Raw genomic sequence first — 56,751 nt, 5'->3', positions numbered from 1 at the left:
CCGGATGCCGGGCTCGGCGGCCACCAGCCGCAGCAGCTCGGCGTGCGCCCCGCGCAGCCGGGGGGCACCCGTGCCACTCCACAGGCGTCGCCGGGCGAGCCTCTGTATGCGGGGCAGGAGTCCGGCGAGCTCATCGGGGAGATCACCCGCCGCCATATGCCCATTTTAGCTCTGTACGCGAGGTAATGTCCCTGCGCATTTTGTCCGCACGGAAGGATCCGGGAAGCCGGGGCTCCACGCGGCGGCGTGCAGCCGGGCCGGATGTTCAGCGGTCCGGGAACCGCTCCCCGCACCGGCTGCAGAACACCGGCTCCGGGTCCTGCGAGAGCCGGCCGCACTCGGGGCAGACCCGGTCCAGCATGCAGGGCGCCTCGCCGCCCTCGTACGCCACCGGGGGCACCGCGGCCGACGGCTTGATGGACAGGCCGGGGCGGCGGCGGTGGACCGTCACGTACGCCAGTCCCTCCGGTCCCGCGACGAGGGCGCGGCGGGAGGTGCGGGGCAGCCAGACGACGGAGGTCGGGGTCAGGTTCAGTACGTCGCCGGCCCCGGCGGCGATCCGGCCGCCGCCCGCGATGACGACGAGGAGGACGTCCAGGACGTCCTCCTGATGCTCACCGACCTCCGCGCCCGGCAAAAGACGCACCAGATTGGCGTCCAACTCCCGGCCCTGCTCGGCCAGTTGCCACAGCGCGCCGCGGTCGTCGTGGGCGGCGGCGGCCAGCAGTTCGTCGAGTACGGCCAGTACCCGGGGTACGGAATTCACAACGAACAGGCTACGCCCGCCCCTACGCTGACCCCTTTGCCCGCCGAGCCGAAGGAGCCGCCGCGCCATGGACCGCGAGCCCGACGAGAAGTACCCGCCGATCGAACCGTACGAGCACGGCATGCTCGATGTCGGGGAAGGCAACCTCGTGTACTGGGAGGTGTGCGGCAATCCGGACGGCAAACCGGCACTCGTCGTGCACGGCGGTCCCGGCTCGGGGTGCACCGAGCGGCCCCGGCAGTACTTCGACCCGGACCGCTACCGCATCGTCCTCTTCGACCAGCGGGGCTGCGGCCGCTCCACCCCGCACGCGAGCGACCCGGCCACCGACATGCGGTTCAACACGACCGACCGGCTGATCGCCGACATGGAGCGGCTGCGCCGCCACCTCGGGATCGACTACTGGCTGCTGTACGGCGGTTCCTGGGGCTCGACGCTGATCCTCGCGTACGCCGAGCAGCACCCCGAGCGGGTCTCCGAGATCGTGATTCCGGCGGTCACGACGACCCGGCGCAGCGAGATCGACTGGCTGTACCGGGGCGCCGGACAGATCTTCCCCGAGGCATGGGACCTGTTCCGGGCGGGTGTGCCGGAGGCCGGGAGCGACGCGACGGCGGACGTCCTCGCCGCGTACGCCCGGCGGATGGAGAGCCCCGACGCCGGTGTACGGGAGCAGGCGACGGCCGACTGGTGCGCCTGGGAGGACGCGGTGCTCTCCCAGGAGACGTACACCGGACCGCCGCCGTACAGCGGGCGCCCCGGCCGGGCACGGCAGGCGCTGGTACGGATCTGCTCGCACTACTTCTCCCGGGGTGCCTGGCTGGAGGAGGGGCAGCTGATCCGGGACGCGGGGCGGCTGGCGGGGATTCCGGGCGTGCTGGTGCACGGGCGGTTCGACCTGGGCGGGCCGCTGATCACCGCGTGGGAGCTGACGAAGGCGTGGCCGGACGCGGAACTGACCGTGATCGGCGGTGCGGGGCATCTGGGCGGTCCGGCGACGAGCCGGGCGGTGCTGGCGGCGCTGGACCGGTTCGCGGTCCGGAGCCGGCCGGACCGTCCCTGACGTACCGGCGAATCGGGAACCGGTAGCGGCGTACGGGGACACCGGGCGCCGTCCTGGAGAGCCGGTGCCCGGACCTTCCCGAGCTCTCCGAAGTCTGGCCTGGGCCGTCGGGATCCGCACGGCCCCTGGGCTGCGCGGTCTGGCTCGTCACCGCCCTGGGACTCGGCTGGATCCTGGCACCCCGCGCTCCCCGGACCGGCTCGATGCCACCCGCGTAGGCAGGATGTCATCGGCACATGGCAAGCTGTGTCTCCGCTGCACGCGCGCGCTAGCACTCGTACCCCCCACTAGTCCGGTGACGACCGGTGCTGTCGCCTGCCGCAGCCCCTGACGCAAAGACAGTCCGAATGCGATCCTTGGGGTACGACTTGAGATCGAAGAAGAGAATCTGGGTCACGGCTGCCGTGGCCACCTCCGCCCTGGCGGGCGTCCTGGTATTCGAGGGCGTGACGGGCAGCTCCCCGGTCGACTCGGACGCCAAGTCCGGCCCGGCCAAGACCGATGTGCGGGCGACCGCGCTCGAGGTCGCCGGCGACGGCACGTCCGCCTCCCTCGGCAAGCGGGACACCGCGCCGTTCAGCATGCTGGGCATCACCTGGACCGACCCGGCAGTCAAGGTCACCGGGGCCGTCGAGGTACGGACCCGGTCCGCCGCCAACGGGAACTGGACGTCCTGGCTGCCGCTCGAAACCGACATCGACGGCCGTACGGAGACCGGCCGGGCCGGCGTACGAGGAAGCACCGAGCCGCGCTGGGTCGGCCCGTCCAACGGGGTCGAGGTACGGATCAACGCGGGCGGCAAGGTCTCCACGAAGCTGCCCGCGGGGCTGCGGCTGGACACCGTGGACCCGGGCCGCAGCGGCACCCTCGACGCCGACCCGGCCGCGTTCGCCGCCGACCTCCCCGCCCCGGACGACCCCTCGGCCACGCCCTCCGCCGACGCGACGGACTCCGTCACCCCCGAGTCGCCCGCGCCCAGCGACAGCACGGAACCGCCCGCCGAGACCACGCCGTCCGAACCGGCGTCGCCCACCCCGTCCGAACCGGCCACACAGGAGCCCACTCCCCCGGCGAGTCAGAGCCCTTCGCCGTCCGCGAGTGCGTCCCCGGCCGAGACCCTGCCGCCCGTGCCGCCGTCGACCGTGCCGAAACCGCCCATCACCTCGCGGGCGGGCTGGGGCGCCAACGAGTCGATGAGCCCGGAGGCGCCGGAGTACCTGGACGGCATCAAGGCCGTCTTCGTCCACCACACCGCGGGAACCAACAACTACTCGTGCGCCGACTCGGCGGCGATGGTGCGCAGCGTGTACGCGTACCACGTCAAGAGCAACGGCTGGAAGGACATCGGCTACAACTTCCTGGTCGACAAGTGCGGAACGATCTTCGAGGGCCGTAAGGGCGGGGTGGACCGGCCGGTCCTCGGCGCGCACACCTACGGCTTCAACCGGGAGTCGACCGGTATCTCGGTCCTCGGTACGTACACGACCACCTCGGCCCCCAGCGCGGTGACCACCTCGGTGGCCCGGATAGCCGCGTGGAAGCTCGGCCAGTACAAGGGTGACCCGGCGGGCAGCACCATGCTCACCGCAGGCGCCACCGGCAACAACCTCGCCGGCACCAAGTTCACCGCCGGTACGAAGTACTCCTTCAAGCAGATATCCGGGCACCGCGACGGCTTCGCGACCGAGTGCCCCGGCACCAAGCTGTACGGGCAGCTGCCCGCGATCCGCAGCCTCGCCGCGGGCCCCGTCACCGGACTGGCCATCAAGTCGGTGACCGGCGCCGGGCTCTCGGGCACGACGTACTACACCAAGTCCGCGGTCACCGTGGGCTGGTCGGCGAGCACCCCGAGCGCGTTCATCTCCAAGTACGAGCTGCTGGTGGACGGCAAGGTCGTCGCGACCACCGCGGGCACCGCGACCTCCGCCAAGGCCACGCTCGCCGTCGGCTCCCACCAGGTCCAGGTCCGCGCCACCCACCAGTCGGGCAAGACCACCACGTCCACAGCGGCCACCGTCGTCGCCGACCAGACGGCGCCCTCCTTCTCCACCAAGCCCAACCTGGCGCTGCGCACCGGCACGGTGAACACCACGGCCGTACCGCTCACCCTGAAGTGGAAGGCCACCGACGCCGCCTCGCTCAAGGAGGTCAGGCTCACCGCCCCGGTCGCCAAGACCTACGGCCCGACGACCACCAGCGCCTCGCACACCGCGAAGTCGGGCGTCGCGACCAACTGGTCCATGACCGCGTACGACCGGGCGGGCAACACCGGCACCGCATCGGTCTCCGGCACACCGGTCATCGTCCAGGAGAGCTCGGCGACGAAGACCGGCACCTGGACGACGAAGTCCTCGACCAGCTACCTCGGCGGCAAGTCGTACTCCAGCTCGTCCAAGGGCGCGAGCCTGAGCTGGACGTTCACCGGCCGCTCGGTCGCCCTGGTGGCCTCGCGGGCCACCAGCTCCGGCCAGGTGTACGTCTATGTGGACGGGGTCAAGGTGTCCACGGTGGACCTGAAGTCCAGCACCACCAAGTACCGCGACGCGCTGTGGACGAAGAGCTGGACCAGCAGCGCCAAGCACACCGTCAAAATCGTCGTCGTGGCCACCTCCGGCCGGCCGACGATCACCACCGACGGAATCGTCTACCTGAAGTGACGTAGCCGCTCCCGCGAGACATTCGCGTGACGCACTGCCCCCGGCACCGTGCCGGGGGCAGTGCGCGTTCCGGGTCGCTCTTGCTTCGAGCGGACTCGAAGGCGTTGGCTTGGTGCCCATGGAGTACACGCAGCTCGGACGCACCGGACTCAAAGTCAGCCGTCTCGTCCTCGGCACCATGAACTTCGGCCCGCAGACCAATGAGGTCGACAGCCACGCCATCATGGACTCGGCGCTGGACACCGGCCTGAATTTCTTCGACACGGCCAATGTGTACGGCTGGGGCGAGAACAAGGGCCGCACCGAGGAGATCATCGGCACCTGGTTCGCCCAGGGCGGCGACCGCCGCGACAAGGTGGTCCTGGCCACCAAGATGTACGGGAACATGGCCGCCGACGGCGAGGCCTGGCCGAACCACGACAAGCTCTCCGCCGTGAACATCCGGCGCTCGGTCGAAGCGTCGCTGAAGCGGCTCCAGACGGACCACATCGACCTCTACCAGTTCCACCACGTCGACCGGAACACCCCCTTCGAGGAGATCTGGCAGGCGATCGACGTCCTGATCCAGCAGGGCAAGATCCTCTACGCGGGCTCGTCGAACTTCGCCGGTTACAAGATCGCCCAGGCCAATGAACTGGCCGCCCGGCGCGGCTCGCTGGGCCTGGTCAGTGAGCAGTGCATCTACAACCTGATCGAGCGCCGCGCCGAGATGGAGGTCATCCCGGCCGCTCAGGAGTACGGCCTCGGCGTCATCCCGTGGTCCCCGCTGCACGGCGGCCTGCTGGGCGGCGTACTGAAGAAGGAGCGCGAGGGAACAGCCGGGCGCTCGGCCTCCGGGCGCAGTGCGGACGCGCTGAAGAACTCGGCGCAGCGCGAGAAGATCCAGGCGTACGAGGACCTGCTCGACAAGCACGGCCTGGAGCCGGGCGAGGTCGGCCTGGCGTGGCTCCTGGCGCAGCCGGGGGTGACGGGGCCGATCGTCGGACCGCGCAACCAGGAGCAGTTGGACTCGGCGCTGCGGGCGCTGGAGCTGGAACTCTCCGCGGAGCTGCTGGCGTCGCTGGACGAGATCTTCCCGGGTCCGGGTCCGTCGCCGGAGGCGTTCGCCTGGTGACAGTGATCCGACGGATGGTCAGGCGGATGGCCTGACGGGCCGTCCGTCCGATATGTACGGGCCGCCGCCGCCCCGTCCCCGCGTCATCGGGGGCGAGGGCGACGGCGGCCCGTTGTGTGTCCGCGTCAGAGCGACGCTTCGAGTTCCTTGAGCGTCTCCCCGAGCCAGCTCAGCTCCGCCTGGCTGGTCGCACGGGCGATTCGCAGCAGACCCCGCCGGAACGGGTCCTCGAACGCCTCGGCGCCGAGCGGCTGCTCGCCCTCGTAGAAGAAGCTGCTCGGCTCCTCCAGGAACGCGAGCCGACGCCGCAGCACCTGCGCCTGCTCGGCCGGGGCCCCCAGATGGCGGAGGAAGGCGAGGACGGTGAACCAGCGGTTCTCGTCGCTGATGTCCACGTCGTAGGAAGAGCACGCCGACGCGGTGGCGGCGGCGCTGAAGGCGGCCGACGCGTACGACTCCGACGTGGTCGCACACAGCATGGGCGGCGCGGTGGCCATCGTGCTCGCGGCACGCCACCCGCACCTGGTGGCCCGGCTGGTGCTGGTCGACGCCAATCTGGACCCGGTCGCCCCCGACCCGACTCGGCCGCGCAGCAGCGGCCTCGCCCGGTACACGGAGGAGGAGTTCCTGGCCGGCGGCCTGGAGGAAGTACGCGACCGGGTGGGGCCCCACTGGTGGGCGACCATGCGCCTCGCGGGACCCGAGGCGCTGCACCGCAGTGCGGTGCATCTCGCCCGCGGGACGACGCCGACGATGCGCGAGCTACTTCTGAACCTGAAGATTCCGCGTACGTATCTGCGCCCCCTGGACAACGGACCGCTGCCCGGCGAGGAATCGCTGATCGAGAACGGGGTGCGGGTCGTGGCGGTCCCGGAGTGCGGGCACAACATCATGCTGGACAACCCGGAGGCGTTCGCCGAGCAGACGGCCCTGGCCCTCGGGGTCCGACGGGCCTAGGGCCGCTGCGGCGCCTGCGCCGACAGATCGGGCGTCTGCGGCACGGCCGCTGACGCCGGCCGTCACTGACCCACGGCGGCTGCCACGGCGACGACGACGAACATCAGCACGAGCACGGCCGCCATGATGCGGTTTCTGGTCTTCGGATCCACCCTTCGAGCGTAACCGGCGGTCTCAGTGGCCCAGCGACCAGGATCCGATCACCTCGTACCGCGGCCGCTCCCCGGCCACCCCGGTGACCGGCAGGTTGCTGCGCACGAGGGCGACCTCGCCGACCTCCCACGGGGTGCCCTCGAAACCTTCGAGGGCTGTGACGTAGGGGCGCAGGTCGGTCTCGGTGCGGCTGCGGGCGAGGGTGAGGTGCGCGCTGTAGTGGCGGTGCTCTTCCATCGGGACGCCGGAGCGGCGGGCGGCCGCGTCGGCGCGTTCGGCGAGGAGCCGCAGCGTGTCGAGTTCGCCCGCGGCCCCGACCCACAGCACCCGCCCACCGAACCGGCCGCCACTGTGGAGGCGCAGCGGGAAGGGCTCGGTGCGGTGGGCCGCCCGTGCGAGGCGCACCCGCAGCTCGGGCAGCAGCTCCTCGTCCACGGCCCCGAGGAACGCGAGCGTGAAGTGCCACCCCGGCTCCCCGGTCCAGCGCAGTCTCCCGGCCCCGGGAAGCGCGCGCAGCGGGTCGACGGCACGGCGCAGTTCCTGGAGGGCGTGGTCGGGCGGCAGAACGGCGACAAAGAGTCTGAGACTGCTCATGGGCCGAGTGTCGCACCGTAACGGCGTGTCTTCGTCTCCGTGCGTATCGTTGTACTACGCGGCTGCCCGCGCCCTTGCGGCAGCGGGGAGGAGCGGCACGATGACCGTCGTAGAGACCGACAGGATCGAGATGGCCGACAGCAGCGACGAGCGCACTCTGGACATGATGTTCGAGTGGCTTGAGCCCACCCCCGAGGGATTCAAGGTCGAGATCGTCGAGGGGAACATCTACATGTCGCCGCAGCGGGACACCCACTGGGAGGTCATCTTCGACATCGTCGAGCAACTGCGTGCCAGGTACCCGCGACAGCGGCTGAAGTCCGATGTGCGCATCGACTTCCCGGGCCGTCTCAACGGCTTCGCTTCCGATGTCGTCGCCCTGGCCGAGGACGCCACCAAAGACTCCAAGGGCCGCTGGCGCTACCAGGACATCGAGTTCGTGGCCGAGGTGATCTCCAAGGACACCGCCGCCAACGACTACGGGTCGAAGAAGGCCACGTACGCCACGGCCGGCGTACCCGTGTACGTCATCGTCGACCCGTACACCGGCACGTGGCACCTCCACACACTCCCGAAGGACGATGAGTACCGCAGCGTGCTGAGCCTCGACTTCGGCACCCCGATCGACCTCACCGCGACCCTTGTGGGCCTCACCCTGGAGACGGGCGAGTTCCCCCGCGACTGACACGTCCCCCGTACGCGACACGGGCCCCGGCCGGCAGACACCGGTCGGGGCCCGTGGCACGTGCTTTGCGGGCGGCCCTCAGGCCGCCGTGGCCAGTTCCTCGCGCGGGACGAACCGCACGTGCGGGCGCCCCGGGCGGAGGTCGACGCGGAGGCGGAGGCCGCCGACGCGGGCCAGCACGAGGCCGACGCCGACCGCTGCGACCAGCGAGAGCGCACCGCCGACCGCCATGCCCGTACGGACCCCGTAGGCGTCGCTGATCCAGCCGACGATCGGGGCGCCCACCGGCGTACCCCCGGCGAAGACCATCATGTACAGGCTCATGACGCGGCCGCGCATGGCCGGGTCGGCGGCCATCTGGACGCTCGTGTTCGCGCTGATGTTGGTCGTCAGGCCGATCATGCCGATCGGAACCAGCAGGATCGCGAAGAGCCAGACTGACGGCGACAGGGCGGCGATGATCTCCAGCAGTCCGAACGCGGTGCCCGCGGCCACCAGCATCCGCAGCCGCGAGGAGCGGCGGCGGGCGGCGAGCAGGGCGCCCGCGAGGGAGCCGGCCGCCATGAGGATGTTGAAGAACGAGTACATCCCGGCGCCGCCGTGGAAGATCTCGTCCGCGAAGGCCGTGAGCCAGATCGGGAAGTTGAACCCGAACGTGCCGACGAAGCCGACCAGGACGATCGGCCAGATGAGCTCGGGGCGGCCGGAGACGTAGCGCAGGCCCTCGCGCAGCTGGCCCTTGGCGCGGGGTACGACGGTGGCCTTGTGCAGCTCGCTCGTGCGCATCAGCATCAGGCCGACGAGCGGGGCGGCGAAGGACAGGCCGTTGAACATGAAGGCCCAGCCGCTGCCGACCGTGGTGATCAGGACACCGGCGACGGCGGGGCCGATGAGGCGGGCGGACTGGAAGTTCGCAGAGTTGAGGCTGACCGCGTTCCGCAGCTGGGCAGGGCCGACCATCTCGGAGACGAACGACTGGCGGGCCGGGTTGTCCACGACCGTCACCATGCCGAGCAGGAACGCTATGAGGTAGACGTGCCACACCTGGACGACACCGGAGAGCGTGAGCACCGCGAGGGCGATCCCGCACAGGCCGAGCGCCGCCTGGCTGACGAGAAGGAGCTTCCGCTTCGGGAGTCGGTCGGCGATGACGCCGCCGTACAGGCCGAAGAGAAGCATCGGGAGGAACTGGAGGGCCGTGGTGATGCCGACGGCGGTGGCGGATCCGGTGAGACTCAGGACGAGCCAGTCCTGCGTGATGCGGGACATCCAGGTACCGGTGTTGGAGATCACCGCGCCCGTGGCGAACAGGCGGTAGTTGCGGATCTTCAGCGACGAGAAGGTCCCGCCGGGCTTGCTCTCGTGGGTGGAAGTCGGTGCGGGGGCGGAGTCTGCTCCGGATCCCGTACTCAAAAGGGTTCGCCTCCTCGGGCGTACGAGTCGCTGACTGACGAAGGTGCGGGCGGCGCGCCGGTGGTCCGGGCGCGGCCGACCCGCTACAGGTGGGCGAGCTTCTCCAGCACGGGCGCCGCCTTGCGCAGCGTCTCCCACTCGTCCTCGTCCAGGCCCTCGGCGAGGGTGGCCAGCCAGGCGTTCCGCTTGGAGCGGCTCTCTTCGAGCATGGCTTCCGCCCGCTCGGTCTGGCTGACCACCTTCTGGCGACGGTCATCGGGGTGCGGTTCCAGTCTGACCAGCCCCTTCGCTTCCAGCAGCGCGACGATGCGTGTCATCGACGGAGGCTGTACATGCTCCTTGCGGGCCAGCTCACCCGGCGTGGCCGAGCCGCAGCGGGCGAGCGTGCCGAGCACCGACATCTCGGTGGGGCTCAGTGACTCGTCGACGCGCTGGTGCTTCAGGCGTCGGCCGAGCAGCATCACGGCTGAGCGGAGGGAGCTCACGGCGGCCGCACTGTCGCCGTCGTGGATCAGGTCAGGCATGTTTATTAGGGTACCTCATTACCTACCCTAAAGACCATTCGTGTTACACGCGCGAGGGGCAGACTGCTCAATCGATCACCCGAACGAGTGAGTCGAATCCGGAAAGTGACGCGAACCGACCTCCTGGGCCGTAACCCTGCTTGCCATGGGATCGACTGTGCTCAGCCTGCGGATAGACGGTGAGCTGCTCGACCGGCTCCGGCAGCATGCCGCCAAACGCGGAATGAGCGTCCAGGACTATGTGGTCCGGACGCTCATTCGCGATGACTTCGACGAGCGCTTCAAGGCGGCCGTCGACGAGACGGAGAAGTTCTACGGGTCGGAAGAGACCGCGGGGATCAGGGCGGAAGAGGTCACGTGAGCCTCGGGACCGCGCGGATCAGGACGGCAGCGGTCACGACGTGAGGCCGAGGGCCGGCATCGCATAGTAGAAGACGAAGACCGCGGACACCACGTACATGGCCACCGGCACCTCGCGCCAGCGCCCGGCCACGACCCGCAGCACGGAGAAGGCGATGAAGCCGATGCCGATGCCGTTGGTGATCGAGTACGTGAACGGCATCATCAGCATGGCCAGGAAGGCCGGGATGGCGAGCGTGTAGTCGCTCCAGTCGATGTCCCGCACCGAACCCGAGATGATCAGGAAGCCGACCGCCAGCAGCGCCGGGGTGGCCGCCTGCGACGGGACCATGGTCGCCAGCGGCGTCAGGAACAGCGCCACCGTGAACAGCACGCCCGTCACGATGCTCGCGAGGCCCGTGCGGGCACCCTCGCCGACACCCGCCGTGGACTCCACGAAGCAGGTGCCCGCGGAGGCGGAGGTCGCGCCGCCCGCGGCGACCGCGATGCCGTCGACGAACAGCACCTTGTTGATGCCGGGGAAGTTGCCGTCCTTGTCGGTCAGCTTCGCCTCGTCGCCGACACCGAGGATGGTGCCCATCGCGTCGAAGAAGCAGGACAGCAGCACGGTGAAGACGAACAGGATGCCGGTGAGCACACCGACCTTGCTGAAGCCGCCGAACAGACTGACGTGACCGATCAGACCGAAGTCCGGGGTGGCGACCGGGTTGCCCGGCCACTTCGGGACGGTCAGGCCCCATGCCTCGCCCGGCAGATCGGCGACCGCGTCGATGATCAGCGCGACGACCGTCATCGCGACGATCGAGATCAGGATGGCGCCCGGCACCTTGCGGACGAGCAGCGCGAGGGTGAGCAGCGCGCCGATGACGAAGACGAGGACCGGCCAGCCGGTGAGGTGACCATTGCTGCCGAGCTGGAGCGGCACGGTGGTGTGCGCGGCGTCCGGGATGCGGGAGACGAAGCCCGAGTCGACCAGGCCGATCAGCAGGATGAAGAGACCGATACCGATCGCGATGCCCTTGCGGAGCGACTTCGGTACGGCGTGCATCACGCGTTCGCGCAACCCGGTCGCGACCAGCAGCATGACCACGATGCCCGCGAGGACGACCATGCCCATGGCGTCCGGCCAGCTCATCCTGGGGGCGAGCTGGAGGGCCACGACGGTGTTGACGCCGAGGCCGGCGGCCAGCGCGATCGGCACGTTGCCGATGACGCCCATCAGGAGCGTGGAGAACGCGGCGGTCAGCACGGTCGCGGTGACCAGCTGGCCACTGTCGAGCTGGTGCCCGTACATGTCCTTCGCGCTGCCGAGAATGATCGGGTTCAGCACGATGATGTACGCCATTGCAAAGAACGTGGCGAATCCGCCGCGGATCTCGCGCGCGACCGACGACCCCCGCTCGGAGATCTTGAAGAAGCGATCCAGGCCGTTGTGCGGCTGAGGGCCCGAGGACTGCGTGGAATCGACCGAAGCGGTGGCCGAGGGGGACATGTAGGACCTCAGTCGTACGTAGGGGGGTTCAAAAGTGGTCAGCTTTGGACGTTCATACGAATAATTCGAGACAGTCGCAAGCAGATTCAGTATGAATACATAAGGCGAAGATCGCTATCTCCGCGCGTAGACCCCTGGGCCACCTGGGTCGGCAGCCTTTATGTATGCCGCCATTACGGGGTACGGGAGGGGGTCGCGGGGAGCCCCATACACTGAGGTCATGGCGAAGTGGACACCGAAGCACGAGGCACCCGAGCCCCTGGAGGGGCCCGTTGTCGCCACCATCACGGGCGGCACGATCCTCTGGTTCGTCCTCTTCCTGGTCCAGCTCCCGTTCTACGGCTGGCTCGACGACCACGGGTACGCGTGGTGGGTGTGGACCTGCCTGGCCGGCGCGGGGCTCGGCCTGATCGGCATCTGGTACGTACGGGGGCGGGACGCGGCGATCAAGCGGGCCGCGGCGGCCGCCGCCGAGGAGTCGGCCGGGACCTCGGCCTCGGGCACCGGGCCGGACGACCGGGGCACCTCGAACGCGTAACGCCACGCCTCCCACCAGGTGATCTGATCCGGGGCTGCGGGACACGGGGGCTCCGGGGCTCCGGGGCTCCGTACCCCCGTAGGACCATTCCCCTCCTCCCCCGGTCTGATCTTCGGACCCCCGGTGGGTGATTCGGATGTTCCCCCCGTACCGTCGGAACCATGACGCAGCGGGCACCCCATTCCTCCGGCGAGCAGCCCCCCGGGACTTCCGGTTCCGCCGACCGCCCCGGACCGGCCATGATCGACGCCGGGTCCGAGCTCGACCCGGTCCACCCCGTGAAGCTGCCGGCCCCGGCCGTGAACACCCGTGGGCTGACCGCGGCCGAGGTGGCCGAGCGGATCGCCCGGGGCGAGGTCAACGACGTACCCGTCCGCTCGTCGCGTTCCCTGAACGAGATCGTCCGCGCCAACGTCTTCACCCGGTTCAACCTGATCATCGGCGTGCTCTGGCTGATCATGCTGTTCGTCGCGCCGATCCAGGACAGCCTCTTCGGCTTCGTGATCATCGCCAACACCGGCATCGGCATCGTCCAGGAGTGGCGGGCCAAGAAGACCCTGGACGGCCTCGCGGTCATCGGCGAGGCGAAACCCACCGTGCGGCGCGACGGGATCTCGGCCGAGATCTCCACCTCCGAGATCGTCCTCGGCGACCTCGTCGAGCTGGGCCCGGGCGACAAGGTCGTCGTGGACGGCACGGTCGCCGAGGCCGACAGCCTGGAGATCGACGAGTCGCTGCTCACCGGCGAGGCCGATCCGGTGCTGAAGCAGCCCGGCGACCCCGTCATGTCCGGCAGCTTCGTCGTCGCGGGCGGTGGCTCGTTCGCCGCCACCAAGGTCGGCCGCGAGGCCTACGCCGCGCAGCTCGCCGAGGAGGCGTCCCGCTTCACCCTCGTCCAGTCCGAGCTGCGCGCCGGCATCTCCACCATCCTCAAGTACGTCACCTGGATGATGGTGCCGACCGCGATCGGCCTGATCATCAGCCAGCTCGCCGTCAAGAACAACGACTTCCAGGGGTCGGTCGCCCGGACCGTCGGCGGCATCGTCCCGATGATCCCGGAGGGCCTGGTGCTGCTCACCTCGGTCGCCTTCGCGATCGGGGTCGTACGGCTCGGCCGCAAGCAGTGCCTGGTGCAGGAGCTCCCCGCCATCGAGGGGCTGGCCCGCGTCGACGTCGTCTGCCTGGACAAGACCGGCACGCTCACCGAGGGCGGCATGGACGTCGCCGAGGTGCGGGCGCTGGGCGGGGCGGACGACGCGTACGTACGGCGCGTGCTGGGCGCCCTCGGCGCCTGTGACCCGCGGCCCAACGCCAGCCTTCAGGCCATCGTCGACGCCTACCCCGACGGCGAGGAGTGGCGGTGCACGCAGGCGCTGCCGTTCTCCTCGGCCCGCAAGTACAGCGGCGCCGCGTTCGACGAGGGCGGCGGCCGGGCCTCGGTCTGGCTGCTGGGCGCCCCCGATGTCCTGCTGCCCGAGCACGACCCGGCGCTCACCGAGATCGAGCAGCTCAACGAGCAGGGGCTGCGGGTGCTGCTGCTGGCTCGCGCGCAGGCCGAGCTCGAAGGGCCGGACGTCGCCGCCGGGGCCGTGCCGAGCGCGCTGGTCGTCCTGGAGCAGCGGCTGCGGCCCGACGCCGGCCGGACGCTGGCCTACTTCGCCGACCAGCGGGTCGCCGCGAAGGTCATCTCCGGCGACAACGCGGTCTCCGTCGGCGCGGTCGCCGGGAAGCTCGGCATGCCGGGCGCCGGAAACACCCTGGACGCGCGCCGGCTGCCCACCGACCCGGACGACATGGCCACGGCCATGGAGGAGAACGCGGTCTTCGGCCGGGTAACCCCGCAGCAGAAGCGGGACATGGTCGGCGCACTCCAGTCCCGCGGCCACACCGTCGCGATGACCGGCGACGGCGTCAACGACGTACTTGCGCTGAAGGACGCCGACATCGGCGTCGCCATGGGGTCGGGCTCCGAGGCGACCCGGGCCGTCGCCCAGATCGTGCTGCTCGACAACAGCTTCGCGACGCTGCCGTCCGTCGTCGCCGAGGGCCGCCGGGTGATCGGCAACATCACCCGGGTCGCCACCCTGTTCCTGACCAAGACGGTCTACTCGGTGCTGCTGGCGATCCTGGTGGTCTGCTTCCAGGTCGACTACCCGTTCCTGCCGCGCCATCTGACCCTGCTGTCGACGCTGACGATCGGTGTCCCGGCGTTCTTCCTGGCCCTCGCCCCCAACAAGGAACGGGCTCATCCGCACTTCGTGCGCCGCGTCATGCGGTACGCGATCCCGTCGGGCGTCATCGCGGCCGTCGCCACCTTCCTGACGTATCTGATCGCCCTGCACTACTACTCCGGTACGGGCGCGCTGGACGCGGAGACCAGCGTGGCGACACTCACGCTGTTCCTGATCTCGATGTGGGTCCTGGCGATCATCGCCCGTCCGTACACCTGGTGGCGGGTGTGTCTGGTGGCGGCGATGGCGCTGGCGTTCCTGATCGTGCTGGTGGTGCCGTGGCTGCAGGAGTTCTTCGCGCTGAAGCTGGTGGGAGCGGTGATGCCGTGGACCGCGGTGGGGATCGCGGTGGTGGCGGCGGCCGGCCTGGAGTGCGCCTGGCGGCTGGTCGGCCGCCGCTTCCCTGTGTAGTTCCCCGACTGCGTAGTTCCCCGGCTACGGGGCGACTACGGCCTGCTGCAGGTCTACTTCACGTCGACGAAGTCGCCCGCGGTCGTGACGGCCGGGGTGGTGGACGTACCGGCGAAGCTGTAACGCCAGTAGCCGTCGACCGACGCCTTGACGGTCGTCTTCAGGTTGCCCGTGCTGTTCGTCTTGATCGTCTTGATCGTGGTGTACGTGGAGCTGGTCTTCTTGCGGAACTGGAGCTTCACCGCCTGGCCGGTGTAGCCGTGGTACTTGTAGTCCTCCCAGTTCGCCCGCGACAGCTTTCCGGTGACCGTGATCGTGCCGCCCTTCTTCACCGGCTCCGGGGCCGCGTTGACCGTCAGCTTCGACGCCCGCTGCACCCGGGCGGTGCTGTAGGACTGGTTCTCGGCGGCGCTGGTCTCATCGCCGGAGAGCACGGCCACGGCGACCTTCCAGGTACCGGCCAGGGAGTTCTTGTACAGGTCGTAGCGCGGGTCGATCGTGAAGGTCAGCTTGCACGTGGAGGTCGTCGCGTTGACCTTGGTGCACTTGGCCACGTCCTCGTTCGGCACGACCGCCCCGTCCACGGTGTCCGGGGAGGACAGGTCCTTGCCGTGCCACAGGGCGACGAAGGCGTCGGAGATGCCGGAGGGGTGCGAGGCGGTGATCGAGGCGGAGACCGTCTTGGAGGCGGTGGTGCCCAGGACGATGCCCTTGCCGCCGTTGACGACGACCTTGGAGATGACGGGCTCGGACGTGGCCGCCGCACGGGCGGCCTTCGACGCGCCCTGCGGGGCGATGTCGAAGATCTCGGCCGCCGACGTCGGGATGTTCGGCAGGTTCGCGGCGTCATCCGCGTGGGCGGCCGGAACGGCCAGAGCGGACAGAGCCAGGGCGCCGGAAGCGGCTGCGACAGTGACACGAATACGCATGTGTTTCCCCAGTGGAGAAAGGGCCCCGCGAGTACGTGATGCGACTCGTGCGGGGCTCGTTCGGTCGGCGAGTCTGGTGACTCGTCAGACCAGACCTTTCGCGTACGTGAAGGGTTGTACAAGAAGGCGAACTTTCTGCGAAGATCCCGCCTCGCCCGCCCGTGGGTACCGCCGGGCGGGCGCCCCTGACCGCCGTTTTGGGCCCCGTCTCAGTCGAACCAGCGGTCCCGGGCCAGTTCCTCCGTACGGGACGGGTCCTCCAGCAGCGCCGCGACCTCGAAGCGGCGCGGCCACTGCCCCGCCGCCCAGGCCAGGCCCGCCGCGACGCCTTCCAGCGTGGCGGCGTGCACGGCCCCGTCGGGGGTGCGGCGCCAGTCCAGTTCGACGCCGCCCGCGCGCAGTTCACCGTGCTCGACGTACGTGTCCGGAGTCCGGGCGCCGAGCAGGACCCGTACCGGATCCGGTACGCGGTGCTCCTCGCCCTCCGTCGTCACCTCGGCCGCCACGGTCTCGGCGAGCCGCCGCACCTGGAACAGCTCGGCCAGATCGGGCGCGCGCGTCGGGGCGACCGGGAGCAGCGGGAGCCCGGTGGTCAGCGGCAGCAGATCCGGGGCGTCCGCGATCACGGCGTCCGCCGCGTCGACGACCCGGACCTCACCGTCGACCACGGCCCGCAACGCGTCGGGCAGCGTGACCTGTTCGGGGTCGAGATCGGCCAGCGCCGTGTACAGAGCGTGCAGTTGTACGGGGCCGACCTCGCGGTCCTCGTCGGCGAGCCGGCCGAGGAGTTCGGCGGCGCCGCCGGGCTCGTCGAGGAGGGCGGCCACGGAGGTCCGTACGCCGAGGGCGCGCAGCACCTGGGCGTCGTCGAAGCCGGTCGCGTCGGCCGATTCGTACAGTCCGGCCAGCCGCGGGTCGCCGGACGCCGCGCGCAGACCGGCCGGGCGGCGGCCGTCGATCACGGGGTGGTCGCGCAGCCACCAGGCCGTGTACGGGCGGACGGACCGGGTCGTGCCGTCGGGCAGCAGCACCCGCACGGGCTGGGTCAGCGCGTCGCGCAGCGGCGGCCGGGCGAGCAGGGCGAGCGCCTGCGGCCAGGCGTCGTCGTCGACGAGGTCCAGGTCGCGGACGGCGACGAGTTCGGTGGCGACCGGCGGCACGGCCCGCCCGCCGCCCGACCACCACCCCTCATCGTCACCGCTGCGCGGCGGCAGACTCAATTGCAGCTGGTCGAGGACGTCCTCGCACCACACGTCGACGGCGTCGAGCAGACCGGCGTCGTCGGGTTCGGCGAAGTCGCCCTCGCGGGGCTCCAGTTCGTCCGGGTCCAGGACGACGTCGGTGGCCCTCACAAGGGCGAACGTGGCGAGCACACCGCAGGCGGTGAGCGGCTGTTCGCCCCAGCGTTCGGCCAATTCCTGCTCGCAGAGCGCGAGTTCACCTTCCCGCATGATGGCCGCGAACGGGCTGCCGGGCAGCACGAGTTCACCCGCGGGGGCCGGCTCGCCGTCCTCGTCAAGGAGGGCGAGCGCACCGAGCCAGGGCTCGTCGCCGGGGGCCAGGTCGGCGTCCCGTACGAGGGTGAGGACGGTCTCGGCGAGCTCGTCGACGTCCAGCGCGTCCTCGTCCCAGATCTCGCCCGCGTCCAGCGATCCGGCGACGGCGGCCCGCACTTGAGGAGTCGTCAGCACGGCGCGCGGTGTGGCGGGCAGGGCGCCCAGCTTCTCCAGCAGCGGATGGGCGGCGTCCGGGTGCGCGACCTTCAGCCCGAGCCGGGCGAGCCGGCCGAGGACGGGTCCGGTGAGCGCGTCGGGGAGCGGGAGGAGGACCTGGCGAGGGCCGATGGTGGTGCGGGGCGCGGCCGGGACCTCCGATTCCGGTGTCTCCGGCTTCCCGGCCAGCGGGACGGGCAGGCCGGAAAGGCGGTCCGGGTCGATGCCGGACAGGCTGTCGTACAGCCGCCGCCACCAGCCGGGGTCGCGCTCGAGTCCGGCGAGCCGGTCGATCGCCTCGGTCAGCGGGACGCGGGCGATGCCGAGGGTGCGCAGTTCGCTGCGGCGCTCCAGCCCGGCGGGCAGCAGGCAGGGCAGGACCTCGGAGAGCACCCGTACGGTCTCGGCGCCGACGCCCTCCAGCACCTCGGCCTCGATGGGGCGCAGCGCGGTGGTGGCCGCCTCGCGGATGCCGTCCGGCTGCGCGTCCCAGGTGTCCCACCGGTCCGCTTCGGCCGCGGCGTCGCGCGGGGCGGCGGGCGCCAGGAACGCGACGCGCGGCAGCCGCGCCAGGATCGCGCCGCGCAGGGCGCCGTCCAGTTCGCCCTTGCCGAGCGGTCCGGGAACGAGGTCGATGGTGTCGACGGCCACCGGCTGCCAGCCGGCGAGCAGTTCGGCGTACGCGTCGGCCGCGCGCCGCACCAGGAAGTCGGTGAGCGGGCCGGGCGCGGGGTGGCGGCGGGTGGTGTCGAGCGGCAGCGACGCGATGAGCAGCGCGGGGATGCCGAGGGGTTCGTCGGTGGGGGTCGGCGCGTGGACGACGGGGACGGTGCGGGGGCGTACGGGGGCGCCTTCCGCGTCCACGGGGACGGCCCAGGTGACCGACCAGTGCGGGCGCAGCCGTTCCTCGCGGGGCCGGTCGGCGAGCAGGGCGGGCTCGACGGGGCCGTGGTGGGTGACGGTGCGCCAGCGGTGCGTACCGTGCGCGGAGTCCTCGACGTGGATGTACGGGCCGTGCTGCGAGCGGCGCAACGTCCGTACGGTGTCCGGGGTTTCGATCACGATCTCGTCGAGACCGCGCAGGGTCAGCAGGATGGCGTCGTCGACCGCGTCGAGCAGCCGGACCACGAGGTCCTCGGCGCCGCCGTCGCGCAGCGGGAGGACGACGACGGTGTCGTACCCGTCGGGTGCGGTGCCCTCGGCGGGCAGCGGGAGCCGCAGCAGGGGTACGTGGCCGTCGCGGCGGCGGAGCTCGTCGCCGAGGCCGGGGCTGGCGACGGCCGCGCGGGCGGCGAGGTCGCGGGCCTCGGCGAGGGACCAGCGGACGCCGCCGTGCCGGCCGACGACAGCGGGCTCGTCGCTCACCGCGAGCACGGCGGCGAACCCGACGCCGAACCTGCCGACGGCTCCCTCGTGGCCCTCGCGCTTGGCGGAGGCGCGCAGGGTGGAGAGCGATTCCACGCCGGTGGCGTCGAGGGGGGCGCCGGTGTTGGCGGCGGCGAGTACGGCGGGGACGTCCGCGGTCGCCGCGTGCAGGGTGAGGCGGAGCCGCCCGGGGACCTGGGCGCGGGCGGCGGCGTCGGCGGCGTTCTGGGCCAGCTCGACGACGAGGCGGTCGCGGTAGCCGCCGAGCGCGAGGTCCTCCTCGGCGTTGGCGTCCTCGCGGAATCTGGCGGGGCCGGCGCCCCAGGCGTCGAGCACACCGCGTCGCATCCGTGCGGTCCCGAACGGATCGGCCCCCTCGGTCGCATTCATGCTCACGCTCTGACTCCGCTCTTTCCGGTTACGCCTTGCCCGTGCCGCCAGTGTGCGCCTGAAGGTACCGGGTCCTCTCGCCGGGCGGGGGGCCATGTCTGCGGGGTCACCCATGGCGAGGCCGGACAGGCCGGGGTGTACGAAATCAAGCCCGTCCGGCGATTGAGGACGGAACCGGTTCGCGGGGCGGGCCCGCGGTCTGCGTCACCGGCCGCACCGGAGCGCCCGCGAACCCGCGCCCGGTCAGGAGTGGCCGAGATCCTCCGTCGGCGCGTCCGGCTCCGCCGGAACCGAGCCGGAGTCCCGCGCAGGCCGCAACGGATACTCGTCCACCTGCATCGTGTCCAGCGCGTGCGGCGCCGGCTTCGGCGGCTTCGGCATCACCGCCGCCTCCGAATGCCCACCGCACCCGTACGACAGCGACACCACGTGTCCGTCCGCCGGGCCGAACTCGTTCGCGCACACCCCGAACGCCTGCTTCAGCGACCCCGCCAACGGCACCAGGAACGCGCAGGTGACGCACGAGGCCGGCGCCGCCTGGGCCATCGGCGTCTTCGCGCCGAACCCCTCGTCCCACCGGTCGGCCGCCGTGTGCAGCCCGTACCGCGACAGGACCCGCGCCCGCCGCATGCCGAGCTCCTCGGCGACCGCCGCGATCGAGCCCCGGCTGGTCGTCGTGGGGCGCGTCGTCAGCTCCGCGTCCTCCGCGTCGACGAGGTCGGCCATCTCCCGGGAAACCTCAAAGACCGCGGAGTTCGGCGGCGGCTCGTCCTCGCCGGTGTAGCCGGGCTCCAGGCGGAGGTCGTCCGCCTCGGTGGGCAGCAGATCGCCGGGCCCCATGTCGCCGGGGCGCAGGCGCTCGCTCCACGGCACCCACTCGGGGGCGAGGAGCGCATCACTGCCGGGCAGCAGAACGGTCTCGTCGAGGGTGACGTTCTTCGCGCGGGACGCCCGGGCGACGGTCACCGCCCAGCGCCAGCCCCGGTAGCCGGGCTCCCGGCACTCGAAGAAATGTGTGACGACCCGGTCGCCCTCGGAGACCAGGCCCACATGCTCACCGACGACCCCCGGTGCGGCTGCTTCCTCGGCCGCCGCGCGCGCGAGGTCTACCGCCTCGGCGCACAGCCGGTCGAGGGCAGGGGTACGGGCCGTACGGCTTCGCGTCGTCGCAGCACTCACAGGTCTCGCTTCTCTCCTACGCCAGTCTCACGAGTGCGCCAGCACATCCATCGATTTCGGCCATGACGGCTGAGGGCGGAGCGGACCTGGGGGCCGCGTCGACGTCCACACCCGTTGTGCCTGCCTCGGGCGCACCTTCTGCAATCCATTCTGCGGGATCGCCGATAGGCGCGCGGCCGAGGACAACCGCCGGTGGCGCGCTACGCACGCTACCCTCTCCGCCGCCCCCCGCCCACCTGCCCGTCCGGAACAGGGTCGTATCCGGTGCCGTGCCCGGTGCGAAGACCGCCTCGCGGCCCGCACGCAGACGGGTCGGACGGCCGCCCGGACGACCAGCCGGTTCGAGCCCGGCGGGGCCGGGCGGAGCACTGACCCGACAGGGCGGCGTGCCCGGCGACCCGGACCGAAGCCGATTCGTCACCGCGGCGACTGGGGCACTATGTCGAAGTGACTTCCGCCAGGTCGCACAAGGATTCCGGCCCGCTCCGCAGGACGGGCCGGGCGATCGGTCATGCCCTGCACACCCCGTTCACCGGCACCGCGAAAGGCATCCGGAAGGCGACGCACGCCCACGGCGCCGGGGAGTCCGGGCTCGGCAAACTGATCGAACTGCACGCCGTGAACGGCGCGGGCGACGTGATGATCACGATCGCGCTCGCGTCGACGGTGTTCTTCTCCGTGCCGACGGACGAGGCCCGGGGCCGCGTCGCCCTCTACCTCGCCGTCACCATGGCGCCCTTCACCCTCCTCGCGCCCGTGATCGGCCCGCTCCTGGACCACCTGCCGCACGGCCGCCGCGCCGCGATGGCCGGTGCGATGCTGGCCCGCGCGGTGCTCGCGCTCACCATGTCGGGCGCGGTCGCCACCGGTGGCCTGGAGCTGTATCCGGCCGCACTGGGCGTCCTGGTCTCCTCGAAGGCGTACGGGGTGGTCCGCAGCGCCGTCGTGCCGCGCCTGCTGCCGCCGCGCTTCTCCCTGGTGAAGGCGAATTCCCGGGTCACCCTGGCCGGTCTCCTGGCGACCGGTGTCGCCGCCCCGATCGGCGCGGGGCTGCACACGATCGGGTCCCCCTGGCCGCTGTACGGGGCGTGCGTGATCTTCATCGGGGGGACCGTCCTCGCTTTCACGCTGCCGCGCACGGTCGACTCCGCGAAGGGCGAGCGCAAGGCCCGGCTGGTGCCGACGCACGGCGCGGCGGCCCCCCGGCCCGGGACGAAGCGGAACGGGAGGACGAGAGGCCGGGAGAAGAACGGCGAGAAACGGCCCGGGCTGCGGTCCGTGGGACCGTCCGTGCTGAACGGCCTCCAGGCCAACACCGCGCACCGCGCGCTCTCCGGCTTCCTCATCTTCTTCCTGGCGTTCCTGCTGCGCGAGCAGCCGCTCGCCGGGCAGAGCGCCGCCGTGTCGCTCGGCATCGTCGGCGTGGCGGCCGGTGCGGGAAACGCGCTCGGCACGGCGTTCGGCGCCTGGCTGAGGGACCGCGGCCCGGAGGTGATCGTCGCCTCCGTGCTGACCCTGGCGCTGGGGGTCGCCCTGCTCGCCGCGCTCTTCTTCAGCACCGTCATGGTCGCCGCGCTCAGCGCGACGGCGGGCTTCACCCAGGCCCTGTCGAAGCTCTCGCTGGACGCGATGATCCAGCGCGACGTGCCCGAGGAGGTACGGACCTCCGCGTTCGCCCGGTCGGAGACCGTGCTCCAGATGGCGTGGGTGGTCGGCGGCGGCATCGGCATCGCCCTCCCCCTCAACGGCGTACTGGGCATGTCGGTCGCCGCGGGCATCCTCACCCTGGGCGCGGCCACGTCCGTACGGGGGCTGCTGGTCGCCGCGCGGCGCGGCTCGCCGCACCCCCGCGTGGCGTGAGCCGGAGCGACCGATAGCCTTCGGCCCATGACCGTTGCGTTCTTCTCCGGTAAGGGCCGTCGAATCGGCGTCGCTCTTGGTGCCGTGTCCGCGGGACTCCTTGTCCTCTCCGCCTGCGACAAGCCGACGCCGCTCGCGACCGTAACGGTCGGCGGCAACGTGGTGACGTCCGAGGCGTCCTGCTACAACGACGGCAAGCCCCTCAAGGCCTCCGAGTACCGGAGCTGCCTCAACCAGAAGGCGGAGAAGTCCGTCGAGGTCGCCATGGACGACAAGGTCCGCTTCGGCGTCGACCCGGAGATCGCGGACAACGGCTGGACGCTGTTCATCAACGGCCAGCAGGCCGAGCAGGAGCCGTACAAGAAGACCTACCGGTCCATCCCGGGCAGCGCCTTCTTCTCCAGCCAGACCGGCGAGACGTCGAACAAGACGCAGATCAGCATCGTCGAGACCAAGGGCAAGAATCTCACGGGCGTCTGGCACTTCGAGCTGAAGAAGACCAGCTGATCCCCTCCCGACCTCGGAGGACTCCCCCCGTGCGTGTGCTTGTCGTGACCGCTGTCCCGGTGGAACGGGACGCGGTCACGCGCGCGTTCGGGGACGGTTCCGCGGCGCCTGTGCGCGAGGCGGGGGGCGCGGAGATCCACCGCGCCGGGCCCTTCGACGTCCTCGCGGGCGGCGCGGGACCGGCCGCCGCCGCGGCCGCGGCCGCCTTCGCGCTGGCCGCCGCGCCCGAGCCCTACGGTCTCGTCGTCTCGGCCGGCATCGGTGGCGGGTTCGCGCCCGCCGCCCCGCTCGGCTCCCTCGTCGTCGCGAGCACGATCGTCGCCGCCGATCTGGGCGCCGACACCCCCGACGGCTTCCTGCCCGTCACCGCCCTGGGCTTCGGGCGCGACCGCTTCACGCCACCGCCCGCGCTGGTACGGGACGTGGCCGCGGCCACCGGTGGGGCGGCCGGGGAGATCCTCACCGTCTGCACCGTCACCGGCACCGCGGAGCGCACCGCCGCTCTGCTCGCCGCGCACCCCGCGGCCGCCGCCGAGGCCATGGAGGGCTTCGGGGTCGCCGAGGCCGCCGACCGGGCGGGCGCGGGGGTGCTGGAGATCCGGGCGGTCTCGAACGCCGTCGGCCCGCGCGACCGCGCCGCCTGGCGCATCGGCGACGCGCTGACCGCGCTCACCGGGGCGTTCGGGAAGCTCGTACCCGTACTGGAAGGCTGGACCCACCATGACCGAAACCACGCGTGACCGGCTGGACATCGCGTTCTCGCCGTGCCCGAACGACACGTTCGTCTTCGACGCCTGGGCGCACGGACGGGTCCCCGGCGCGCCCGCCCTCGATGTCACCTTCGCCGACATCGACATCACCAACGGCATGGCCGAGCGCGGCGAGCTCGACGTCCTCAAGGTCTCGTACGCGGTGCTGCCGTGGGTCCTTCACGAGTACGCGCTGCTGCCGTGCGGCGGGGCGCTGGGGCGGGGCTGCGGGCCGCTCGTCCTCACGAAGGAGCCGGGCACGGACCTGACGGGCCGGACCATCGCCGTACCGAGCGAGCGCTCCACCGCGTATCTGCTGTTCCGGCTCTGGGCGGCCGAGGTGGTGCCGGGCGGGGTCGGCGAGATCGTCGTCCTGCCGTTCGACGAGATCATGCCCGCCGTGCGCGACGGGAAGGTGGACGCCGGTCTCGTCATCCACGAGGCACGTTTCACGTACCAGAACTACGGGCTGCACAACCTCGCCGACATGGGCCGGCACTGGGAGGACACGACCGGGCTGCCGATCCCGCTCGGCGCGATCATCGCCAAGCGGTCGCTGGGCGCGGACACGCTGAGGCTGCTCGCCGATTCGGTGCGCACCTCGGTACGGATGGCCTGGGACGACCCCGAGGCGTCCCGGCCCTACGTGCTGGAGCACGCCCAGGAGATGGACCCGGCCGTGGCGGACCAGCACATCGGGCTGTACGTCAACGAGTTCACGGCCGACCTCGGCGAGGACGGCTACGCGGCGATCCGCGGACTGCTGACACGCGCGGCGGCCGAGGGGCTGGTACCGCCCCTCGGCCCGGATGCGCTGTCGTTCGTCTGAGATCCGCCGGGGCCTACACGTCGAGCTCGTCGGCGACCGCGCGCAGCAGGCTGCCGATCTTCTTGCCGGCCGCCTTTTCGGGGTAGCGGCCGCGCTCCAGCATCGGCGTGATGTTCTCCAGCAGGGTGGTCAGGTCCTGCACGATGGACGCGAGCTCGTCCGGCTTGCGGCGCTGCGCGGCCGCGACGGACGGGGTCGGGTCCAGGATCGCCACCGACAGCGCCTGGTCTCCGCGCTGACCGGCGACCACACCGAACTCGACGCGCTGGCCGGGCTTGAGTGCGTCGACGCCGTCGGGCAGCACCGAAGAGTGCACGAAGACGTCGCCGCCGTCATCGCGGGAAAGGAAGCCGAAGCCCTTCTCGCTGTTGAACCATTTGACCTTGCCAGTCGGCAAAGTACGCACCCCATCTCAACCCGTGTGCCGGAACAAAGCCTCTGCAGGTCAGGCTATCCAGTGGTGGTGCTCCCCTGCTGGCAAAAGCCTCCCCAGGGGGAGTACCCCTCGTCAAGCCTGGTCATCCGGACTCTGTCCAGAAACGGTGCTTGTTTCTGTACATCGCCTGCCGCGGGGTGGTTCGCCGGTGTCGGGAACTACCCTGGCGGGGTGAGTACTACACCTTCTGGCGCAGGTGACCGGCTGGTCCGGATCGGCGCGATCGTCTTCTTCGTCGGGGCGCTGGCCACGCTGGTCACGGTGGCCCCGCTGTTCCTCGGGACCCATCCGCTTCCGTCCATCGCGTGGTCGCTGTGCATGCTGATGGGCGTCGGCTTCCTGATCGCCGCGGCGGGCGTGGTGCGCTCGGTGCGGGCGGGGGCGCCGAAGCGGTAGCGCCGGGGTCGCCCGGCGGCCGCTTTGTCCTCAATCGCCGGACGGGCTTGATTTGCCGCTGCGGGCCCACGTGGTGGCCGGACTGTCCTCAAGCGCCGGACGGGCTTGATCTTGCTGCGGAACGGGGCGCTTCCGAGTCGGCCCGGGTGCCGCGGGGAAACGCTGTTGAACACCCTCGCGGCGCGCCTGGGCCTACCCGCGAGGGGTGAAGCGGGCCCGCCACAGGTCGCGGAGCAACGCGATCTCGGCCATGTGGTGGATGAATTCGCGGTTGGCCCCCGCCAGCACGGCGACGAACGGGTCGTCGGGATCGGAGCCGTACGGGTACTGCGAGAAGCCGACCGTGTCGAGCTGCTCGTCGGTGACGGCGGCGACGCTGTCGCGCCAGCGGTCGATCAGCGCCCAGAACCGCTTGAGTGCCAAGTCGGCGGAGGGGGTGAAGTCGACCAGCAGCTTCGGCTCCTGCCTCCGTTCACCGAAGGTCCACTCCCATCGGCCCGCGAGGCAGGAGTGCAGGTGCCCCAGCCGCCACGCGATGGTGGTGACCGGCGCTTCGTCGGGCTCCGGCGCACCGGTGTGGGCGAGGACCTGCTCGACCCGCTCGACGCTCACGCTCCAGTCGTCGGCGATCTCGGTGACCGTCATGCCGCCGGCAACTTGCCGGGCGACCTCGGCGTACTCGTTCGCCGGGATGTCCGGGGCGCCCTTGTCGAGCACCCACTCGCCCGGCCCGTACGCCCTGGGCGTCGCCGTCTCGCCCCGGCGCCGGATCGACCAGCAACCGGCCACCGGCTCCCACAGGTACTCCTCGTCACCGAGTCCCGTCAGCCGCACCTGGGCCGTCTCCCTGGCCTGGTCGAACTGGTCGAGCAGCAAGCCCGAACGGCCGGTCCGCGCGCCCTCGGTCTCCATGCATGGCTCCCTTCGCCGTCGCGCCGTACCTGACTGCGCTCAGACGGAAGTTAGCGGCTCACCCCGCAGGGCGCGACCGATTTCTCGCCCCGATGTGAGGGTCTTGTTGCAAGCTACTTGCTCTTGCGAGTAACAATCAACACGCTTGGACGGTCCTTACCTCCTGCCCAGGACCTGGAGCCCCGTCATGCCCGAACTGATACCGGATTCCGCCCCACAGCGCGTCATCGCCGTCTCGAACTTCGTCTACACCATTGGCAGCGGCCTCTATCTGACTGCCGGGGTTCTGTACTTCACCGAGGCGATGCACCTTCCGGCAAGCCAGGTGGGGCTCGGACTCGGCATCGCCGGTTTCGCCTCGCTGGCCGTGGGCATCACCGTCGGCCATCTCGCGGACAGATACGGAGCTCGCGGCGTCTACGCAGCCACCCTTGTCGTCCAGGCGTTGGCAACGGCCGGCTTCGTGCTGGCGGACAGCTTCTGGCCGTTCGTTCTCGCGGTATGCGCGGCAACCGGGGCCAAGGCGGCCGGACTTGCTGCGCGCGCTCCGCTCATCAGGCACTACGGAGGGGACCGACCACAGGAATTCCGGGCCTATCTCCGTGCCGTGACCAACGTCGGCATCTCCCTCGGCGCCTTGCTGGCAGGCTGGGTCGTCCAGGTGGGCACCCTCACCGCCTATCAGCTTCTGGTCATCGGCAACGCGATCGCCTTCGTGGCTTCCGCAGCAGTCCTGGTCCTCCTGCCGCCGGTCAAGCCCGTCCCCACCGCCGGTGGCCCCCGCTGGCTCGCCTTACAGGATCGCCCCTACCTCCTGCTCACAGCCCTCGACGGCATCATGGCCGTCCAGTTCAAGGTGCTCACCGTGGCCATTCCGCTCTGGCTGGTCACCGCCACCACTGCCCCGCGCTGGCTCATCTCAGGCACCATGCTCACCAACACCCTCATCGTCGTTGCCTTTCAGGTACGAGCCAGCCGCAGCATCGATTCCCCGGCGGCAGGCGCAGTCGCCTACCGTCGAGCGGGCATGGCCTTTCTCGTCTCCTGCTCACTGGTCTCCCTGGCCGCGGGGATACCGCCGTGGGCCGCGGCAACGCTGCTCATGACCGCGATGGTGATCCACACGACCGGCGAACTCTGGCACTCCGCCGCAGGCTTCGAGGTGTCCTTCGCCCTCGCCCCGCAATACGCCACCGGCCAGTACCTCGGTGTGTTCGGCCTGGGCGCCGGACTGGCCGAAGCCTTCGGACCGGCCCTGCTCATCTCGCTCTGCTTCACCTGGGGCCGCCCCGGGTGGTACGCCGCAGGAGCGCTGTTCACCCTGACGGGCCTGGCAGCACCACCCGCCGTCCGCTGGGCGCAACGCCACCAGCACGCCCAGCAGACACACCCGGAAGTCACGCGGAAGGAGTCAGCCGCCTGAAGGCGATGGCGTCTTCGCCCAGGCCCGCAGGGCTTCGGCTTCCTCCTGGGCAATCCGCTCCGGCGTGAGTTTTAGCCACGCCGAGGTGCCGATGTCACGCTTGAAGCAGCGGAACACCCGCGAGGTACCTCCCCCACTCGCCGCGACAAGATCCAGACTCCAGCGGGCAGCGAATTCGTTCACGCAAGCCGGCAACTCGTCACACCAGGCGAACACCTGGGCTCCGAACCTAACGACGAGCCGGTCCCGGACCTCTGGCGCGACGCGGGCCAACTCAGCCCGCACCCGCACCCGTCGGAAGCCCTACGCCGCGTAACCGGCCAGCCAGGACGGGAACTCCGTCAGGGTCGACAGGACGACGTCCGCCCCTGCCGCCCGGAGTTCCTCCGCGTCGCACGGGCCCGTGGTGACCGCCACGGAGAGCGCTCCGGCCGTGCGGGCGCCCCGTACGTCCCCGGTGTGGTCGCCGACGTACACATGCGCCCCGTGCTCGCGCAGGGCCCGGCCCTTGGCCTCCGCCCACAGGCCGCCGATCACCGCGTCGGGCTCGATCCCGAGGTGGGCCAGGTGGAGCTCCGCGCTCGGCCGGTGCTTGGCGGTGACGACTATCGCCCGGCCGCCCCGTTCCCGGATCGCCGCGACCGACTCCCGGGCGCCCGGCAGCGCGAGGCTCGGAGCGATGGCGTGTGTGGGATAGATCTCGCGGTACCGGTCGGCGGTCGCGGCCACCGCATCGGCCGGAAACCAGTTCCGCAGCTCCTCGTCGACCGGCGGCCCGAGCCTGCTCACCACCAGGTCCGTGTCGATCGGCGTCCCCGTCTCGGCGGAAAGCGCCAGGTAGGCGGCCTTGATGCCGGGCCGGGAGTCGATGAGCGTCATGTCGAGGTCGAAGCCGACCGTCAGGGGGTGCGAGGGCATGGAGTCCATTGTCGCGGGCCGGGCCCGGCGGCCGCCCCGGTGCGGCCCTCGGGCCCCGGAATGGCGGTGCTTAAACTTAGCCAAGCCTCACTTTACTTCGCTCTCGATTGGGTCCGATGTCAGCCGCCGCACCACGCCGCTCCAGACGCGCACTCGCGACGGCGGCGGCCGTCGCGGCGCTGTTGGTGGCGGTACTTCTCAGCCTCGCCGTGGGGGCCCGTTCCATACCCCCGTCCGAGGTGATCGACGCCCTGCTGCACGGCGGGCACTCCGACGCCGCCGAAGTCATCCGGAACATGCGGGTGCCGCGCACCCTGATCGGGCTGATCGTCGGCGCGGCACTGGCCCTCGCGGGCACGGTGCTCCAGGGCATCACCCGTAACCCCATCGCCGACCCCGGCATCCTCGGCATCAGCCAGGGCGCCACCGTGGGCGTGGTCCTGGCGATCGCGTTCGCCGGAATCCACAGCCTGACGGGGTACGTGTGGTTCGCCTTCGCGGGGGCCGCGATCGCGTCCGTCGCCGTGTACGCCGTCGCCTCCAGCGGGCGCGGGGGCGCCACCCCGGTGAAGCTCGCCCTCGGCGGCGCCGCGATCAACGCGCTGCTGGTGTCGGTGACGACGGCGGTGCTGACGACCAGGGCGTCCGCGCTGGACGAGTTCCGCTTCTGGCAGGTCGGCTCGATCGGCGGGCGCGAGTCCGACGTGGTCCAGCAGATCTGGCCGTTCATGCTGGTCGGAACCGTGCTCGTGCTGTCCGTCGCCCGCGGGCTCGACGCGCTGGCGCTCGGCGAGGACGTGGCGAAGGGCCTCGGGCAGAAGGTCGTAACGGTACGGATCGTCGGCGGCATCGGGGCCACGGTGCTGACCGGTGTCGGTGTCGCGGCGGCCGGGCCGATCGCGTTCATCGGCCTCGCCGTCCCGCACATCGCCCGCGCGATCGTCGGCTCCGACCACCGCTGGGTGCTGCCGATGGCGGCGCTGATCGGGCCCGTCATGCTGCTCGTCTCCGACGTCATCGGCCGCATCGTCTTCCCGCCGAGCGAGGTCCCGGCGGGCGTGATGACGGCGCTGATCGGCGTTCCGTTCCTGGTCACCCTGGTACGCCGGAAGGCGGTGCCCGCATGAGCGCCGACACCCCCGTACGGGTACGGCCCGCCGGGTACCACGTCGTACGGATCGGGGCACGGGGCCGGTTCCTGCTGCACCGGCGGGCGGCTGTCGTCGCCGTCGCCCTCGTCGTGCTGCTGGCCGCGGTCTGTGTCGCGTACCTCTGCGTCGGCGAGAGCTTCGTCGCGCCGGGCGAGGTCGTGAAGGTGGTCCTGGGGCAGCCGTCCCCCGACGAGCTGGTCGTCGGCACGCTGCGGCTGCCGCGCATGGTCGTCGGGCTGCTGGTCGGCGCGGCGTTCGGGATCGCCGGCGCGCTGGTCCAGACCGTCGCCCGCAACCCCCTCGCAAGCCCCGACATCATCGGCATCAGCCAGGGGGCGAGCGCGCTCACGGTCGGCGCGATGACCTTCGGCGTCACCTCGTACACCGTGCTGCCGTATCTGTCCGTCATCGGCGGGGTGGCCGCGGCGGCCCTCGTGTACGTCTTCGCCTGGCGTGGCGGGCTGCACGCCACCCGCTTCGTCCTCATCGGCATCGGCTTCGCCATCGCGCTGAAGTCGGTCACCACACTGTTCCTGACGAAGGGCGACTATCTGGTCGCCCAGCAGGCACAGGTCTGGATGACCGGCTCGCTCAACGGCCGCGGCTGGTCCGAGGCCGCGCCGATCGGCTGGACGCTGCTGGTTCTGCTGCCGGCCGTCCTGTGGGCCGCCCGCGCCCAGCGCACCGTATCGATGGACGACGACACCGCGACCGCGCTCGGGGTGCGTCTGGGGCGCGTACGGCTGGGTCTCGTCGCCGTCGGGGTGATCCTGGCGTCCGTGGCGACCGGGACGGCCGGGCCGGTCGACTTCGTGGCGCTGCTCGCCCCGCAGATCGCCCGCCGGATGACCCGGACCGCGCAGATCCCGCTGTTCTGCTCGGCGCTGCTCGGCGCGGTGATCGTGGTGTCCGGGGATCTGCTGGCGCGCAGGCTCTTCTCGCCCACCGAACTGCCGGTGGGTGTTCTGACGGCGGCGGTCGGCGCCCCGTATCTGATCTGGCTGATCGTCCGCGGTCAGGGCGGCGGCCGTGGCCGCAGTGGAGGCACCGCATGAGCTCGACCCGTACGTCCGACACGTCCGGCGCGTCCGACGCCGCGGCGGCCCCGGCCGCGACCAGCCGGCTCACCGTGCGGGAGCTGACGCTCGCGTACGAGGACCGCACCGTCGTCCACGAGCTGGACCTCGCCGTGCCCGACGGCCGGGTCACCGTCATCGTCGGCCCGAACGCCTGCGGCAAGTCGACCACCCTGCGCGCGCTCGGCCGGCTCCTCAAGCCGCGCGGCGGGGCGGTACTCCTCGACGGCACCGAGCTGTCGAAGATCCCCACGCGGAGGATCGCCCAGTCGATCGGGCTGCTGCCGCAGACCCCGGTGGCGCCCGAGGCGATCACCGTCTGTGACCTTGTCGCCCGCGGCCGGCAGCCGCATCAGCACTGGTGGCAGCAGTGGTCACAGGAGGACGAGCGGGCGGTGACGGACGCCATGGCGCGTACGGACATCACCGCGCTCGGCGACCGGTCGGTGGACGAGCTGTCCGGCGGGCAGCGCCAGCGGGTCTGGATCGCGATGGCACTCGCCCAGGAGACGGATCTGCTGCTGCTCGACGAGCCGACCACGTACCTCGACATCGCACACCAGGTGGAGGTCCTGGACCTGGTGCGCCGGCTCACCGCCCCGGCCCCGGACGGCACCCGCGGCCGGACCGTCGTCACCGTGCTCCACGACCTCAACCAGGCCGCCCGTTACGCGGACCACCTGGTCGCCATGAAGGCGGGCCGGATCGTCGCCGAGGGCCACCCGAAGGACATCGTCACCGCCGCTCTCGTACGCGAGGTCTTCGGCCTGGACGCGGTGATCGTCCCGGACCCGGTGACGGGTTCGCCGCTCGTCGTGCCGGGGGCGCCCTGGCAGGCCACGCCCGCGTCGTGAACCCGGCCCCGGCCCCGCCCGGGGCCGGGGGAGCAGGCCCCGGTACCCCTCGGCCTACCCCGCCCGCCGCCGCGCCCGCCACACCAGGAACGCCGCCGACGCCACCGCGGCCGTCCGTACCACCACCGGCCACACCCCGCTCAGCGCGTCCGCCATCGCGCCCTGCGGGATCGGTTCGCCCCAGCGGCCGTTCGTCCGGCCCCAGAGCCAGACCAGGGCGCCCGCCACGACCACGCCCGGCAGGCCCATCGCGGCCCACTTCGCCTCCGCGCGCGACAACGTGCGTGAGCCGTACGCGAGCAGCCAGCCGCCCGCCAGGGCGAACCAGGAACCCGTCACGGCACCCGTGACCAGCAGCACGGCGGCGAGCAGGAGGAAGGGGTGGGAGAAGGCCCGGGCCGTCGTCGACTCGCGGGGGGTGCGGCGGCGCAGGCGCGGGAGCCGTCGGCGGCGCGGTGCGGCCTCGTCGGTGCCGTCGTCCTCGGCGGGGATGTCGTCGTCGTCCGCCGCGTCGTCCGCCGCGGCGCGGGGGCCCGGAACCGCGTCCCGGGACGACGGCGGCCTCATCATGTCCGGGATCTCGACGCCGCCGACGAACCCCGGCACGTCCACCCCGTCACCGAACGGACCCGGCTCGATCCGCCACCAGTCGGGCTCGCTCCCCGACGGCCCCAGCTCGTCCGTTCCGGCCATGTGCGGCGGCGACGGGACCCGCCCGGCGGCCGCTTCCGGAGCCGCGAAGTCCGCCGAGCCCTCCGATTCCCCCTCCGATTCCCCGTCCGGCATCTCCGCCCGCGCCTGCGACGCGCCCTTGCCGGAACCGTCTTTCCGGAGCATCCCCTTGCGCGGCCGGGGGATGCCGCGCCCCTCCCCCGCGGTGGGTTCCGGCCGCCGGGGCAGCTGGACCGTCCCGTCCGCCGACGCGGCCGCGGCCGCGACCAGTTCGTCGGGGGTGCCGAGCCTCCCGATGATGCGGCGGACCGCCGCCGGGCTGTCCGCCGACTGCTTTCCGCGCTGCCGGTCGATCTCGCCCCGGAGCGCCGAAACGAGCCTCATCCGGCCGGCCGAGGACAGCTGTTGTTGCTGCGCCAGGTCCCCGACCCGGCTCAGGTAGTCGTAGACGAGCTGGTCGCTCTCGATCCCCACGCGATGGTTCCCCTCTACCGCCCTGCACCGACGGTAGCGCCCTCGGGCCTGTCCGGAGCGACTACCGTGGGACGGATGGGGATGACCACACCACCGCGGACGCTCGCCGAAGCTCTCCGCGCCCGGGACGACGAGTCGTTGGCAGGGCTGCTGCGTGCCCGCCCCGATCTCCTCACCCCCGTACCGGGCGACATCACTCAACTCGCGACGAGAGCCGGCACGCGCGCCTCCGTCGTACGCGCGCTGGAACACCTCGACCGGTTCTCCCTGCAGACTGCCGAGGCGCTCGCCGTGGCCCCCGACCCGGCCCCGTACGAGACGCTGCTCGGCCTCCTCACGGGCGACGGCCGGGACGACGGCGAGCACCGCGACGACGCGGACGCGGCGATCGAGGACGCGCTGCCCGCCGCCCTGGCCACCCTGCGCGAACAGGCCCTGGTCTGGGGCGAGGACGACCGGCTGCGGCTCGTACGCACCGCGCGCGAACTCCTCGCGCCGTCCCCGCAGCACCCCTCCCCCACCGGTCTCGGCCCGACCGTCGCAGAGGCGACCGCCGGCATGTCGCCCGGCCGGATCCAGGAGATCCTGGTGGCCGCCGGACTGCCCGCCACCCATGACCCGGTCTCCGCCGTGGCGGCCCTGTCCGCGCTCTTCACCGACCGGGCCAGGATGGGCGAGCTGCTGGACTCCGCCCCCGCCGAGGCCCTGTCCGTACTGGACCGGCTGGTGTGGGGGCCGCCGTACGGGGAAGTGACCCCGAACCCCACCCCGCCCGTGAAGTGGCTGCGCGACCACGGGCTGCTGCTGCCCGTGTCGACCCGCACCGTGGTGCTGCCGCGCGAGGCCGCCCTGCATCTGCGGGCCGGGCGCGCCCACCGCGTACCGGAGCCCCGGCCGCCCGCCGTGGAAGCGGTCGCCGTCCGTGATCCCCAGGCTGTGGACAGCGCCGCGGCCGGTCAGGCGTTCCTGGCGGTGACCACTGTCGAGGAGCTGCTGAAGAACTGGAACGGCGGCGGCCCCGCGATACTGCGCGCCGGCGGGCTCAGCGTCCGCGACCTGAAGAAGACCGCCACCGCCCTCGACGTCTCCGAGCCGCTCGCGGCGTTCTGGGTCGAACTCGCCTACGCGGCCGGGCTGCTGGCCTCCGACGGGGAGGCCGACGAGCGGTACGCGCCGACGCCCGCGTACGACGACTGGACCGAACTCCCCGCCCAGGACCGCTGGGCACGCCTCGCGACCGCCTGGCTCGCCGCCACCCGCACCGCCGGACTGGTCGGCGGCCAGGACGCCAAGGGCCGGGCCCTGTCCGCCCTGGGCCCCGGCCTCGACCGCTCCGCCGCCCCCGAGGTGCGCCACCGGGTCCTCGCCCTCCTCGCCGACCTGGAACCGGGCACCGCCCCCGACCCGGAGACCGTCCTCGCCCGCCTCCGCTGGGAACGCCCGCTGCGCGGCGCCTCCGCCGGCGCCGGGGACACCACCGACCTGCGGTCCCGGATCGCCCTGTGGACGCTGAACGAGTCCGAGCTCCTCGGCATCACCGGACGCGGCGCGCTCGCCTCGCACACCCGCGCCCTGCTCGACGCCGGGCCCGCCGAGGCCGCCGCGCTGCTCGCGCCCCTCATCCCCAAGCCGCTGGACCACGTCCTGCTCCAGGCCGACCTGACGGCCGTCGCCCCCGGCCCGCTGGAACGCCCCCTGGCGGACCTGCTCTCCGCCCTCGCGGACATCGAGTCGAAGGGCGGCGCGACGGTCTACCGCTTCACCCCCGGCTCCGTACGCCGCGCCCTGGACGCCGGACAGTCCGCGGCCGATCTGCACGCGTTCCTGGCCACCCACAGCCGTACGCCGGTGCCGCAGCCGCTCAGCTACCTCATCGACGACGTCGCCCGCCGCCACGGCCATCTGCGGATCGGCGCCGCCTCCTCGTACGTACGCTGCGACGACGAGGCCGTGCTGAACGAGATCCTCGCCGACCGGCGCTCGGCCACCCTGCGCCTGCGCCGCCTCGCGCCGACGGCGCTGGCCGCCCAGGTCGACCCGGCGTCCCTGCTCGACGGGCTGCGCGAGATGGGTTACGCCCCGGCCGCCGAGTCCGCCGAGGGCGACGTCCTGATCACCCGGGCGGGCGCCCGCCGCACCCCGTCGCGCACCGCCCCCGCCCCGGTGCCGGAGGGCCCGCCGGTCCCGGACACCACGCTGCTCGGCGCGGCGGTGCGGGCGATCCGCGCCGGGGACACGGCCGCCACGGTGGTCCGCAAGGACCCGGCCGACGCCCCCGACGCCCCGGCCGGCGCCCTGCCTCGTACGACCCCGGCCGAGACCCTCGCCACCGTCCAGGCCGCCGCGATGACCGGGTCGGCGCTCTGGATCGGCTACGTCAACGCGGACGGGGCGGCCAGTCAGCGCGTCATCGCGCCGGTCCGGGTCGAGGGCGGCTTCGTCACGGCTTACGACCACACGGCGGACGAGGTCCGCACCTATCCCCTGCACCGGATCACCGGCGTCGCCGAACTGGCCGACGACGCCGCACACTGAGGCCGTGGACCCGTAGCTCGTATGCCGCTGTGCCGAGCAGCACACCCCACCGCGGCCCCCGCATGCGGCACACTGGACGTTTGGCCGTTCCCGGCCGTCCCCGCAGCAGAAAGGGCCGACGCGCGTGACCGGACCCCTCATCGTTCAAAGCGACAAGACACTGCTCCTGGAGGTCGACCACGACCAGGCCGATGCCTGCCGTCGTGCGATCGCGCCCTTCGCCGAGCTGGAGCGCGCGCCCGAGCACATCCACACCTACCGGCTGACCCCGCTCGGGCTGTGGAACGCGCGCGCCGCCGGGCACGACGCCGAGCAGGTCGTCGACGCGCTCGTGCAGTACTCGCGCTATCCCGTACCGCACGCGCTGCTCGTCGACATCGCCGAGACGATGGCCCGGTACGGCCGCCTCACCCTGTCCAAGCATCCGGTGCACGGTCTGGTGCTGACCTCCACCGACCGGCCCGTGCTGGAGGAGATCCTCCGCTCGAAGAAGGTCCAGCCGTTGGTCGGGGCGCGGATCGACCCGGACACCGTGGCCGTGCACCCGTCCGAGCGCGGGCAGATCAAGCAGACGCTGCTGAAGCTGGGCTGGCCCGCCGAGGACCTCGCGGGTTACGTCGACGGCGAGGCGCACTCGATCGACCTGGCCGAGGACGGCTGGGCGCTGCGGCCGTACCAGAAGCAGGCCGTCGAGGGGTTCTGGCACGGCGGCTCAGGGGTGGTCGTGCTGCCCTGTGGTGCGGGGAAGACGCTGGTCGGGGCCGGTGCGATGGCTCGGGCCAGGGCGACGACGCTGATCCTGGTGACGAACACCGTCTCGGCCCGGCAGTGGAAGCACGAGCTGGTGAAGCGGACCTCGCTGACCGAGGACGAGATCGGCGAGTACAGCGGTACGCGCAAGGAGATCCGGCCGGTCACCATCGCGACCTACCAGGTGCTGACGACCCGCCGCAAGGGCGTCTACCCGCACCTGGAGCTGTTCGACTCCCGCGACTGGGGTCTGGTGATCTACGACGAGGTGCATCTGCTGCCCGCGCCCGTCTTCAAGTTCACCGCCGACCTGCAGGCCCGGCGGCGCCTCGGCCTCACCGCGACGCTGGTGCGTGAGGACGGCCGCGAGTCGGACGTCTTCTCGCTGATCGGGCCCAAGCGGTTCGACGCGCCGTGGAAGGAGATCGAGGCGCAGGGCTACATCGCGCCCGCCGACTGCGTCGAGGTGCGGGTCAATCTGACGGACTCGGAGCGGCTCGCGTACGCGACCGCGGAGACCGAGGAGAAGTACCGGTTCTGTGCGACGACCGCGACGAAGCGGAAGGTGACGGAGGCGCTGGTACACAAGCACCGGGGTGAGCAGACCCTCGTCATCGGGCAGTACATCGACCAGCTCGACGAGCTGGGTGAGCATCTGAACGCCCCGGTGATCAAGGGCGAGACGAGCAACGCCCAGCGCGAGAAGCTCTTCGACGCGTTCCGGGAGGGCGAGCTCAGCGTCCTCGTGGTGTCGAAGGTCGCGAACTTCTCCATCGACCTGCCGGAGGCGACCGTCGCCATCCAGGTGTCGGGGACGTTCGGCTCCCGCCAGGAGGAGGCGCAGCGGCTCGGCCGGGTGCTGCGCCCGAAGGCGGACGGGCACGAGGCGCGGTTCTACTCGGTGGTCGCCCGCGACACGATCGACCAGGACTTCGCGGCGCACCGCCAGCGGTTCCTGGCCGAGCAGGGGTACGCGTACCGGATCGTGGACGCGGACGAGCTGCTGGCCGACAGCTGAGGCCGGTGGCCGGGCGGGGCCGCCTCCGGTGCCCCGCTCACACCGCGGAGGTTCCGCCCGCTTGCGGGGTGGGCCCCGCCTCCAATTCGTTCGACCCCGGCGAAGGCGGTCGATACAATCGCCGGTCTGCCCGCACCGTGGTACCGGCCATCGCCGGCAGCCGGGGGAGCGCCGCCGACCGGACGGAAACCGGCCGACAGCCGTACGTACCCGCCTGTGTGCGTACCCCGTGATCGATCCCCGAGCGGACCGCATCGCCCCGAGCAGTGCCCCGGGACGAGGTGCGGTCCGCCGTCCTGCGTTGAAAAGCCGGAGGCAACACCGTGCCCGCGCACGCACACGAAAGCGACACCACCACCGATCCCCTGGCCCTCGAACGCGCCCATCTCGCCGCGTCCCGCTCCGCGTTGCGCGCCATGCGCGAGGACGCCCAGGCCCTCGACATCCGCGACGTCACCGCGAACTGGGTCAACGCGGCCGTTCTGCAGTCCCAGATCGACGAGCGGATCAAGTCCCTCGCCGATCTCGCCCACACCCCGCTCTTCTTCGGGCGCCTCGACTATCTGCACACGGTCGGTGCCGAGCAGGCCGAGGGGGCATCGGAAGAGGCGGCGCGCAGCGCCTCGGCCAAGGGTGGTGGTGGGCGACGGGAGGGCCAGTTCTACATCGGGCGCCGCCACGTCCACGACGCCGACGGCGATCCGATGGTCGTCGACTGGCGCGCACCCGTCTCGCAGCCGTTCTACCGGGCCTCCAGGAAGGACCCGCAGGACGTCGGCCGGCGCCGCCGCTTCGGCTACACCGGCGGTGAGCTGACCGCGTACGAGGACGAGCACCTCACCGACCCCGCCGAGGCCGCGCAGACCAGCAAGCTCCTCCAGGCGGAGATCGAGCGGCCGCGCGTCGGTCCGATGCGTGACATCGTCGCGACGATCCAGCCCGAGCAGGACGAGATCGTCCGCAGCGGTCTCGGCGGGACGGTCTGCGTGCAGGGAGGGCCCGGCACCGGCAAGACGGCCGTCGGCCTGCACCGGGTCGCGTATCTGCTGTACGCGCACCGGGAGCGGCTTGCCCGTACGGGCACGCTGGTCATCGGCCCGAACCGGTCCTTCCTGCACTACATCGAGCAGGTGCTCCCGGCCCTCGGTGAGCTGGAGGTGAAGCAGGCGACCGTCGACGATCTGGTGACGGCGGGCCTCGAGGTGCGCGGCACGGACTCGGCGGCCGCGGCCGTCGTCAAGGGCGACGCCAGGATGGCGGAGGTGCTGCGGCGGGCGATCCGCTCGCATGTGACGCTGCCGACGGAGCCGGTGATGGTGGTGCGCGGCTCGCGGCGGTGGCGGGTGCCGGCCTACGAGCTCGAGGAGATCGTCACCGAACTCCTGGCCCGGGACATGCGGTACGGGGCCGCCCACGAGGCGTTGCCGCAGCGGATCGCGCACTCCGTCCTGGTCCGGATGGAGGAGGCGGGCGAGGCGCCCGACGACCGGGTGCAGAACGCGGTGGCCCGTACCCCCGCCGTGAAGGCGGCCGTGAAGGCGATCTGGCCGGCCGTCGAACCGGCAAAGCTGGTACTGCGGCTGCTCATCGACGCGGAGTTCCTGGCCGCGCACGCGGCGGGGCTGCTCACCGAGGACGAGCAGAAGACGATCCTGTGGACCAGGCCGGTCCGCAGCGTGAAGTCCGCGAAGTGGTCGGTGGCGGACGCGGTGCTGATCGACGAGGCGAGCGATCTGGTGGCGCGTACGCATTCGCTCGGCCATGTCGTGCTCGACGAGGCGCAGGACCTGTCCCCCATGCAGTACCGGGCGGTGGGCCGCCGCTGCACGACCGGTTCGGCGACGGTCCTCGGCGACCTCGCGCAGGGCACGACGCCGTGGTCGACGGAGAGCTGGGCGCAGGCGCTGCACCATCTGGGCAAGCGGGACGCGGTGGTGGAGGAGCTGACGGCGGGTTTCCGTGTGCCGCGCGAGGTGATCGCGTACGCGTCACGGCTGCTGCCGGTGATCTCGCCGGGCCTCGCGGCGGTGGAGTCGGTGCGTGAGTCGCCGGGTTCGCTGGAGGTACGGGAGGTGGGCGGTCCGGCGGAGCTGGACGCGGCGGTGCTGGCGGCGTGCGAGGAGTCGCTGCGGCACGAGGGGTCGATCGGCCTGATCGCGGCGGACGCGCGGATTCCGGCGCTGGCGGAGGCGCTGGCCGCGGCGGGGCACGCGTACCTCTCCCCCGGTGAGGAGACGACCGCCGAGTCCCGCCTGACCCTGGTCCCGGCGTCGCTGGCGAAGGGCCTGGAGTACGACTACGTGGTGCTGGACGAGCCGGCCGCGGTGGTGGACGGCGAACCGGACGAGCGCACGGGGCTGCGGCGACTGTATGTGGCGTTGACGCGTGCGGTGTCGGGGCTGACGGTGGTGCACGCGGCAGAGCTGCCGGACGAGCTGGCGAAACCCAGCCCCTCCGGCGCACCGAAACCCAGCCCCTCCGGCGTTTGAGGAGCGGGGGTCCGGGGGCAGAGCCCCCGGTCACGGGAAGGGGCGGGGCGGGGAACAGCCCGCCGCAGGCGACCCGCCCCGCCCCACCCCGCCCGCACCGCCTCACCCCGCCCCGCTACGCGTCAAGCGCCGCGCGCCACTCCCGTACCGCCGCCACGTCCACCGGTTCCGACCAGCCGTGCGGGCGGGCCGCGCTGCCGATGTGCACCGCGTCGATGCCCGCACCCAGCAGCTCCGGCAGGTGGCCCAGGCGGAGGCCGCCGCCCACCAGGATTCGGGGCTCGTAGCCGGGCTCGCCCGTGCGGGCCGCCTCGACGAGCAGCGTCGGGATGCCGTGGTCGACACCCTTGGGCGATCCCGCGGTGAGGTACGTGTCCAGGCCGGGCATGTCCGCCAGCTGCTTGCGCAGGGCGTCCCGGTCCGCGGCCCGGTCGATCGCACGGTGGAAGGTCCAGCGGCAGCCGTCCAGCTCGGCGACGAGCCGTTCGACGGCGACCAGGTCCGGGTGACCCTCGGCGTCCAGGAAGCCCATGACGAACTCGTCGGCGCCCTCCGCCCGCAGCTCGCGCGCCCTGGCGGCGAGTTCGTCGATGTCGCCTGCGGCGAAGCCGTCCTCCAGCCTGAGCATCACGCGCAGTGGAATGTCCACCGCCGCCCGGATCTCCGCGAAGGTCGCGCGGGACGGGGTCAGGCCGTCCGCCGCCATGTCGGTGACCAGCTCAAGCCGGTCCGCACCACCCGCCTGGGCAGCGACCGCATCCTCCGCGTCGAGAGCGATCACCTCCAGGACTGCACGGTTGCTCATGGGATCCCAATCCTCCAGGAAGCGGCAATAGGTCTAGTCCAATGACCAGCCTACGGGGCGGCCGGCCGGAGGCGCAGCCTCAATGTGACGTGAAGATACGTGAGGCCAGACGCACTTCCGGTGAGCGAACGCCGGGCGGACGCGCACGCCCCGAACTCCGGCCCCGAATCCGCTCTTGCGTTTCATAGGGGTGGGGGGTATACCTGAACCTGCAACGCATACCCCCTAGGGGTATGGACATCTCCGGCAGGGAGGACACCGTGTCCGCGCACACCGCCACAACCGGCACCGGCACCACCACCGGCACCACCGCAGAGGTCGAGCTCGCGATCGGCGGCATGACCTGCGCCTCCTGCGCGGCCCGCATCGAGAAGAAGCTCAACCGGATGGACGGCGTCGAGGCCACCGTCAATTACGCCACCGAGAAGGCCAAGGTCAGCTACCGGGGTGAGGACGTCTCCGTACAGGACCTGATCAGCACCGTCGAGAAGACCGGCTACACCGCGCACGAGCCCGCGCCCCCGGTACCCGCAGAGGGCGAGGACCCCGGGGCCTCGGAGGCCGACGAGCTGCGGCAGCGGCTGTTCACCGCCGTGGTGCTCGCCGTGCCGGTGATCGCGATGTCGATGGTCCCGGCGCTCCAGTTCGACTACTGGCAGTGGCTCTCGCTGACCCTGACGGCCCCCGTCGTCACGTACGCCGCGTGGCCCTTCCACCGCGCCGCCTGGACCAACGCCAGGCACGGCGCGGCGACGATGGACACGCTGATCTCGGTCGGCACCTCGGCCGCGTTCCTGTGGTCGTTGTGGGCGCTGTTCTTCGGCACTGCCGGGATGACCGGCATGACGCACCCCTTCGAGCTGACCATCGGGCGGAGCGACGGCGCGGGGAACATCTATCTGGAGACCGCCGCCGCAGTCACCGCCTTCATCCTCGCCGGGCGCTACTTCGAGGCCCGTTCCAAGAGGAAGGCGGGTGCCGCCCTCAAGGCGCTCCTGGAGCTCGGGGCCAAGGAGGTGACCGTGCTGCGCGATGGCCGTGAGGTGATCGTGCCGACCGCCGGCCTCCAGGTCGGGGACCGGTTCCTGGTCCGCCCCGGCGAGAAGATCGCCACGGACGGCACGGTCGTGGAGGGCGCGTCGGCCGTGGACGCCTCCATGCTCACCGGCGAGTCCGTGCCCGTGGAGGTCGGCGTCGGCGACTTTGTCACCGGGGCCACGCTCAACGCGGGCGGCCGGCTCGTCGTCGAGGCGACCCGGGTCGGTGCCGACACCCAGCTGGCCCGGATGGCGAAGCTCGTCGAGGACGCGCAGAACGGCAAGGCGGCGGCCCAGCGCCTCGCGGACCGGATCTCCGCCGTCTTCGTCCCCGTCGTCATCGCCCTCGCGCTCGGCACCCTCGGCTTCTGGCTCGGCAACGGCGCGAGCCTGACGACCGCGTTCACCGCCGCCGTAGCCGTACTGATCATCGCCTGCCCGTGCGCCCTGGGCCTCGCCACCCCGACCGCCCTGATGGTCGGCACGGGACGCGGCGCCCAGCTCGGCATCCTGATCAAGGGCCCCGAGGTCCTGGAGACCACCCGCCGCGTCGACACGATCGTCCTCGACAAGACCGGCACGGTCACCACCGGCCGGATGACCCTCCTGGACGTACACACGGCCGACGGCACCGACGAGAACGACGTACTGCGGCTCGCGGGCGCCCTGGAACACGCCTCCGAACACCCCATCGCACAGGCCGTCGCCACCGGAGCCGCCGAACGCACCGGCCACCCCCTCCCCACCCCCGAGGACTTCACCAACGTCGCGGGCCTCGGCGTCCAGGGGGTCGTCGAGGGCCACGCCGTCCTCGTCGGCCGTGAGCAGCTGCTCGCCGAGTGGGAGATCCACCTGCCGGTGGAGCTGGCCCGGCACAAGGCGGAGGCGGAGGCCGCCGGACGGACGGCCATCGCGGTCGCCTGGGACGGCGAGGCGCGGGCGGTTCTCGCCGTCGCCGACGCGGTGAAGGACACCAGCGCTGAGGCCGTCGAGCGGCTTCGGGCCCTCGGCCTGACCCCGATCCTGCTGACCGGCGACAACCGGGCGGTGGCCGAGGCGGTCGCGGCCGAGGTCGGCATCGAGAAGGTGTACGCGGAGGTCATGCCGGAGGACAAGGTCGACGTCGTCAAGGGCCTCCAGGCCGAGGGCCGTTCGGTCGCCATGGTCGGTGACGGGGTCAACGACGCGGCCGCCCTCGCCCAGGCCGACCTGGGCCTGGCGATGGGCACGGGCACGGACGCCGCGATCGAGGCCGGTGACCTGACGCTGGTCCGCGGTGACCTGCGGGCCGCGGCGGACGCCATCCGGCTGTCGCGGAAGACCCTCGGAACCATCCGTACGAACCTGTTCTGGGCCTTCGCCTACAACGTGGCCGCCCTCCCGCTCGCCGCGACCGGGCTGCTGAACCCGATGATCGCGGGCGCGGCGATGGCGTTCTCGTCGGTCTTCGTCGTCGGCAACTCGCTGCGGCTGCGGGAGTTCAAGGCGGCGTAGGACCGGTTCTCGGCCCGCCCGCAGTCCGGTGGGTCGCGCAGGGGCCGGGGTGGCTCGGTGAGCCGCCCCGGCCCGAACCGCTGCCCCATCGGGCAGCCGTCGTTGCCCGGGAATCCACCCGCTGCCTGCCCTTCCGGCCCTTCCCGCCCTCGGACTTGCCGCATGGTGGGGGCACTCGGCCAGATCGATGACGTCCGCCCGCACCTCGGGTACCGGTGCCGTGACCGGCAATGTCTGCGCGACGGGGCAAAGCTTGCCGGGAGGGGTACTGGCTAGGGTCGTCCCATGACCGACAGTTCGCGTGCAGACGGCGCCCACGAGACGGGCCGCGCCGACGCCCACCTCCGGGATCGCTGGCGGGAGACGCTCGTCCGTGCCCGGGGCGGGGCGTCCGGTCCCGATCCGGCGCCGTACGCCGAAAACCTCCTGGTCCGCTGGGCCGAGCCGCAGCGGCGGTACCACACCACCGCGCACCTGGCCGCGGTGCTCGATCACGTCGACACGCTCGCCGGGTACGCGGCCGACGCGGATGCCGTACGTCTCGCCGCCTGGTTCCACGACGCGGTGTACCGGCCCGACCGGTCCGAGAACGAGGAACGCAGCGCCGCACTCGCCGAGCGCGCCCTGCCCGAGGCCGGCGTGCCGGACGGCGTCACGGCCGAGGTCGCCCGGCTCGTCCGGCTCACCATCACCCACGACCCGGCGGAGGGCGACGCCAACGGCGAGGTGCTGTGCGACGCGGACCTGGCGATCCTCGCGGCGCCCCCGAGGGAGTACGCGGCGTACACGGCGCAGGTGCGGGAGGAGTACGGCTTCGTGCCGGACGACGCGTTCCGGGAGGGGCGGGCGACGGTGCTGCGTCAGCTCCTCGGGCTGCCACGGCTGTTCCGTACACCGCACGGGGTCGAGCAGTGGGAACCGCGGGCGCGGCAGAACCTGTTGACCGAGTTGGAGCTGCTGAGCCACTGACCTGTGACAGCGGGGAATGCGAGGGCCGTGATCGCTGTTGGCAGCTGTCGTGCCCGACTCTGCCGCTCGCCGCCATCGCATGCCCCTTGCCGTCTACATCCTGGGTCTCTCCGTCTTCGCTCTCGGTACGAGCGAGTTCATGCTCTCCGGACTGTTGCCGCCCATCGCCGACGACATGAACGTGTCGATCCCCCGTGCCGGACTTCTCATATCCGCCTTCGCGATCGGCATGGTGATCGGCGCCCCGCTGCTCGCCGTGGCCACGCTCCGGCTGCCGCGCCGCACCACACTGATCGCCCTGATCACCGTCTTCGGCCTCGGTCAGGTCGCGGGTGCGCTGGCCCCGACGTACGAGGTGCTCTTCGCTTCCCGTGTCGTGAGCGCCTTCGCCTGCGCCGGGTTCTGGGCGGTGGGGGCGGCGGTCGCCATCGCGATGGTGCCGGTGAACGCGCGGGCCCGTGCGATGGCCGTGATGATCGGCGGTCTGTCGATCGCCAATGTGCTGGGCGTACCCCTGGGCGCGTTCCTCGGTGAGAACCTCGGCTGGCGGTCGGCGTTCTGGGCCGTGGGCGCGGCGTCCGCCGTGGCACTGGTCGGGGTGACGACGCTGATTCCGCGCATTCCGCTGCCGGAGCAGAAGCCGCGGCTCAAGCAGGAGATGAGCATCTACCGGGACCGGCAGGTGTGGCTGTCGATCGTGATCACGGCACTCGCCGCGGGCGGTGTCTTCTGTGCGTTCAGCTATCTGGCCCCGCTGCTGACGGATGTCGCCGGTCTGGACTCGGGCTGGGTGCCGACGGTGCTCGCGCTGTTCGGAATCGGTGCGCTGGTCGGTACGATGATCGGCGGCCGGGTCGCGGACGCGCATCTCTTCGGGGTGCTGATGAGCGGTATCGCGGCCTCGACGGTCTTCCTGGTCGCGCTGGCGCTGTTCGCGTCGAACCAGGTCGCGGTGGTCGGGCTCTCGTTCCTGCTGGGCCTGTCGTCGTTCTACACGGCCCCGGCGCTGAACGCCCGGATGTTCAACGTCGCGGGCGCCGCCCCGACGCTGGCCGGCGCGACGACGACGGCCGCGTTCAACCTGGGCAACACGGGCGGCCCCTGGCTGGGCGGCACGGTGATCGACGCGGACTTCGGTTTCGCGGCGACCGCGTGGGCGGGAGCGGCGATGACGGTGCTGGCGTTGGCGGCCGTGGTGTTCTCGCTGCGACTGCAGGGCAGGGGCAGGTCGCGACGGGTGACGGGGTCACCCACCACGGTGTCGTCGGGAGTGCGCGGAGAGGCGTCGTCGGAGGCGGGTGCCCCCGCAATCTGACCCGTGGCCGTCAGCCGGCGGGCGCCGGACGTCCCTTCGGCCGCCGCAGACCGGCCTCCGTGATCCGGCGGACGAGCTCCTTCGAGCCGATCTGCTTAGCCCCGGCCCGTACCGCGTCCTCGTACCGCGATTCCGGTACGTCGTAGTGGTCCCGCTCGAACGCGCGGGGCGGGCAGCCGACGGAAGCCGCGAAGGCGTGCAGCTCGTCGAAGGACACATCACTGACCAGATGCGACCAGAACCGCCCGTGCCCCGGCCAGTCCGGCGGGTCGATGTAGACCGTCACCGCCGCAGTATCCCGCTCAGCGCACCGACCGGCGCGACGGCCACGGCGGCCTTGGTGCAGACCCAGTGCGGGTCCGGGCCCAGTTCCGGTTCGACGTCCAGGGCGTGCGGGTCGCCCGCGTCGCAGACGGGGCAGAGCGGCCACCGTCCGTACCGTTCGAGCAGGGCGTCCTGCACGTCCTGCGCGACGAGGCCGACGACGAACGAGACACCGTCGGGCCACTGTTCGACCCACCAGCGGCGGTGGGTCACCGCGTCCTCGACCAGCGAGACGATCCCGGCCTCGGCGACGTCACCGGCGGCGAGATCGGCCATGACCAGCGCGCGGGCCGTGTGCAACGCCTGTTCCAGGGGATTCATCTCCATGGGCCCATTGTCACCCGCCCACGAACCCGCCTCTCGCGCCCGCCCCCACCATTTCCGCGCTGACGGAGGTGCTGTCAGCCTTTCAGAGGTAGGGACCAAAGGGGGGTTGACGGGCAACCGGGTTGAAAATATCTTTCAAAGGTGACCAATCACCTGAAGGAAAGTTTCAGCGCTGATTCCCCGCCCGCCCCGGCGGCTCTCGCGGCCAAGGTGCGTACGCTCGCGCCGTCCATGACCCGCTCCATGCAGCGCGTCGCCGAGGCCGTCGCCGGTGACCCCGCCGGCTGCGCCGCCCTCACGGTCACCGGTCTCGCCGAGCTCACCGGTACGAGCGAGGCGACCGTGGTCCGCACGGCCCGCCTCCTCGGCTACCCCGGCTACCGCGATCTGCGCCTCGCCCTCGCCGGGCTCGCCGCGCACCAGCAGTCGGGCCGGGCTCCCTCCGTCACCGCGGACATAGCGGTCGACGACCCGATCGCCGACGTGGTCGCCAAGCTGGCCTACGACGAGCAGCAGACCCTCGCCGACACGGCCGCCGGGCTCGACACCGTCCAGCTCGGTGCCGCGGTTGCCGCCGCCGCCACCGCCCGGCGCATCGACATCTACGGCGTGGGTGCCTCCTCCCTCGTCGGCCAGGACCTGGCGCAGAAGCTGGCCCGTATCGGCCTGATCACGCATTCCCACACGGACCCGCACCTCGCGGTGACCAACGCCGTGCAGCTCCGCTCCGGCGATGTCGCCATCGCGATCACGCACTCCGGCTCCACCGTCGACGTCATAGAGCCGCTGCGGGTCGCCTTCGACCGCGGGGCGACGACGATCGCGATCACCGGCCGCCCCGACGGTCCCGTGACGCAGTACGCCGACCACGTGCTGACCACGTCCACCGCCCGGGAGAGCGAGCTGCGGCCCGCCGCCATGTCGAGCCGTACGAGCCAACTACTCGTCGTCGACTGTCTGTTCATAGGTGTGGCGCAGCGCACGTACGAAACGGCCGCACCGGCGCTCGCCGCCTCGTACGAGGCGCTGGCCCACCGCCACACCCCACGCCCCCGCTGACCCCGCCCGAACCTCGAAAACCGAACACCGAACACCGAAACCCCCGCACCCGCAGAGCCGTACGCGTACGCGACCGAGAAAGCAGAGCCGCTCTCCATGACCTCCACCCCCGACGCCGACACCACCGCCCCCGACGGATACGGGGAGCTGCGCGCCCAGCTCGAAACGCTCACCACCGAGGCGTTCCGGCCCGAGCTCGCCGAGATCGACCGCCTGGACACCCTTGAGATAGCCCGGATCATGAACGGCGAGGACCGGTCCGTCCCGGCCGCGGTCGGCGCCCGGTTGCCCGAGATCGCCGCCGCGATCGACGGCACCGCGGAGCGCATGGCCCGCGGCGGCCGGCTGATCTACGCGGGCGCGGGCACCGCGGGCCGGCTCGGCGTGCTGGACGCCAGCGAGTGCCCGCCCACCTTCAACACCGACCCTGCCGAGGTCGTCGGCCTGATCGCGGGCGGCCCCTCCGCGATGGTCAAGGCGGTCGAAGGCGCCGAGGACAGCAAGGAGCTGGCCGCCGCCGACCTCGACGCCCTGGACCTCACCGCGGACGACACCGTGGTCGGCATCTCCGCCTCCGGCCGTACGCCGTACGCGATCGGGGCCGTCGAACACGCCCGTGCCAAGGGCGCGCTGACCATCGGGCTGTCCTGCAACGCGGACTCCGCCCTGGGCGCCGCGGCCGAGCACGGCATCGAGGTCGTCGTCGGCCCCGAACTGCTCACCGGTTCCACCCGGCTCAAGGCGGGCACGGCCCAGAAGCTCGTCCTCAACATGCTCTCGACGATCACGATGATCCGGCTCGGCAAGACGTACGGGAACCTGATGGTCGACGTCCGCGCCTCCAACGAGAAGCTGCGCGCCCGTTCCCGCCGGATCGTCGCGCTCGCCACCGGGGCGTCCGACGAGGAGATCGAGGCCGCACTCGCCGCGACCGACGGCGAGGTGAAGAACGCCATCCTCACCATCCTCGGCCAGGTCGACGGCCCCACCGCCGCCACCCTGCTGACCGCGTCCGGCGGCCACCTCCGCGCCGCCCTCGCCAACGCCCCCCGCACCACCTGACCCCACGGTGTTCAGCGACAAGTTCCACAGCGTCCGGATCGACCGGAGTCCGGCGGACCGGGCCCCCAAGGTCGAGTCGGTCCGCTCGGTCGATCTGCCGGCCGTCGGGCGCAGCGCGAAGAACGTCACGGTGGGGAAGGTCGCCACCCGTGAAGCGCTCGGGCGGCACCGCCGGGCTGGCCACCCACCGGGCCGACTCGGCGCCCGACCAGGTGACCGGGAAGAGCGTGCGCCAGGATGTCGAGCGGTACGCGTTCTGGCAGCACGGCACCCAGGTCGTGCTTACCACGATGCGCGCCGTACGGTCACGCTACCGCGACCGTACGGCGCCGGTCCGTCCGCACATACCGCTCCGCCCAGGCCACTCCCCGATGGTGTCGCACGCCACCTGAACAGAACCTGAACGCGAGTGCGGGCCGAGTAATACTGGCCGGGTGACCGCTGCACGCATTCTCGTCGTCGAGGACGACCACGGCCTGCGCGATGTCCTTGCCCGTGGCCTGCGCGACGAGGACTTCGACGTCGTGACCGCCGTCGACGGCGCCACCGCCCTGAAGACCGTCGACGAGTCGGTGCACGCGGTCGTGCTCGACGTGGGGTTGCCCGACTCCGACGGGCGCGACGTGTGCCAGGCGATGCGCGGTGCGGGGGTCACCGTTCCGGTGATTTTCCTCACCGCCCACGGCAATCTCACCGACCGGCTCTCCGGTTTCGCCTCGGGCGGCGACGACTACCTGGTGAAGCCGTTCCACCTCAGCGAGCTCGCGGCCCGCGTCCGCGCGGTCCTGAACCGCACCGGTCACCACGACAACGCCCTCGCCGACAGCGCGGGCGCGATGCGGCTGAACCCGATGAAGCACGAGCTGACGGTCCACGGCCGGCCCGTGGCACTGACGCCGACCGAGTTCCGCCTGCTGGCGTGCCTGATGTCCGGCCCCGGGAGCGTGGTACGCCGCCGGGCCCTGCTGCGGGCGGGCTGGCCGGAGGGGGCACAGGCCAGCGACAACACCCTGGACCAGTACCTGACCCGCCTGCGCCGCAAGCTCCGCGAGGCGGACAGCCCGCAGTCCATCAGCACTGTCCGCGGCATCGGCTACCGCTTCGGCTGATGACCACATGGACCGCATGGACCGCATGACCCGCATGACCCGCTACTTCCGCGCCCGCACCCTCCGCGGCCGCCTCGCCCTGATGGCCCTCGCCGCCAGTGTGCTGTGGGTCGGCGTCCTGACCACCGTCTTCAACATCGCCCTCGGCAACCGGCTCCACGGACAGGCCGACGACGTCCTGCGCACCCGCGCCGAGGCCGTGGCGGCGACGGTGGATATGCGCCCCGACGGCCGGCTCGTCGTCCGGGAGCCGACCGAGGACCGGGCCCTGGACGTAGGGGTCTGGATCTTCCAGGGCGGCACGGTGGTCGAGAAGCCCCCCACCGCACCCGCCGGCCTGGAGACCCGGGCCGCCGGGCTCGCGGGACGGCGCGAGACGTTCGCCGACACCGAGGGCCCCGGGTCGTGGCGACTGTACGCGTTCCCCGTCGACACCCCCGCCCGACCGGGGCACCCACCCACGCAGGCCGGCACCGTCGTCAGCTCCGTGAACCTCGACCCGTACCGGAGCACGGCAGACACCGCCCTGGTCGCTTCGATCGCCCTGGCCGTGCTCCTGCTCGCCACCATCTACCTGCTGACCCGCCTCGTCGTACGGCGGGCCCTGCGCCCCGTTACGTCGATGAGCGAGCAGGCCAACCGGTGGAGCGCCGCGGGCGCCCCCGAACGGTTCGGCTCCGAGGGCCGCCCCGCCGAACTCGCCGCGTTCGCGAACAGCCTGGACGCCCTGCTGGACCGGCTGGCCGCCGTCCTGCGCCACGAGCAGCAGCAGGCCGCCGAGCTCTCCCACGAACTGCGCACCCCGCTCGCCCGCATCGCCGCCGAAACCGAGTGGCTGACCGGACGCCCGCGCTCCGCGCAGGAGCGCGAGACCTCCCTGGAGGCCATCGCGGGCGCCGCCGCGACCATGCAGCAGATCTGCGACTCGCTGCTCTCGGAGGTCCGTACCCGCAACGCCCAGACCCCCGGCCGCTCCCGCTTCGCCGACATCGCGCACCGCCTGGCAGAACGCAACGCGACCCTGTTTCCCGCAGCCCCGCCGGTGACCGTCGCGACGGACGGCACGCCACCGCCCGACGTGAGCCTCGGCGTCTCGCAGGACGTCGCCGAGCGCATCCTGACACCGCTCCTGGACAACGCCCGCCGCTACGCCGCCCACTCCATCACCCTCACCTGCGCGGCGAGCGGGGGCGAGGTCACGGTGTACGTGTCCGACGACGGCCCCGGGGTCCCCGCGGACTTCGTCGCCTCGCTCTTCGAGCCCGGCCGCCGCGCCCGCCCCGAGGACGGACACGACGGCGCGGGGCTCGGTCTGGCCCTGGCCCGCCGACTGGCCAGGGCCGCGGGCGGCGACATCGCGCTGGACGCCGCCGCCCCGGGCGCACGCTTCGTCGTCACCCTTCCCGCGGGCTGACTCCCCGTGCGCCGGCCGTCTCGACGGCACCGTCCTGCGCCACATCGCGCCGGGTCCGAGTCAGGAAGACGACCAGGCCGAGGATGACGACGAGGAACAGAATGCTGGTGCCGACCGTGCCCAGCCCCAGCCCGCCGTCCGCCGTGGGCTGCGACAGGTAGTCGCCCAGCGAGGCGCCGAGCGGCCTGGTCAGGACGTACGCGATCCAGAACGACCACACCGCGTTGAAGTCCAGCGTGCGGTGCACGAGCGCCACGGCCGCGATCAGCGCGGCGAACACGACCGCGGAGAGCCAGTACCCCAGGTTCAGCTTCTCCGCCGTGAGGTCGCCCGCGGACGTGCCCAGCGCGAACGTGAACAGGATCGCCAGCCAGTAGAACGCCTCACGGCGCGTCGTCCGGATCGAGTGGATGGACAGCGTCCGCTCGCTCGCGTACCAGGCGATGAACGTGACGGCGAGTGCCACCGCGAACACCACGGTCGTGGTCTGGAGCGGAACGCCGAGGTTGTCGGTCAGGTTGTCGCTGATCAGCGTCCCGACGACGCTGATCAGGACCACGGTCAGCCAGTACAGGCCCGGCACATACCGACGCGCACGGAACTGGAAGAACAGGGTGACGACCAGCAGCGCACTCATCAGGTACGAGGTGTTGGTCAGCCCCAGGCCCAGATTGGCGTTGAGCAGGTCGGCCGCGGTCTCGCCCACGGTGGTGCACAGCACCTTGATCACCCAGAAGTAGAGGGTCACTTCCGGGACCTTGTTCAGCATCTGCCGCGCCCGGGAGCGCGTAGGCGGCGCATACGTGTCAGTCGTGTCCGTTGTCATGGAACGGCACGCTGGCATGGCCTCCCTGAAATTTTCCTGACTGCGCACAGCACCCGATCCGCGTGCGACATATGTTCACCGACCTCGGAAGCCCGCCGCCGTCGCGACGCTCGCGCGCTGACCGGCCCGACCGGCCCGATCGAAGGGCGGCACCCACCCTGGGCGGCACCCACCCTGGGCGTCGCCCTTCCGCACGTCCGCCGCCGCGTCAGACCTGACCGGCCGACACCCTCACGGCAGCCGCCCCTCCCGGTTGACCTCCCTGACCCTGGCCCGCAGCACCTCCCCGAGCGGCGCCGGGCGCACCGATTCCGGCGGACAGTCCCACTCCGCCCCGCCCCCCGGCGCCCGCAGCTGTACGTACGGCCCGACGCGCCCCATCACGCGTCCCACCCGCCCGTCCCGGGTGTCCACCGCGAACGACCCGGGCTCCGGCCCGCACGGCTCCGGCCCCTCACCCGTCATGACCGGCCAACCCCTGCGCCTCCAGCACCACACTCAGCCGCAGCGCCGTGTCAAGGTTGCACCGGCCGAGGTCCACCAGCGGCGACGACGATTCACTCCCCGCGCACGTCACCGGGTCGATCCGCAGCGAAGGCAACGTGATCCCCACCCCCGAGAACCCCTCCTTCAGCCGCGCCACCGCGTCCTCCGCCGCACGCACTCTGCCCTCTGCGACCCTGCGCCGTCCCTTGATCGTCATGGCCCATCCCTTTCCACGCTGAGTAATGACAATGCATACCCAGCGTGTCCAACGCGTAGCTAGCCTGGAAGAGGCGCAGAACCAACAACCGCACGTGTGTCACAGGGAGTTGTCATGCCAGGACCCAAGAAGCTGGACCCCTCCTCCTCGCCACGCGCCCTGCTCGGCGCCGAACTCCGCCATCGGAGAGAGGCCGAGGGCCTCTCGCAGGAGGAACTGGGCCTCCCGCTGTTCGTCAGCGGCTCCTTCATCGGACAACTGGAGTCCGGCACGCGACGGATGCAGGTGGATCAGGCCGAGAAGCTGGACGAGATCCTGAGAGCGGACGGGTTCTTCGCACGCAATTGCGCCGCCCTGAAGAAGTCGAAAGTACAGTGGCGGTGACGGCGGCAACTGCCTCGAAGTCGCGACCTGGCGAAAGTCCACGTACAGCGATGGCAGCGGCGGCGACTGCCTGGAGATCGCCGACGGCCACCCCGGCATCGCCCCCGTACGCGACTCCAAGGTGACCGAGGGCCCGACGCTCGTGTTCCGGGCCGCCGCGTGGGCGTCGTTCGTCTCGGACCTCAAGAGCACCCTGGTTTGACGGTACGGACGGACCGGACCGGGCCGACCGGCAACAGCGGTCGATCCGGTCCGGCTTCGCATCAGGCCCGCGTGTTGACGCTCACCGGCCAGGAACCCGTGGGCGGTACCCAGCCCTGGATGGTGGCCGGGACGCCCACGCGCGTATTGCAGTCGATGACCTGGAAGTGCAGGTGCGCACCGTCCGCCGCACCCGTGGCACCCGACCATCCGATGATCCGGCCCTGCGGGACCCAGTCGCCCGTGTTGTAGATCGCCCTGTTGAGGTGCGCATAGTGGGTGCACTGGCCGTTCGAGTGGCGGATGATCACCTCGATGCCGTTCTGCCAGTACGGCGACCAGTCCGAGACGAGGACCGTGCCGCCCTGCGCGGCGGAGACCTCGTAGTTCGCCGGGAGTCCGAAGTCCCAGGCGTACCGGTTGTACGCGTCGGTGTGCGAATACCCGCCCCAGTTCCCCTGGGTGACCAGGTAGGACTCACCCGCCGGGTAGGGAAGTTCGTAGTAGTAGTCGACGGCTGCGGCGGGCGAGGCCCCCAACAGTCCGATACCTGCCGCTGTCAGCACCGCGCTCGCTGTCGCGACAATTCTGCGGAGAACTCTTCTCACATCACGCATGGCACGCCTCCCGTTGGGTGTCGACTCGAACGCAACCACAGTGAGCCCCAACTTCCTTTTGAGACAAGGGATTTGGCAGGAACTCCGCACGACGGACGCGCTTGTGGGCGAAACCCGCCCGGAGGGCGGAAGACGGGGATCCGGGTCGTCGTGTCAGTCACCGGCGGCCGGCCGCATGGCGCGTTCACCCGCCCACTCGATCGGGTGGACGTTTCCGTCCATGGACGTGGTTCGGTAAGGAATGCCCTCGCCGAACGCGATCATTCGGCCGTGATCTCACCAAACCGGACGGCTCACCGTCCCAAGTCCCTGCTCCCGGCCGGGCTCGGCGCGCTCGCCGTGCTGACCCTGCTCCCGGCGGTCCCGGCCACCGCCGCGCCCGGGACCGCACCCGCGAAGGACTCCGCGTCGCGCGTCGTCGCGTACGCGTCGCCCCGTGCGGTGACCGCCGCCGAGCGCAGAACCTCCGCGTACCTGGACTCGTTGCGGAACAGGCCCGAGAGGCTGAAGTCCTTCTTCAAGGCGCTGCCCAAGGGGGGCGACCTCCACAACCACCTCTCCGGCGCGGTCACGACCGAGTACCTGATCGAGCTCGCGATCGAGAACGGCCTGTGCATCGACGCGACGATGACGGCGGTCGCGTCGCCTTGCGGACCGGGCACGAGGCCCGCCGCCGACGCGCGAACCGACGCCGCGTTCAAGCGGGAGATCGTCCGGGCCTGGTCGATGCAGGACTTCCCGGCCGATCAGTCCGGGCACGACCACTTCTTCGACACGTTCAACAAGTTCGGCATGGCGACCTGGTACGCCCGCGGCAAGATGCTCGCCAACGTGGCCAACACCGTCGTCGAGCAGAACCAGTTCTATCTGGAGACCATGGTCTCCCCCGCGTCGGACAGCGCCAAGGCGCTTGCCGAGTCCGTGGGTTACGACGCCGACCTGGCGGCGTTCCACCGCAGGCTCGTGGCCGACGGGAAACTCGACCGGGTCGTCGACGAGGCGGTCAAGGAGGCCGACGACTCCGACGTGCAGTTCCGCGAGGCCGCGCACTGCGGCACCGCGCGCCCCGACCCGGGCTGCCGGCTCCCCGTCAGATGGATCTCCCAGGTGTCCCGGGGCAGTTCCCCGGCGCGGGTGTTCACGCAGATGGAGGTCGGCATGCGGCTGGCCGAGCGCGACCCGAGGTTCGTCGCCGTCAACCTCGTACAGCCCGAGGACTGGGACAGCTCGCTGGCCAACTACAGCCTCCAGATGCGGATGCTCAAATACCTGCGCGGCCAGTACCCGCAGGCCCACCTCACGCTGCACGCCGGTGAGCTGGCCCCCGGCCTGGTCAAGCCCGAGGACCTGACGTTCCACATCCGCGAGGCCGTGCTCGTCGCCGGAGCCGAACGCATCGGACACGGCGTGGACCTGGTCCACGAGGACGACTGGCGCGAGCTCGCCCGGACGATGGCACGGCGCAAGGTCGCGGTCGAGGTGCCGTTCAGCAGCAACAAGCAGATCCTCGGCATCGCGGGCGACGACCACCCGTTCAACGCGTACCGCCGCTACGGCGTCCCGGTGGTCCTGGCCACGGACGACCCGGGGGTCTCGCGGATCGACATCAGCCACGAGTACCGGTACGCGGCCAGGACGTACGGGCTGCGCTACACCGAACTGAAGGACCTGGCGCGCGCCTCGCTGGAGTACGCGTTCCGCACCGGCCGCAGCCTGTGGGCGAACGGCTCCGCCCCCTCCGGCTACCGCCTGGTTGCCGCCTGCGCGGACAACCGGCCGGGCACCACCCACCCGAGCGCCCGCTGCGCCCGCTACCTCGCCGACAATCCGAAGGCGGCGACCGAGTGGCGCCAGGAGACGGCCTTCGCGACGTTCGAGGCCCGTCACCGGTAACCACACACGACTGTTCCGGGTCCCGGGGCTCAAGCTCCGGGACCGGAACGGTCCTTCACCGAAAAACCGCCCCGTGCCGGGAAGAACGATCCCGGCACGGGGCGGCTGCGTGGTCGGCCGAACGGCTCTTAGCCGAGCCGCTCCATGGCCCACTGGGGCCCGCGGTCGGGCAGGAGGACGACGCGCTGGTCATCCGTTGTCAGGGAGCCGAGCTCGCCCCGGCCGAGGGCGATGTTGACCGGCTCTACATCGGCCGCGCCCTGGATCGTCCACTGGTCGGGGTAGGTACCGCACCGGTCCACCCACACGGCCGGCGGGTAGATCCGGATCGGCGAGAGCGCCAGGCAGCGGCCCTCTCCGCGCGTCTCGACGATCTGGGCCAGGCCGTTGCCCTGGTTGCGGACCTCCCAGATGGTGCGGGGGCCGCAGGGCTCGACGTGACCGCCGAGCGGGCCTTCGCCGCCCGCCAGACACTGGCCGGAGCGCAGGTCACGGATGAAGTACGCGCCGTTGTCGGCGTCCGCGGCCTGGGCGGGGGTGGCCAGCGCCGCCATCGCGACAACGGACGCGGCGAGAGACAGGATTGAACGAATACGCACGGGACTCCTCGCACGAGAGAGAAACATGGAAGACGGGCCCCGTCGGCGGCGGCCCGTAGCCTCCAAGATCACAAAGATGCGGGGAAGTTCGCACGCTCAAAAGCCCCCTGGCGCGGTTTTCCACCCCACCGGGGGCGGGCGCGCGACATCACGAACGGCGCACATTCACCACGCACGCGCCCCCCATGACCAGGCGAATTCTCCCCGGAGCTCAAGCCGCGAAGTCCGAGCGCTCTTTCCGAGGAATGGGAGGTGGGCCACTTCCCACCCACCCTCCCAGCCCGGCGAGTTGACTTTTTGTGACCGGCTTGCCACGAACGGTGGCGACGGCTTAGCGTTCCGAATAACGAACGACCCCTGCCGGTGCACGAACACCGAAACAGGGGTCTGACCGCTTCGATCGATCGGACCTCGATCTCATGGCTGCCAGCCAGCTTAGTACTGCCCCGTGCGCCCCGCACGTATCCCTGCCCGCGCTTCCGCACCCGATGGCCAATCCCGGCTACGGCAAGCGTTCGGCGCCCTCGCAACTCCCGGCCACCGACCGCGATTTCGCGCACCTGCCGCCCCGTGAGGCATCCATCGCCGCGTACATCGACCAGCTGCCCGACGGTGCCGACATCTCCGTGAAGACGATGGCCAAGGTCCTCCCGTACGGGCAGTGCGCCCTGCGGACCTCCCTCAACCGGCTCCAGGACGCCGGGCATCTGCGGCGCGGCAGCGAGTGCGTGGCCAATGACGAGGTCCTGCTGTGGGTGACCCGTACGTTCTTCTCCCGCACCGCGCGGGACGACGAGTGGTGGGCGGCGTTCACCCGGGGCGACGTACCGCCGGAGCCGCGCCAACACCCCACCCGGTCGCGGGCGTTCGCCCTGCTGGCGGCGCTGGGCCGTACCGCACCCACGCTCACGCTGTCGGCGGCGGACTGCGCGGCGCTGGAGCCGCAGGTCACCGCCTGGTTCGAGCGCGGCGCCACGGAGGCGGAACTGCTCCACGCCCTCACCGACGGCCTGCCCACCCCCGTCCACCAC

General features: G+C 71.6%; 51 protein-coding genes and 4 pseudogenes (2 of these 55 only partly in view). 32 read left to right on the top strand and 23 right to left on the bottom strand.

Going from position 1 to position 56,751, the window contains the following annotated elements:
- On the bottom strand, positions 1–156 hold the beginning of the coding sequence (locus OH735_RS21060; RefSeq protein ID WP_406383059.1) for a MarR family winged helix-turn-helix transcriptional regulator. The gene continues 354 nt to the left of window position 1, outside the view; the window shows 156 of its 510 coding nt (coding positions 1–156); the start codon lies at positions 154–156; the stop codon falls past the left edge of the window.
- A gap of 109 nt (positions 157–265) precedes the next feature.
- Complete coding sequence (locus OH735_RS21055) at positions 266–766, bottom strand: hypothetical protein (RefSeq protein ID WP_406383058.1); 501 nt, start codon at positions 764–766, stop codon at positions 266–268.
- Positions 767–833: 67 nt separating this feature from the next.
- Between OH735_RS21055 and pip the strand changes: the two genes are divergently transcribed.
- The 3 genes from pip to OH735_RS21040 all read left to right on the top strand — a co-directional run bounded on the left by pip (position 834) and on the right by OH735_RS21040 (position 5,600).
- Entirely contained in the window at positions 834–1,829 is a 996-nt protein-coding gene (gene pip / locus OH735_RS21050) for a prolyl aminopeptidase (protein WP_406383057.1), read from the top strand.
- A gap of 368 nt (positions 1,830–2,197) precedes the next feature.
- Positions 2,198–4,486, top strand: a complete 2,289-nt coding sequence (locus tag OH735_RS21045; protein ID WP_406383056.1) for an N-acetylmuramoyl-L-alanine amidase — start codon at positions 2,198–2,200, stop codon at positions 4,484–4,486.
- Positions 4,487–4,604: 118 nt separating this feature from the next.
- On the top strand, positions 4,605–5,600 hold the full coding sequence (locus OH735_RS21040; protein ID WP_406383055.1) for an aldo/keto reductase: 996 nt from the start codon (positions 4,605–4,607) through the stop codon (positions 5,598–5,600).
- A gap of 125 nt (positions 5,601–5,725) precedes the next feature.
- Here OH735_RS21040 and OH735_RS21035 read toward each other — a convergent pair.
- Positions 5,726–5,992: pseudogene (locus OH735_RS21035) on the bottom strand (PadR family transcriptional regulator); the annotation flags it as partial.
- A gap of 10 nt (positions 5,993–6,002) precedes the next feature.
- On the opposite strand from OH735_RS21035, the pseudogene OH735_RS21030 reads away from it, so the two are divergent.
- A pseudogene (locus tag OH735_RS21030) lies at positions 6,003–6,557 on the top strand (alpha/beta fold hydrolase); the annotation flags it as partial.
- 174 nt (positions 6,558–6,731) lie between these two features.
- Here OH735_RS21030 and thpR read toward each other — a convergent pair.
- Positions 6,732–7,304 (bottom strand): RNA 2',3'-cyclic phosphodiesterase, encoded by a 573-nt coding sequence (gene thpR / locus OH735_RS21025; protein WP_406383054.1) that lies wholly within the window; start codon positions 7,302–7,304, stop codon positions 6,732–6,734.
- A gap of 100 nt (positions 7,305–7,404) precedes the next feature.
- Here thpR and OH735_RS21020 point away from each other — a divergent pair, with 100 nt between their 5' ends.
- A complete protein-coding gene (locus OH735_RS21020; RefSeq protein WP_406383053.1) occupies positions 7,405–7,989 on the top strand; it encodes a Uma2 family endonuclease in 585 nt (194 codons plus the stop codon).
- A 78-nt stretch (positions 7,990–8,067) separates the two neighbouring features.
- Here the strand turns inward: OH735_RS21020 and OH735_RS21015 are convergent, their stop codons facing one another.
- Positions 8,068–9,402 (bottom strand): MFS transporter, encoded by a 1,335-nt coding sequence (locus OH735_RS21015; protein ID WP_406383052.1) that lies wholly within the window; start codon positions 9,400–9,402, stop codon positions 8,068–8,070.
- 83 nt (positions 9,403–9,485) lie between these two features.
- A complete protein-coding gene (locus OH735_RS21010; protein WP_406383051.1) occupies positions 9,486–9,926 on the bottom strand; it encodes a MarR family winged helix-turn-helix transcriptional regulator in 441 nt (146 codons plus the stop codon).
- Between the two features lie 145 nt (positions 9,927–10,071).
- Between OH735_RS21010 and OH735_RS21005 the strand changes: the two genes are divergently transcribed.
- Positions 10,072–10,287, top strand: coding sequence for a ribbon-helix-helix protein, CopG family (locus OH735_RS21005; protein ID WP_406383050.1), 216 nt, complete (start codon positions 10,072–10,074; stop codon positions 10,285–10,287).
- A 33-nt stretch (positions 10,288–10,320) separates the two neighbouring features.
- Here OH735_RS21005 and OH735_RS21000 read toward each other — a convergent pair whose 3' ends face one another.
- Entirely contained in the window at positions 10,321–11,778 is a 1,458-nt protein-coding gene (locus OH735_RS21000; protein WP_406383049.1) for an NCS2 family permease, read from the bottom strand.
- A 220-nt stretch (positions 11,779–11,998) separates the two neighbouring features.
- Here OH735_RS21000 and OH735_RS20995 point away from each other — a divergent pair, with 220 nt between their 5' ends.
- Positions 11,999–12,316, top strand: a complete 318-nt coding sequence (locus tag OH735_RS20995) for a DUF2530 domain-containing protein (RefSeq protein WP_406383048.1) — start codon at positions 11,999–12,001, stop codon at positions 12,314–12,316.
- Between the two features lie 161 nt (positions 12,317–12,477).
- Positions 12,478–14,958, top strand: coding sequence for an HAD-IC family P-type ATPase (locus OH735_RS20990; protein ID WP_406383047.1), 2,481 nt, complete (start codon positions 12,478–12,480; stop codon positions 14,956–14,958).
- A gap of 53 nt (positions 14,959–15,011) precedes the next feature.
- Here OH735_RS20990 and OH735_RS20985 read toward each other — a convergent pair whose 3' ends face one another.
- From OH735_RS20985 to OH735_RS20975, 3 genes are all read right to left on the bottom strand, one after another.
- Positions 15,012–15,887 carry a DUF5707 domain-containing protein gene (locus OH735_RS20985; protein WP_406383046.1) on the bottom strand — a complete coding sequence of 292 codons (876 nt, stop codon included), beginning with the start codon at positions 15,885–15,887 and terminating at the stop codon, positions 15,012–15,014.
- Positions 15,888–16,096: 209 nt separating this feature from the next.
- Positions 16,097–19,354, bottom strand: coding sequence for a sacsin N-terminal ATP-binding-like domain-containing protein (locus OH735_RS20980; RefSeq protein ID WP_406386662.1), 3,258 nt, complete (start codon positions 19,352–19,354; stop codon positions 16,097–16,099).
- A gap of 243 nt (positions 19,355–19,597) precedes the next feature.
- A complete protein-coding gene (locus OH735_RS20975; protein ID WP_406383045.1) occupies positions 19,598–20,533 on the bottom strand; it encodes a DUF3027 domain-containing protein in 936 nt (311 codons plus the stop codon).
- Between the two features lie 447 nt (positions 20,534–20,980).
- Here OH735_RS20975 and OH735_RS20970 point away from each other — a divergent pair, with 447 nt between their 5' ends.
- The 4 genes from OH735_RS20970 to OH735_RS20955 are packed head-to-tail and all read left to right on the top strand — an operon-like array spanning position 20,981 to position 24,478.
- On the top strand, positions 20,981–22,393 hold the full coding sequence (locus OH735_RS20970) for an MFS transporter (protein WP_406383044.1): 1,413 nt from the start codon (positions 20,981–20,983) through the stop codon (positions 22,391–22,393).
- 27 nt (positions 22,394–22,420) lie between these two features.
- A complete protein-coding gene (locus tag OH735_RS20965) occupies positions 22,421–22,900 on the top strand; it encodes a DUF2771 domain-containing protein (protein ID WP_406383043.1) in 480 nt (159 codons plus the stop codon).
- Between the two features lie 29 nt (positions 22,901–22,929).
- A complete protein-coding gene (locus OH735_RS20960) occupies positions 22,930–23,640 on the top strand; it encodes a futalosine hydrolase (RefSeq protein WP_406383042.1) in 711 nt (236 codons plus the stop codon).
- The gene (locus tag OH735_RS20955; protein ID WP_406383041.1) at positions 23,621–24,478 is read left to right on the top strand and encodes a 1,4-dihydroxy-6-naphthoate synthase; all 858 of its coding nucleotides are present in this window, start codon (positions 23,621–23,623) and stop codon (positions 24,476–24,478) included. Before OH735_RS20960 ends, OH735_RS20955 begins: the two co-directional genes overlap by 20 nt.
- A gap of 13 nt (positions 24,479–24,491) precedes the next feature.
- Here the strand turns inward: OH735_RS20955 and OH735_RS20950 are convergent, their stop codons facing one another.
- The gene (locus tag OH735_RS20950) at positions 24,492–24,875 is read right to left on the bottom strand and encodes a cold-shock protein (RefSeq protein ID WP_406383040.1); all 384 of its coding nucleotides are present in this window, start codon (positions 24,873–24,875) and stop codon (positions 24,492–24,494) included.
- 210 nt (positions 24,876–25,085) lie between these two features.
- Here OH735_RS20950 and OH735_RS20945 point away from each other — a divergent pair, with 210 nt between their 5' ends.
- A complete protein-coding gene (locus tag OH735_RS20945; protein ID WP_406383039.1) occupies positions 25,086–25,310 on the top strand; it encodes a hypothetical protein in 225 nt (74 codons plus the stop codon).
- Between the two features lie 192 nt (positions 25,311–25,502).
- On the opposite strand, the gene OH735_RS20940 is transcribed toward OH735_RS20945, so the two are convergent.
- Positions 25,503–26,222, bottom strand: coding sequence for a DinB family protein (locus OH735_RS20940; RefSeq protein ID WP_406383038.1), 720 nt, complete (start codon positions 26,220–26,222; stop codon positions 25,503–25,505).
- 187 nt (positions 26,223–26,409) lie between these two features.
- Here OH735_RS20940 and OH735_RS20935 point away from each other — a divergent pair, with 187 nt between their 5' ends.
- Complete coding sequence (locus tag OH735_RS20935; protein ID WP_406383037.1) at positions 26,410–27,645, top strand: MFS transporter; 1,236 nt, start codon at positions 26,410–26,412, stop codon at positions 27,643–27,645.
- On the opposite strand, the gene OH735_RS20930 is transcribed toward OH735_RS20935, so the two are convergent.
- On the bottom strand, positions 27,634–27,828 hold the full coding sequence (locus OH735_RS20930) for a hypothetical protein (RefSeq protein WP_406383036.1): 195 nt from the start codon (positions 27,826–27,828) through the stop codon (positions 27,634–27,636). The genes OH735_RS20935 and OH735_RS20930 overlap by 12 nt on opposite strands.
- Before the next feature lie 120 nt (positions 27,829–27,948).
- Entirely contained in the window at positions 27,949–28,572 is a 624-nt protein-coding gene (locus tag OH735_RS20925; protein WP_406383035.1) for an HAD family hydrolase, read from the bottom strand.
- 107 nt (positions 28,573–28,679) lie between these two features.
- On the opposite strand from OH735_RS20925, the gene OH735_RS20920 reads away from it, so the two are divergent.
- From OH735_RS20920 to OH735_RS20910, 3 genes are read left to right on the top strand one after another with little or no spacing between them, the layout of a single operon-like run.
- The gene (locus OH735_RS20920) at positions 28,680–29,690 is read left to right on the top strand and encodes a FecCD family ABC transporter permease (RefSeq protein WP_406383034.1); all 1,011 of its coding nucleotides are present in this window, start codon (positions 28,680–28,682) and stop codon (positions 29,688–29,690) included.
- Positions 29,687–30,769, top strand: coding sequence for a FecCD family ABC transporter permease (locus OH735_RS20915; RefSeq protein WP_406383033.1), 1,083 nt, complete (start codon positions 29,687–29,689; stop codon positions 30,767–30,769). Before OH735_RS20920 ends, OH735_RS20915 begins: the two co-directional genes overlap by 4 nt.
- Positions 30,766–31,644, top strand: a complete 879-nt coding sequence (locus OH735_RS20910; protein WP_406383032.1) for an ABC transporter ATP-binding protein — start codon at positions 30,766–30,768, stop codon at positions 31,642–31,644. The genes OH735_RS20915 and OH735_RS20910 overlap by 4 nt, the downstream gene beginning before the upstream one ends.
- Positions 31,645–31,698: 54 nt before the next feature.
- Here OH735_RS20910 and OH735_RS20905 read toward each other — a convergent pair whose 3' ends face one another.
- On the bottom strand, positions 31,699–32,790 hold the full coding sequence (locus OH735_RS20905) for a hypothetical protein (protein WP_406383031.1): 1,092 nt from the start codon (positions 32,788–32,790) through the stop codon (positions 31,699–31,701).
- 75 nt (positions 32,791–32,865) lie between these two features.
- Here OH735_RS20905 and OH735_RS20900 point away from each other — a divergent pair, with 75 nt between their 5' ends.
- The 3 genes from OH735_RS20900 to OH735_RS20890 all read left to right on the top strand — a co-directional run bounded on the left by OH735_RS20900 (position 32,866) and on the right by OH735_RS20890 (position 39,582).
- On the top strand, positions 32,866–35,325 hold the full coding sequence (locus OH735_RS20900; RefSeq protein WP_406383030.1) for a helicase-associated domain-containing protein: 2,460 nt from the start codon (positions 32,866–32,868) through the stop codon (positions 35,323–35,325).
- A 124-nt stretch (positions 35,326–35,449) separates the two neighbouring features.
- Positions 35,450–37,093 (top strand): DNA repair helicase XPB, encoded by a 1,644-nt coding sequence (locus OH735_RS20895; protein WP_406383029.1) that lies wholly within the window; start codon positions 35,450–35,452, stop codon positions 37,091–37,093.
- A gap of 323 nt (positions 37,094–37,416) precedes the next feature.
- Positions 37,417–39,582: a HelD family protein gene (locus OH735_RS20890; protein WP_406383028.1), complete on the top strand. Its 2,166-nt coding sequence runs from the start codon at positions 37,417–37,419 to the stop codon at positions 39,580–39,582.
- A 115-nt stretch (positions 39,583–39,697) separates the two neighbouring features.
- Here the strand turns inward: OH735_RS20890 and OH735_RS20885 are convergent, their stop codons facing one another.
- Complete coding sequence (locus OH735_RS20885) at positions 39,698–40,387, bottom strand: copper homeostasis protein CutC (protein WP_406383027.1); 690 nt, start codon at positions 40,385–40,387, stop codon at positions 39,698–39,700.
- A gap of 260 nt (positions 40,388–40,647) precedes the next feature.
- Here OH735_RS20885 and OH735_RS20880 point away from each other — a divergent pair, with 260 nt between their 5' ends.
- The 3 genes from OH735_RS20880 to OH735_RS20870 all read left to right on the top strand — a co-directional run bounded on the left by OH735_RS20880 (position 40,648) and on the right by OH735_RS20870 (position 45,202).
- Positions 40,648–42,918 (top strand): heavy metal translocating P-type ATPase, encoded by a 2,271-nt coding sequence (locus tag OH735_RS20880; RefSeq protein WP_406383026.1) that lies wholly within the window; start codon positions 40,648–40,650, stop codon positions 42,916–42,918.
- 285 nt (positions 42,919–43,203) lie between these two features.
- The gene (locus OH735_RS20875; protein ID WP_406383025.1) at positions 43,204–43,887 is read left to right on the top strand and encodes a hypothetical protein; all 684 of its coding nucleotides are present in this window, start codon (positions 43,204–43,206) and stop codon (positions 43,885–43,887) included.
- Positions 43,888–43,966: 79 nt separating this feature from the next.
- Positions 43,967–45,202 carry a Cmx/CmrA family chloramphenicol efflux MFS transporter gene (locus tag OH735_RS20870; protein ID WP_406383024.1) on the top strand — a complete coding sequence of 412 codons (1,236 nt, stop codon included), beginning with the start codon at positions 43,967–43,969 and terminating at the stop codon, positions 45,200–45,202.
- A 10-nt stretch (positions 45,203–45,212) separates the two neighbouring features.
- Here the strand turns inward: OH735_RS20870 and OH735_RS20865 are convergent, their stop codons facing one another.
- A complete protein-coding gene (locus OH735_RS20865) occupies positions 45,213–45,488 on the bottom strand; it encodes a DUF4031 domain-containing protein (protein ID WP_406383023.1) in 276 nt (91 codons plus the stop codon).
- Positions 45,485–45,853: a hypothetical protein gene (locus tag OH735_RS20860; protein WP_266905889.1), complete on the bottom strand. Its 369-nt coding sequence runs from the start codon at positions 45,851–45,853 to the stop codon at positions 45,485–45,487. The genes OH735_RS20865 and OH735_RS20860 overlap by 4 nt, the downstream gene beginning before the upstream one ends.
- 141 nt (positions 45,854–45,994) lie before the next feature.
- On the opposite strand from OH735_RS20860, the gene OH735_RS20855 reads away from it, so the two are divergent.
- The 5 genes from OH735_RS20855 to OH735_RS20835 all read left to right on the top strand — a co-directional run bounded on the left by OH735_RS20855 (position 45,995) and on the right by OH735_RS20835 (position 50,497).
- Positions 45,995–46,912, top strand: a complete 918-nt coding sequence (locus OH735_RS20855; protein WP_406383022.1) for a MurR/RpiR family transcriptional regulator — start codon at positions 45,995–45,997, stop codon at positions 46,910–46,912.
- A gap of 96 nt (positions 46,913–47,008) precedes the next feature.
- A complete protein-coding gene (gene murQ / locus OH735_RS20850; protein WP_406383021.1) occupies positions 47,009–47,974 on the top strand; it encodes an N-acetylmuramic acid 6-phosphate etherase in 966 nt (321 codons plus the stop codon).
- A 149-nt stretch (positions 47,975–48,123) separates the two neighbouring features.
- Positions 48,124–48,366, top strand: coding sequence for a hypothetical protein (locus OH735_RS20845; RefSeq protein ID WP_406383020.1), 243 nt, complete (start codon positions 48,124–48,126; stop codon positions 48,364–48,366).
- A gap of 42 nt (positions 48,367–48,408) precedes the next feature.
- Entirely contained in the window at positions 48,409–49,083 is a 675-nt protein-coding gene (locus OH735_RS20840; protein ID WP_406383019.1) for a response regulator transcription factor, read from the top strand.
- Positions 49,084–49,099: 16 nt separating this feature from the next.
- Entirely contained in the window at positions 49,100–50,497 is a 1,398-nt protein-coding gene (locus OH735_RS20835; RefSeq protein ID WP_406383018.1) for an ATP-binding protein, read from the top strand.
- Here OH735_RS20835 and OH735_RS20830 read toward each other — a convergent pair.
- From OH735_RS20830 to OH735_RS20820, 3 genes are all read right to left on the bottom strand, one after another.
- The gene (locus tag OH735_RS20830) at positions 50,478–51,323 is read right to left on the bottom strand and encodes a hypothetical protein (protein WP_406383016.1); all 846 of its coding nucleotides are present in this window, start codon (positions 51,321–51,323) and stop codon (positions 50,478–50,480) included. The genes OH735_RS20835 and OH735_RS20830 overlap by 20 nt on opposite strands.
- 231 nt (positions 51,324–51,554) lie before the next feature.
- Entirely contained in the window at positions 51,555–51,788 is a 234-nt protein-coding gene (locus OH735_RS20825) for a hypothetical protein (RefSeq protein WP_406383015.1), read from the bottom strand.
- Complete coding sequence (locus OH735_RS20820) at positions 51,778–52,026, bottom strand: hypothetical protein (protein WP_406383013.1); 249 nt, start codon at positions 52,024–52,026, stop codon at positions 51,778–51,780. Before OH735_RS20820 ends, OH735_RS20825 begins: the two co-directional genes overlap by 11 nt.
- Positions 52,027–52,140: 114 nt before the next feature.
- Between OH735_RS20820 and OH735_RS20815 the strand changes: the two are divergent.
- Both OH735_RS20815 and OH735_RS20810 read left to right on the top strand, forming a co-directional pair.
- Positions 52,141–52,395 (top strand): annotated as a pseudogene (locus OH735_RS20815) (multiprotein-bridging factor 1 family protein); the annotation flags it as partial.
- A gap of 1 nt (position 52,396) precedes the next feature.
- A pseudogene (locus tag OH735_RS20810) lies at positions 52,397–52,612 on the top strand (DUF397 domain-containing protein); the annotation flags it as partial.
- Between the two features lie 61 nt (positions 52,613–52,673).
- Here OH735_RS20810 and OH735_RS20805 read toward each other — a convergent pair.
- Complete coding sequence (locus OH735_RS20805) at positions 52,674–53,177, bottom strand: M23 family metallopeptidase (RefSeq protein ID WP_406383012.1); 504 nt, start codon at positions 53,175–53,177, stop codon at positions 52,674–52,676.
- 321 nt (positions 53,178–53,498) lie between these two features.
- Between OH735_RS20805 and OH735_RS20800 the strand changes: the two genes are divergently transcribed.
- Complete coding sequence (locus OH735_RS20800; RefSeq protein ID WP_406383011.1) at positions 53,499–55,121, top strand: adenosine deaminase; 1,623 nt, start codon at positions 53,499–53,501, stop codon at positions 55,119–55,121.
- Positions 55,122–55,249: 128 nt separating this feature from the next.
- Here the strand turns inward: OH735_RS20800 and OH735_RS20795 are convergent, their stop codons facing one another.
- The gene (locus tag OH735_RS20795) at positions 55,250–55,720 is read right to left on the bottom strand and encodes an RICIN domain-containing protein (protein WP_406383010.1); all 471 of its coding nucleotides are present in this window, start codon (positions 55,718–55,720) and stop codon (positions 55,250–55,252) included.
- A gap of 419 nt (positions 55,721–56,139) precedes the next feature.
- Here OH735_RS20795 and OH735_RS20790 point away from each other — a divergent pair, with 419 nt between their 5' ends.
- Positions 56,140–56,751, top strand: partial view of a hypothetical protein gene (locus OH735_RS20790; RefSeq protein WP_406383008.1) — the 5' portion only. Its footprint extends 273 nt past the window's final position; only the first 612 of its 885 coding nucleotides appear in the window; the start codon lies at positions 56,140–56,142; its stop codon lies beyond the right edge, outside the window.

This window comes from Streptomyces sp. NBC_01618 (genome assembly GCF_045209435.1).
Classification (GTDB): domain Bacteria; phylum Actinomycetota; class Actinomycetes; order Streptomycetales; family Streptomycetaceae; genus Streptomyces.
The sequence above is the reverse complement of the archived record's forward strand: the minus strand, read 5'-3'. Positions and strand labels throughout refer to the sequence as shown.

Excerpts from the sequence above, each read along its gene's own strand:
- thpR (WP_406383054.1), bottom strand. The coding sequence starts at position 7,304 with ATGAGCAGTCTCAGACTCTTTGTCGCCGTTCTGCCGCCCGACCACGCC.
- OH735_RS20915 (WP_406383033.1), top strand. The coding sequence starts at position 29,687 with ATGAGCGCCGACACCCCCGTACGGGTACGGCCCGCCGGGTACCACGTC.
- OH735_RS20965 (WP_406383043.1), top strand. The coding sequence starts at position 22,421 with ATGACCGTTGCGTTCTTCTCCGGTAAGGGCCGTCGAATCGGCGTCGCT.
- OH735_RS20885 (WP_406383027.1), bottom strand. The coding sequence starts at position 40,387 with ATGAGCAACCGTGCAGTCCTGGAGGTGATCGCTCTCGACGCGGAGGAT.
- OH735_RS20825 (WP_406383015.1), bottom strand. The coding sequence starts at position 51,788 with ATGACGGGTGAGGGGCCGGAGCCGTGCGGGCCGGAGCCCGGGTCGTTC.
- OH735_RS21040 (WP_406383055.1), top strand. The coding sequence starts at position 4,605 with ATGGAGTACACGCAGCTCGGACGCACCGGACTCAAAGTCAGCCGTCTC.
- OH735_RS20875 (WP_406383025.1), top strand. The coding sequence starts at position 43,204 with ATGACCGACAGTTCGCGTGCAGACGGCGCCCACGAGACGGGCCGCGCC.
- OH735_RS20920 (WP_406383034.1), top strand. The coding sequence starts at position 28,680 with ATGTCAGCCGCCGCACCACGCCGCTCCAGACGCGCACTCGCGACGGCG.
- OH735_RS20955 (WP_406383041.1), top strand. The coding sequence starts at position 23,621 with ATGACCGAAACCACGCGTGACCGGCTGGACATCGCGTTCTCGCCGTGC.
- OH735_RS20995 (WP_406383048.1), top strand. The coding sequence starts at position 11,999 with ATGGCGAAGTGGACACCGAAGCACGAGGCACCCGAGCCCCTGGAGGGG.
- OH735_RS20830 (WP_406383016.1), bottom strand. The coding sequence starts at position 51,323 with ATGACAACGGACACGACTGACACGTATGCGCCGCCTACGCGCTCCCGG.
- OH735_RS20925 (WP_406383035.1), bottom strand. The coding sequence starts at position 28,572 with ATGGACTCCATGCCCTCGCACCCCCTGACGGTCGGCTTCGACCTCGAC.
- OH735_RS20870 (WP_406383024.1), top strand. The coding sequence starts at position 43,967 with ATGCCCCTTGCCGTCTACATCCTGGGTCTCTCCGTCTTCGCTCTCGGT.
- OH735_RS21005 (WP_406383050.1), top strand. The coding sequence starts at position 10,072 with ATGGGATCGACTGTGCTCAGCCTGCGGATAGACGGTGAGCTGCTCGAC.
- OH735_RS20940 (WP_406383038.1), bottom strand. The coding sequence starts at position 26,222 with ATGGAGACCGAGGGCGCGCGGACCGGCCGTTCGGGCTTGCTGCTCGAC.
- OH735_RS21020 (WP_406383053.1), top strand. The coding sequence starts at position 7,405 with ATGACCGTCGTAGAGACCGACAGGATCGAGATGGCCGACAGCAGCGAC.
- OH735_RS20990 (WP_406383047.1), top strand. The coding sequence starts at position 12,478 with ATGACGCAGCGGGCACCCCATTCCTCCGGCGAGCAGCCCCCCGGGACT.
- OH735_RS20835 (WP_406383018.1), top strand. The coding sequence starts at position 49,100 with ATGGACCGCATGACCCGCATGACCCGCTACTTCCGCGCCCGCACCCTC.
- OH735_RS20985 (WP_406383046.1), bottom strand. The coding sequence starts at position 15,887 with ATGCGTATTCGTGTCACTGTCGCAGCCGCTTCCGGCGCCCTGGCTCTG.
- OH735_RS21010 (WP_406383051.1), bottom strand. The coding sequence starts at position 9,926 with ATGCCTGACCTGATCCACGACGGCGACAGTGCGGCCGCCGTGAGCTCC.
- OH735_RS20900 (WP_406383030.1), top strand. The coding sequence starts at position 32,866 with ATGGGGATGACCACACCACCGCGGACGCTCGCCGAAGCTCTCCGCGCC.
- OH735_RS20980 (WP_406386662.1), bottom strand. The coding sequence starts at position 19,354 with ATGAATGCGACCGAGGGGGCCGATCCGTTCGGGACCGCACGGATGCGA.
- OH735_RS20935 (WP_406383037.1), top strand. The coding sequence starts at position 26,410 with ATGCCCGAACTGATACCGGATTCCGCCCCACAGCGCGTCATCGCCGTC.
- OH735_RS21000 (WP_406383049.1), bottom strand. The coding sequence starts at position 11,778 with ATGTCCCCCTCGGCCACCGCTTCGGTCGATTCCACGCAGTCCTCGGGC.
- murQ (WP_406383021.1), top strand. The coding sequence starts at position 47,009 with ATGACCTCCACCCCCGACGCCGACACCACCGCCCCCGACGGATACGGG.
- pip (WP_406383057.1), top strand. The coding sequence starts at position 834 with ATGGACCGCGAGCCCGACGAGAAGTACCCGCCGATCGAACCGTACGAG.
- OH735_RS20910 (WP_406383032.1), top strand. The coding sequence starts at position 30,766 with ATGAGCTCGACCCGTACGTCCGACACGTCCGGCGCGTCCGACGCCGCG.
- OH735_RS20860 (WP_266905889.1), bottom strand. The coding sequence starts at position 45,853 with ATGGAGATGAATCCCCTGGAACAGGCGTTGCACACGGCCCGCGCGCTG.
- OH735_RS20820 (WP_406383013.1), bottom strand. The coding sequence starts at position 52,026 with ATGACGATCAAGGGACGGCGCAGGGTCGCAGAGGGCAGAGTGCGTGCG.